Source organism: Xanthomonas sp. SHU 166, assembly GCF_000364685.1.
GTDB lineage: Bacteria > Pseudomonadota > Gammaproteobacteria > Xanthomonadales > Xanthomonadaceae > Xanthomonas_A > Xanthomonas_A sontii.
Window position 1 is genome coordinate 1 of record NZ_AQOJ01000006.1, and the last position, 51,823, is coordinate 51,823.

A 51,823-nucleotide genomic window follows, 5' to 3' on the forward strand; every position below is an offset into this window, starting at 1 on the left:
TGGCAGCACGTCGCTGCCGCAGGCCGCGGCCACGTCGTAGGCGATGCCGCGCACGCCGAAGCAGTCGGCACGGTTGGGCGTGAGCTTGATCTCGATGCTGGCGTCGGGCAGGCCCAGATACTCGATCAGCGCCTGGCCGATCGGCGCATCGTCGGGCAGTTCGAACAGGCCGGACGCATCGCTGTCCAGGCCCAGCTCCTTGGCCGAGCAAAGCATGCCGTTGGACGCGACGCCGCGCAGCTTGGCCGGCTTGATCGCGATGTCGCCGACCTGCGCACCGACCAGCGCCAGCGGCGCGACCAGACCCGCGCGCGCATTGGGCGCGCCGCAAACGATCTGCAGCAATTCGCCCTGCCCGGCATCGACCCGGCACACCTGCAGCCGGTCGGCCTCGGGATGCGGCGCGGCCTCGACGATCCGGGCCACCACCACCTGCTGCAGGCCGTCGCCGAGCGGCACGACCTCCTCGACCTCCAGGCCGATGGCGGTCAGGGTCGCGGTGAGCTGCTCACGCGTGGCCTGGGTCGGAACGTGGCTGCGCAGCCAGTTTTCGCTGAATTTCATGGAAGGGCCGGGAATCGGGAATGGAGAATGGGGAATCGAAGACGCGGTCTACTAGGAACGGAAACGGAGAGGGGAAACGAGCCTTTGCGTTGCTTTGCCCATTCCCGATTCCCGTTTCCCGACTCCCAGCCTCAAGCAAACTGCCGCAGGAACCGCACGTCGTTCTCGAAGAAGGCGCGCAGGTCGTTGACGCCGTAGCGCAGCATCGCGAAGCGCTCCACGCCCATGCCGAAGGCGAAGCCGGTGTAGCGCTCCGGGTCGATGCCGACGTTGCGCAGCACGTTCGGGTGCACCATGCCGCAGCCGAGCACTTCCAGCCAGCGGGTGCTGCCGTCGGGCTGCTGCCAGGCGATGTCGACCTCGGCGCCGGGCTCGACGAAGGGGAAGTAGCTGGGACGGAAGCGCATCTGGAAGTCACGCTCGAAGAACGCGCGCACGAACTCGGCCAGGGTGCCCTTGAGGTCGGCGAAGGTCGCGTGCTCGTCGACCAGCAGGCCTTCGACCTGGTGGAACATCGGCGAATGGGTCTGGTCGCTGTCGCTGCGGTAGACCTTGCCGGCGGCGATCATGCGCAGGGGCGGCGCATGCTCCCCCATGTAGCGCACCTGCACGCCCGAGGTGTGGGTGCGCAGCAGGCGGCCGTCGCCGAAATAGAAGGTGTCGTGCATCGCCCGCGCCGGGTGGTGCGGCGGGAAATTCAACGCCTCGAAGTTGTGCCAGTCGTCCTCGATCTCGGGGCCGTCGGACAGCTCGTAGCCCAGCCGCGCGAAGATCTCGGTGATGCGCTCCAGGGTGCGGGTGACCGGATGCAGCCCGCCGCGTTCGCCGCGCCGCCCCGGCAGGGTCACGTCGATGCGCTCGGCGGCCAGGCGCGCGTCCAGCGCCGCGGTTTCCAGCAGCGTGCGGCGCTCGGCCAGCGCGGCGGACACCGTGTCGCGCGCGCGGTTGATCGCCTCGCCGGCCAGCTTGCGCTGCTCCGGCGCCAGCGCGCCGAGCTGCTTGAGCTGGGCGGTGATGCTGCCGCTCTTGCCGAGCAGCGCGACCCGCAGTTGCTCCAGCGCCTCCGGACTCCGCGCCGTGGCGATGTCCGCCAGCGCCTGTCCGCTCAGGGAATCGATCTCACTCATTGCACTCGCGCCTCACTGCTCCGGCCGAACCTGTGGCCACCGTGTCCCGCCGATGCGGAACCTCCCTACCCGGCAGGCGCCCCGTCGCCGGGGTGCCCAAAAACGCAAAAGGGGAAGGACTTGCGCCCTTCCCCTGCATGCCTGCGATGGCTCCCGCCGAAACCCCGCACGCGGACGCGCGGGTTCCTGCAGGGACTCGCAAACTTATGCCGCCAGCGCGCCCTTCGCCTTCTCCGCCAGGGCGGCAAAGCCCTGCGCGTCGTGCACGGCGATGTCCGCCAGCACCTTGCGGTCGAGGGTGATGCCGGCCTTGAGCAGGCCGTTCATGAAGCGGCTGTAGCTCATGCCGTTGATGCGGGCCGCCGCATTGATGCGGGTGATCCACAGCGAACGGAAATTGCGCTTCTTCTGCTTGCGGCCGATGTAGGCGTACTGCTGCGCCTTGATCACCGCCTGCTTGGCGACGCGGAAGACCTTGCGACGGGCGTTGTAGTAGCCCTTGGCGAGGTTCAGAACTTTCTTGTGACGACGGCGCGCCTGGACGCCACGCTTGACTCGAGCCATGGTTCAGTCCTCAGAGGTAGGGAAGCATACGGTCCAGACGGCCTGCGTCCTCGGCACGGACGTGGTTCGTCTGCCGCAGGTTGCGCTTCCGCTTGGTCGCTTTCTTGGTGAGGATGTGGCTACGGTTGGCGTGGCCGGCCTTGTACTTGCCGGAGGCGGTCTTGCGGAAACGCTTGGCCGCCGCCCGGTTGGTCTTGATCTTGGGCATTGCAATGTCCTTGATGGTGTTTTGTCACTGGTCAGGGCGGTGGCTGCGCCACACTTTCCGTCCGTGCCCTTACCTGCTTGTAAGCCCTTGATCCACTGAGGATCCGGGCGGGTCCTATTGCCGCGCGAGCGGCAAACCCGATGAACTGGGCCGCGCATTATGCCAGGGCTTGGAATGCCTTGCAAATCATGCGGTTCGGGTGGGCGCGCAGTGGCGCGCCGTGAATCGAGAATGGGGAATGGGGAATCGAAAACGGCGCCCACGGGGTCACCACGCAGCCTGCGCTGGGGCAAAAAGCCGGAATGACCATGTCGGTGGGCGCCGTTGGCGCCCAGGCGGTCGCGCGCCCGCACGGGGCGGGGCGCGATCCCGGACTGGGTCAGCGCTTCTTCGGCGCGATCATCATCACCATCTGCCGGCCTTCCAGGCGCGGACGCGATTCGATGACGATGTCTTCGCCCAGATCGGCCTCGATCCGCGCGGCCATTTCGCGACCGAGCTCCTGATGGCTCATCTCGCGACCGCGGAAGCGGATGTTGACCTTGACCTTGTCGCCTTCCTCGATGAAACGGCGCATGTTGCGCAGCTTGATCTGGTAATCGCCTTCGTCGGTGACCGGACGGAACTTGATTTCCTTGATCTCGACCTGCTTGGTCTTCTTCTTGGCTTCGTTGGCCTTTTTCTGCTGCTCGAACTTGAACTTGCCGAAGTCCATGATCTTGCAGACCGGCGGATCGGCCTGCGGCTGGATCTCGACCAGATCGAGTCCATCCTCTTCGGCCAGCGCCAGCGCTTCGTCGCGGGTCAACACGCCGACCATCTCGCCGTCCGCGCCGATCACGCGCACGCGCGGCACGCGGATCTCTTGGTTCTTGCGGTTCTGTTTGTTGTCAGGGGTACTGATGTTGCAATCTCCCAGGGGAATCGGACTGGCGCGGACGGAGGCTCCGTCCGCACCAGGGTGGTGTCACGCCAACTGCTCGGCGCGCAGCCGTTCGGCGAAGGCGGCGACCGACATGGTGCCCAGATCCTCCCCCGATCGCGTACGGACCGCAATCGCGCCGTTTTCCGTCTCGCGGTCGCCCGCGACCAACAGGTACGGCACCCGCTGCAGCGTGTGTTCGCGAATCTTATAACCGATTTTTTCGTTCCGCAAATCGGCCTCGATGCGGAAGCCTTGATTTGCAAGGAGTTTCCGCACGTTGTCTACATAGTCTGCCTGCGCGTCCGTGATGTTCATGACCACGGCCTGCACCGGCGCCAGCCAGGCCGGGAACATGCCGGCGTGATGCTCGATCAGGATGCCGATGAACCGCTCCATCGACCCGACGATGGCCCGGTGCAGCATGACCGGATGCTTCTTCTGGCTGTGCTCGTCCACGTACTCGGCGCCGAGGCGGCCGGGCATCATGAAATCCACCTGCATGGTGCCGAGCTGCCAGGTGCGGCCGATCGCGTCCTTGAGGTGGTACTCGATCTTCGGGCCGTAGAAGGCGCCCTCGCCCGGCAGTTCCTGCCACTCCACCCCGCAGGCGCCGAGCGCGGCGCGCAGCGCGGCCTCGGCCTTGTCCCAGGTGGCGTCGTCGCCGAGGCGCTTTTCCGGGCGCAAGGCGATCTTGATCTGGATGTCGTCGAAACCGAAGTCGCCGTACACCTTCAGCGCCTGCTGGTGGAAGGCGGTGACCTCGGCCTCGATCTGCTGCTCGGTGCAGAAGATGTGGCCGTCGTCCTGGGTGAAACCGCGCACGCGCAGGATGCCGTGCAGCGCGCCGGACGGCTCGTTGCGGTGGCAGGCGCCGAACTCGCCGTAGCGGATCGGCAGGTCGCGGTAGCTGTGCAGGCCCTGGTTGAACACCTGCACGTGGCCGGGGCAGTTCATCGGCTTGACCGCGTAGGTGCGCTTCTCCGACTCGGTGAAGAACATGTTGTCCTGGTAGTTGTCCCAGTGGCCGGACTTCTGCCACAGCGACACGTCCAGGATTTGCGGGCAGCGCACCTCGCCGTAGCCGCTGTCGCGGTAGACCTTGCGCATGTACTGCTCGACCACCTGCCAGATCGACCAGCCCTTGGGGTGCCAGAACACCAGGCCCGGGCCCTCTTCCTGCAGGTGGAACAGGTCCTGCTGCTTGCCGATCTTGCGGTGGTCGCGCTTGTCGGCCTCCTCCATGCGCAGGATGTAGGCCTCGAGCTGCTTCTTGTCGGCCCAGGCGGTGCCGTAGATGCGCTGCAGCTGCTCGTTCTTGGCGTCGCCGCGCCAGTAGGCGCCGGAGATGCGGGTCAGCTTGAAGGCCTTGAGAAAACGCGTGTTCGGCACGTGCGGGCCGCGGCACATGTCCACGTATTCCTGGTGGTAGTACAGGCCCATCGCGGTGACGTCGTCGGGCATGTCCTCGATCAGGCGCAGCTTGTAGTCCTCGCCGCGCTGCTTGAACAGCTCGATGACCTCGGCGCGCGGGGTGACCTTCTTGATCACGTCGTAGTCCTGCGCGATCAGCTCCTGCATGCGCTTCTCGATCGCCGCCATGTCCTCGGGGGTGAACGGGCGCTCGCTGTAGATGTCGTAGTAGAAGCCTTCGGCGATGACCGGGCCGATCACCATCTTGACCTCGGGATACAGCTGTTTGACCGCGTGACCGACCAGGTGCGCGCAGGAGTGGCGGATGATCTCCACGCCTTCGGCGTCCTTCGCGGTGATCAGGCGCAGGCTGGCGTCGTGGTCGATGAGGTCGCAGGCGTCGACCAGGCGGCCGTCGACCTGGCCGGCGATGGTCGCCTTGGCCAGGCCGGGGCCGATGGACTGGGCCACGTCCATGGGGCTGACGGGGTGTTCGAATTCGCGGCGGCTGCCGTCGGGGAGCGTGATCGTGATCATGGGAGTCGGCGGAAAGGGAAACGGGGGGATGACGTCCGCGCCACCTCGGCGGCAGGCCAGCCTGGGCGCGGGACAGAAAGAAGGCGCCACAAGGGCGCCTGCTCGGACAGCCTTGGGCGGGAACTCAAGCGAGGGCGGTGGTAGTGCTCATGTCGCACGCTCGGCCGGCGTCGCCGCGGGCCACCCATGTCCGGATCAGGTCGATAGACAAGAATGGTAAACCAGCTTTTACCAAAATGGTAATTGCGGCCGTTTACCAAAACGGTCATTCCTGGTGCGCGCCCGAGGTCTTCGCTGCGCCGCAGCAAGAGCTACAGCGGGCGCCATGGCATGCTTCGCCGACGTTTTCTCCGCACCCGGACGCGCCGTCATCAAAGGCAAGGCCACATCGCTGGACATCGCCTATCTGGCAGGCGTGTCGCAACCCACGGTCTCGCGCGCGCTGCGCGGCAGTCCGGCGGTCAACGAGCAGACCCGGCGCAAGATCCTGGCGATCGCGCGCGAGCTGAACTACAAGGTCGACAAGCACGCCTCCAGCCTGCGCCTGCGCAATGCCGGCACCCTGGCGCTGCTGTTCTTCGAAGACCCGACCACCGACGACTCGCTGATCAACCCGTTCTTCCACTCGATGCTGGGCTCTATCACCCGCGCTTGCGCCCGCCATGGCTACGACCTGCTGGTGTCGTTCCAGCAGTTGTCGGACAACTGGCGCGCCGACTACGGCGACAGCCAGAAGGCGGACGGACTGATCCTGCTCGGCTATGGCGACTACCTGCAGGCGCAGCAACGGCTGCAGCACCTGGTCGACCAGGGCACGCACTTCGTGCGCTGGGGCGCGGTGCTGCCCGGGCAGCCGGGGGTGTCGATCGGCAGCGACAACTTCCAGGGCGGGCACGACATCACCGCGCACCTGCTGGCGCAGGGCCGCCGCCGCATCGCCTTCCTCGGCGACGCCTCCAACCATTACCCCGAATTCCTGGAACGCTACCGCGGCCACCTGCATGCACTGCGCGCGGCCGGCGCCGAGGCCACGCCGGCGCTGCAGGTCGATGCGATCACCACCGAGCAATCCGGCTACGAGGCCGCCCTGGCCCTGCTCGGCCGCGGCGAACGCTTCGATGCGCTGTTCGCCGCCAGCGACCTGATCGCCATCGGCGCGTTGAAGGCCTTGCGCGAGCACGGCCTGCGCGTGCCCGAGGACGTGGCCCTGGCCGGCTTCGACGATATCCCGGTGGCGGCCAGCGTCGATCCGGCGCTGTCGACGGTGCAGCAAGACACCAAGCTGGCCGGCGCGGTGCTGGTGGACACCCTGCTGGCGCAGATCGCCGGACAGCCGGTGAGCAGCCGCACCCTACCGGTGACGCTGGCGCTGCGCGGCTCCTCGCTGCTGCGCAACTGAGCCCTGCTCGGGCGCCGACGGCCGGCGCGCTGACGCCGACCGGCAGCACCGCGTTTACGGCGTCGGCGCGACGCCGTCCTTGGCCGCCATCAGCCAGCGCAGCCGCGCGCGCAGGTCCGGGCGCACGATCGGCGCATCGGACAGGAACACGCGCACGCCATGTGCCGGCACCTCGGCGCGCAGCGCATCGGTCACCTCGGTGGCGCTGCCGTCGAAGCCGTCGTGCCAGGTGCCGGGCTGCAGATAGCGGCGCACTTCCAGCGTGCGCGGCGCGTCGCTCTTGTTCAGCAGCACCAGCGCGGTCTGAGTGCTGCCCGCATGCTGGAACACCCGGTAGAACACCGCCTCGTCGCCGGACAGCTGCAGATTGAGCTGCAGGCCGCGCTGCAGCGCCGGGCTGCGCCGGCGCAGCGTGGCGATGCGCCGCAGCGGCGCGAAGATCGGGCTGCTCGGCGCCGCGTTCACCCGCTCCTGGCCGAAGTAGTTGCGGTTGCCGGCATGCTCGGCGCGCCCGCGCATGAAGCCGGTCTCCGAGCCGTAGTAGATCACCGGGATGCCGCGCGCGGTGAACAGCCAGTTGTGCGCATCGATGAAACCGGCGTCGCTGGCGTCCAGCCGCGCCATGTCGTGGTTGTCGTAGAAGGTCATCAGCTCGTACGGATTGGCGTACGGGCCGCGTTCCAGGTACAGCGCCGGCTGCAGCGTTTCGTAGCCGCGCTGGGCGTGGCCGAAGGTCGCCGCCAGCGCCTGCTTGAGCGGGAAATCCAGCACGCTGACGCCGGCGTTGTTGGCCCAGGTGTGGCCGGCGATCTTGTGCGCGTTGTAGTCGAAGTCCTCGCCGAACATGAACATGCCCGGGCGCTGCGCGCGGATGCGGCGCACGAACTCGTGCCAGAAGCTGTCCGGCATCCAACCGATGGTGTCGATCCGGAACGCATCGGCGCCCTGCCCCAGCCACTGCGAATAGGCGCCGACCAGATACTCCATCACCGCCGGGTTGCGCTCGTTGAAATCGGACAGCTGCGCCAGGTTGCCGCCGGTGTTGTAGAACGCGTGCAGCGGGTTGTGCGCCGGGTCCAGCTTGGACGGCGGCAGGTTCTGGTGATCGGCGATGAGCTTGCCGTCGCGGTCGAAGACCTGGCCGAACATCGGCTGCCGCTTGGGCATGGTCCAGGCGGGCGAGCCGTGATTGCCGACGATGTCCAGCACCACCTTCAACTGCTGCGCGTGCATCGCCTGGGTGAAGCCGGCGAAATCCAGGCCCGGACTCGGCAGATGCTCGTCGAGCTTGTAGAAATTCACGCCCCAGTAGCCGTGGTAACCGGTCTTGCCACGGTCGCTCAGCGAGCTGCCCCAGGTGATCGGCTTGCCGCCGGTGAAGGCCTCGTCCGGGTTGTCGACGATCGGCGTGATCCACACCGCGCCGAAGCCCAGGTCGCGGATGTAGCCGGCGTTGTCGACCACGCCCTTGAAGTCGCCGCCGAGGTAGCCGATGTTGTCGCTCTCGCCCGGCGGCGCCGGGATCGGGATATCGAAGGTGCGATGCGCACCGCCCTGGTTGCGGTGATCGTTGCCGGGATCGCCGTTGACGAAGCGATCGGTGACCACGAAGTACACCGCGTCACTGGCGAACGGCTCCAGCGTGCCGTAGAACTCCTCCTGCGCAGGCGCCTGGGCCTGCGCCGACGCGGCGCAGGCACCCAGCAGGGCCAGCGCCAACAACGACATCCGATCGATCATGCGTTCGCTCCCGAATCCGACGGCACCCACAGCACGCACAGCGCCGCCACCAGCAGGCTGCCGCCGCCGATCGCCAGCGCGTACAGCGGCCGGCCGCCGAGCCAGTGCGTGAGCACGAAGCCCAGCACGCTGACCGCGACCAACTGCGGGATCACGATGAAGAAATTGAAGATGCCCATGTACACGCCCATCTTCGCCGCCGGCACGCTGTCCGACAGCAAGGCGTAGGGCAACGACAGGATCGAGGCCCAGGCGAAGCCCACGCCGACCATCGACAGCAACAGCCACTGCGGATCGCGGATCCACAGGAACGACAGCAGGCCGGCCGCGCCCAGGCACAGATTCAGCAGATGACTCACGCGCAGCCCGCAGGCGCGCACCAGCAGCGGAATGGCGATCGCGGCCAGTGCGGCGAAGCCGTTGTAGGCGGCGAACAGCACACCGACCCAGTTGGCGCCCTCGTTGTAGGCGGCCGAGGTGACGTCCTGGGTGCCGTAGTGGGTCTGGGTGACCGCGGCGGTGGTGTTGATCCACATCGCGAACAACGCGAACCAGGAGAAGAACTGCACCCCGGCCAGGCGCCGCATCGCCCGCGGCATGGTCTGCAGATCGCAGACGATCGCCGCCAGCATGTGTCCGCGACGCAGGCGCGGTGCCACGCCCTGCAGCACGCCGTAAGCGATGCACAGGCCGGCCAGCACGTACAGCATGCGGTCGCCGCGGCACCAGGCGATGGCGGCCGCGCCGGCAATACCCACCGCGCACCACAGCGCAGCGGCGCCATCGACACGGCGCGGTTGCGCCGCCGCGGCGGCCGCGGTGGCGACGTCGCTGCCGTGCAGATCTTCGGGCGGATACTCGCGGGTGCGCAGCACGGTCCAGCCGATGGACAGGAACAGCACCGCGCCGCCGACATAGAACGCGTAGCGCACCGTCGCCGGCACCTCCCCGGGGCCGGCGGTGTTGCTGACGCCCCAGTGCGCCAGCAGCCACGGCAGCATGCTCGCCACCACCGCGCCGACACCGATGAAGAAGCTCTGCATCGCATAGCCCGTGGCGCGCTGGCGCGTCGGCAACTGATCGCCGACGAAGGCGCGGAATGGCTCCATCGAGATGTTGATCGAGGCGTCCAGCACCCACAGCGTGCCGGCAGCTACCCACAGCGTCGGCGAGTTCGGCATCACCAGCAGGGCCAACGTGGTGAACAACGCGCCGACCATGAAGTACGGGCGACGCCGGCCGAAACGGTTCCAGGTGCGGTCGGACAGGTAACCGACGATCGGCTGCACGATCAGGCCGGTCAGCGGTGCGGCGATCCACAGTCCCGGCACCTGCTCCATGTCCGCGCCCAGGGTCTGGAAGATGCGGCTGGCGTTGGCGTTCTGCAGCGCGAAACCGAACTGGATACCGAGAAAGCCGAAGCACATGTTCCAGATCTGCCAGAACGACAGCGCCGGCTTGGCACGTGGCAAGGCGCTCATGGACGTTCCTCGATCGGGCCGGCCGGCGCGATCAGCAGCGCGGCGACATCGGCGGTATTGACCACGCCATCGGCGCCGCCCTGGCCTCCGGTGTAGCGTGCGAAGTGCTGCAGCGCGCTCATGTTCGCCGCCGGCAGCAATCGCGCGACGCAACGCTGCCCGGCCTGCAGCGCGAACATCGCTGCCGTTGAGGTCTGCTCGCCGACGCTGTGCGGCATCACCAGCGGCTGCGACTGCGGCGACGCTGCGCCGCACTGCACCTGCAGGCGTTTGACCGCGGCGGTGACGCCGGTGTTGATCGGCCCATGCGCGTTGACGTAACGCAGGCTCAGCCGATACACGCCATCGTGCGGCGCCGTCCACGTCCAGTCGTCGGCGCCCTCCACGCGGGCGACGTCGCCGACGCAGACGGTGGGGCTATGCAGCGACTCCCAACGCGCACCCTTCCGGGTGAGACTCAGGCATTGCACGCGCTCGGCCAGCGGCAGCAGCGCGCCGTCGGCGCTGCCCTCGCGTGCCTGCCCATCGACGTACAACACCGTGTCCGCAGCCGCCTGCACCCGCCAGCCCCCGGTCTCGCGTCGCACCTGCGATGCCGGCGGTGCCAGCGGTGCGAAGGCGTCTTCTGCCGTCAGCATCTGCAAGGGCGCACTTCCGCTGTGGCGTGCCACCAAGTCGATGGTGATGACGCCGTTCTGGCTGTGGGTCTTGCCGGCGACCAGCAGGTCGCCCTGCAGCTGCATCGGCCGGCGCAGCACGATCCGGCGGTCCTTCAGCTGCAACGCGATCTCCTGGCGCTCGCCGAACAGCATGGGCACCAGGCTGGTCGGCAACTTGGGCAGCACGCGGCCATCGTCCTCCACGCCGAACACGCCCTCGACCACCATCGCCAGGTAGCCGGCCACCGACCACAGCTGCCGCGGCGAATTGACCACCGGGCCGCTGAGCGGACCGTCGTCGACATGCACGGCCTGGCTCAGAAACTCGTAGTTCTCCATGTTCGAGCCGGCCAGCGCGGCGCCGCGCAGCAGCGAGCGCACTTCCAGGTCAATGCGCGCACTGTCGTCGGTCTGCCGCGCCGCGCGCAGCGCATAGGCGCTGACGAACGGCCAGATCGCCCGGTTATGGTAGATCGGCACGTCGTGCTGCTGCGGCCACACCACCGGGCTGCCCGCCTCCACCGCCGGATAGCGGGCCAGCGCCTGGCGCGCGCGCGCGGCCGGCAGTACGTCGGCCAGCACTGCCAGCGACAGGCCCAGCAGATCGTAGCGTTCGTAGCGCACCGGGTGCTCGGCGGTGCCGATGTAGCCGACGTAGGTACCGCGGTCCTCGCGCCAGAAACGCTGCGCGATCGCCTGGCGCAGCGCGTCGGCCCAGTCGGCATAGCGCGCGGCCGCCTGCGTGTCGCCCTGCTCCCGGGCCAGGCGCTCGCCCAGGCGCAGCGTCTGGTAATGCAGCACGTTGGTGGACAGCGCGAAGGAACTGGCGATGAAGCCGACATCCTCGCGGGTCCAGGCCGGATAGGTCTGCTCGCGCCAGTCCAGGAACGAGGTCTCGCCGCGGTACAGGCCGATGCGCGGGTCGAACGCGAACGCGCGATCCTGCGCCAGCGTGGCAGTGAGTGCAGCGCGGGTGTCGGCGGCGAAGGCCGGATCGTCCAGCAGGTGGCGCGCGGCCAGGAACCACACCACGCGGTCGCTGCTCACCGGCCAACTGCCGCCGGAGCCGGTGTCCTGCGCCACGAACAGCCCCGGCAGCGCGTCGGTGCCGCGCATCGGCGACAGCTTGAAGCGCAGCGAGCGGCGCGTGCGCTCGGGATCCAGCCGCGCCAGGGCCAGGTCCGCGGCATAGCTGACGTCGCGGGTCCACACGTAGGGCCAGCGCTCGCCGGTCTGGTAGCAATCGCATGGCAACGGCTTGCCGTGATCGAACGCCGGATCGCGGATCGCCTGGACCTGGTCGTCGCGCAGTTCCTGTTGCGCCAGCGCGAACAGCGCGTCGAACAACGGGCTATCGGTTTCGCTGCGCAACGGCTGCGCCGACACCGTGCGCGTGCCTTGGGCCGCGTGCAGCACGAAACCGCCGTCGGCGGTGGCCTCGGCCTGCGCGGTCTGGCCACGCCACTGCAATGACGCCTGTCCAGCAGACGCCGACGCCGCAGCACCCAAGGTGGCGGCCAAGCAAATCATCTTCAGCATCGAAGCGGCAGACCGGCTCGCACCGATCGACCTCCCTCCCTCTTTGCCTGCATGGTGGAAGCGCAGGCCGGCATGCCGGCACTGCGGTCGCCGCCTCCGCATCGCGGGGCGCTGCGGACATGGTAGACGGGCGGCACCGCGGCGCGTGCAGTTGCATACGTATTCATCGTACGGGCCTCCGGCGGCCAGGAACCGCCTCGCTATAGTCGTTGCGATGCCACGGTCGCCCTGGGAGGGGAGATGCCGCTGTTTGAGGTCCTGTCGCGCCTGCGTCTGCCGTCGTTGCTGGCGAGCGTGTTGTGGTGCGTTGCGCCATGCCTGTACGCCGCGCCGCAGACGGTGGCCAGCGTGGACTCGCCGGGCAAGATCCTGCGCGTCTCCCTGCAGTTGGACGACGGCCGTCCCAGCTATCGCGTGCAGCGCCTGGGCGAGCCGGTGATCGGCGAATCGCGGCTGGGCTTTCAGTTGCGCGACGGCGCGCTGGATCGCGACCTGGCGGTGCTGGACCAGCACAGCCGCAGCGTCGACGAGACCTGGGAACAGCCGTGGGGCGAGCGCCGCTACGTGCGCAACCACTACAACGAGCTGCGCGTGGAGCTGGGCGAGCGCGGCGGCCGCCAGCGTCGCTTCGCGGTGGTGTTCCGGGTCTACGATGATGGGCTCGGCTTCCGCTACAACTTTCCGCAGCAGCCCGGCATGCAGGAAGCGATCATCGACGAGGAACTCACCGAGTTCGACATCGTCCCCGACGCGACCGCCTGGTGGATTCCCGCCGGCGCGCCCATCCACTACGAATACCTGTACCGACGCACGCCGCTGCGCGAGGTGCCGCTGGCGCACACGCCGTTCACCCTGCGCAGCCAGGACGGCCTGCACCTGGCCATCCACGAGGCGGCCCTGGTCGACTACGCAGGGATGTGGCTGCGCCGCGGCGAAGGCCAGCGCCTGCATGCGCAACTGTCGCCGTCGGCGGAAGGCTGGAAGGTGCGCCGGTCCCTGCCCTTCGACACGCCGTGGCGCACGCTGCAGATCAGCGACACCGCTGGTGGCCTGGTCGATTCCAACCTGATCCTCAATCTCAACGAACCCAACGCGCTGGGCGACGTGAGCTGGGTGCACCCGGCCAAGTACATCGGCGTGTGGTGGTCGATGCACCTGAACCAGGACACCTGGGCGCGCGGCCCAAGGCATGCCGCCACCACCGCCAACACCCGCCGCTACATCGACTTCGCCGCAGCGCACGGCTTTCGTGGCGTGCTGGTCGAAGGCTGGAACCCCGGCTGGGACGGCAACTGGGTCGGCCACGGCGACGACTTCGACTTCACCCGTGCCACCGCGGACTTCGACATCGATGCGCTCAGCGCCTACGCGGCGAAGAAGGGCGTGCACCTGATCGGTCACCACGAGACCGGCTGTGCGGTAGAGCACTATGAAGATCAGCTCGATGCGGCGCTGGACCTGTACGCGCGGCTGGGCGTGGACACCTTCAAGACCGGCTACGTCTGCGACGACGGCCAGGTGGACCGGCGCAATCCCGCCGGCGGCCCGCTGTGGCGCGAATGGCACGATGGCCAGTTCATGGCCCGCCACCATCTCAAGGTGGTGCAGGAGGCGGCCATGCGCCACCTCTCGGTCAATGCCCACGAACCGATCAAGGACACCGGCCTGCGCCGCACCTACCCGAACTGGCTCTCGCGCGAAGGCGCGCGCGGCATGGAGTACAACGCCTGGGGCGAGCCGCCGAATCCGCCGGAGCACGAAGTGAACCTGGTGTTCACCCGGATGCTGGCCGGACCGATGGACTACACCCCCGGCATTCTCAGCCTGAAGGGCCGCGGTGGACGCGCGATTCCGAGCACGCTGGCGCGGCAACTGGCGCTGTACGTGACCCTGTACAGCCCGATCCAGATGGCGGCCGACCTGCCCGAGCACTACCTGCAGCACCGCGACGCGTTCCGCTTCATCGAGGACGTGGCGGTGGACTGGGACGACAGCCGCGTGCTCGACGGCGAGATCGGCGATTACGTGACCATCGTGCGCAAGGACCGCCACAGCCGCGACTGGTTTCTCGGCAGCATCACCGACGAGCACGGCCGCGTGCTGCCGATCGCGCTGAGCTTCCTCGAACCCGGCGTACGCTATCGCGCCGAGATCTACCGCGACGGCGACGCCGCCGATTACCAGCACAATCCGTTCGACTTCGTGCGCGAGCAGCGCATGGTCACCAGCCGCGATCAGTTGCAGGTGAAGCTGGCGCCCGGCGGCGGCCAGGCGATCCGTTTCGTCCCGCTGGACCCGGCGCCGGCCTCCGCTGGCACGGCGGCATCGCGCTGACGCACCACCATGCGGCACGCGGCACCGCCGGCAGCACAGCGGCGGAGGCATGCACTCGCCATGCCGGATCACGGCGCTCGCCTCTGCGGCGCCGCGCCATCGTGCGCGGCAGGTCAGCGGCGCGCCGCGGCGCGTCCGCCAAACCATGTCGCGCCATCTGCAAGCTCGCCCGTGGTCCGCATGCCGGCGGACTCCCTGGCATCACTCTCAGTGCAGCACCCGAATGTGCATGCAGCACGACGTCAGTTGCATGAAGCACGCGCATGCTCGCCGCGGCACCGGCGTAGCGGCGCGCGTACGACATTGCGATCCTGAAAGCGCTTCCAATGCGATGCAGGCCAGTGAATACGTATGCAGCGGACGTTCGCGACGAAGCCGCGTGTCTACCATACAGCGCAATCGCGACACCGCCCTGCGGCTGCGCGACACGCACATCCGGCCGCCTCGCCGGTTCAGACATTCGCAAGACAACATTGCCTGGGAGGGGAAAATGTTGAACCACAAGCGCAACGCGCTGACGCTGGCGCTGGCCGTCGCGATGACGCCGATGCTGGCTGCGGCACAGTCCGATACCACCGCCACCACGTCCAAGGATCCGGTCACCGAACTGGACAAGGTCCAGGTGACCGGCATCCGCCGCGGCATCGAGAACGCCATCGCGATCAAGCAGGACTCGACGTCCATCGTCGAAGCGATCTCGGCCGAGGACATCGGCAAGCTGCCGGACGTGAGCATCGCCGAATCGCTCGGGCGCCTACCCGGCCTGGCCGCGCAGCGCGTCGCCGGCCGCGCCCAGGTGATCAGCGTGCGCGGCCTGTCGCCCGACTTCGCCACCACCCTGCTCAACGGCCGCGAAGTGGTCAGCACCGGCGACAACCGCAGCGTCGAGTTCGACCAGTATCCCTCGGAACTGGTCAACGGCGTGACCGTGTACAAGACGCCCGACGCCGGCCTGGTCGGCCAGGGCCTGTCCGGCACCATCGACATGCAGACCGTGCGTCCGCTGAGCTTTCCGGACCGGGTGATCGCCGTCAGCGGCCGCCTGCAGAAGAGTTCGCTCGGCAAGGCCGCCAACGTCGACGCCTTCGGCAACCGCTTCAGCGCCAGCTACATCGACCAGTTCCTGGACAACACCCTGGGCTTCTCGATCGGCTATGCACACAGCGACATGCCCATCCAGGAAAACCAGGTCGGCCTGTACGAGCCGTGGACCACGCAGAACACCGACAGCGGCAGCCGTCCCGGCGTGGCGCCTGGCACCTACTTCTCCGACGGCATCAAGGCGCTGCGCCGCACCGGCAACAACAAGCGCGACGGCGTGATGGCGACCGTGCAGTTCCGTCCGTCCAGCAGTTGGACCAGCACCTTCGACGCATTCCATACCGAAGCCGAGCAGATCGACACCGCCAATCAGTTCGAGGTCAATCTCAGCAACTACAACGGCGGCTACACGCCCGGCCTGCTGATCACCAATCCGCAGGTCGACGCCAGCGGCAGCTTCACCGGCGGCACCGCCAGCGGCGTGTATCCGCTGGTGCGCGGCATGTACAACAAGCGCAAGGACAAGATCGACGCATTCGGCTGGAACAACGAGTTCAACCTCGGCAGCGTGCGCCTGATGGCCGATCTGAACTACTCCAAGGCCACCCGCAAGGAGCTGAACCTGGAGAACAACCTGCAGCTGGTGCCGATGCCGCAGCTGGACACGGTCGGTCTCGTGGTCAAGCCGAATGGCTTCTCGCAGATCACCCCCGGCCGCGACTACTCCGACCCGAACAACCTGTTCCTGACCAACACCATCTACGGCTCCGGCTACGGCAAGGTGCCGGAGGTCGAGGACCGGCTGAAGGGTGGCCGCCTGGCGGCGACCCTGCCGGCGCCGCAGGCGCTGACCTGGTTCTCGGACATCGACGTGGGCGTGAACTACGCCGACCGCCGCAAGCAGAAGACCCAGGCCGAAGGCAACATCCTGCTCGGCGCGCAAGGCGACACCAGCATCGCCAGCGACCTGCAGTACGACCCGGTCAACCTCGGCTTCGCCGGCATCGGCACCATCCCGGCCTGGAACGTGCCGGCGGCGGTCTCGCGCTACATGACCTTCAACCCGGTCACCAATCTGGACTACCTGATTCCGAAGTCCTGGACGGTGCAGGAGAAGATCACCACGGCCTGGCTCCGCGCCAACATCAACACCGACATCGGCGAGGTCGGCGTGCGCGGCAACATCGGCGTGCAGTTGCAGCACGCCGACCAGAGCTCGCAGTCCAGCTACTTCGACCAGTCCCGTCCGGCCGGCCAGAACGTGCTGCCGATCGACGCCGGCAAGACCTACAACGATTGGCTGCCGAGCCTCAACCTGGCCTTCCTGTTCCCGCACCAGCAGACCCTGCGCTTCGCCGCGGCCAAGCAGGTGGCGCGGCCGCGCGTGGACCAGATGCGCGCCGGCCTGGACTTCGGCGTGGACACCTCCACCGGCAAGCCCGGCGGCAGCGGCGGCAATCCCCTGCTCGACCCGTGGCGCGCCAACGCGCTGGACCTGTCGTACGAGAAGTACTTCGGCGAGAAGGCCTACGTGGCCGCCGCGGTGTTCTACAAGGACCTGAAGAGCTACATCTATACGCAATCGCGCGACGATTACGACTTCTCCGCCCTGCTCGCCAGCTACGTGCGGCCGCCCAACATGACCGTGCCGGTGCAGACCACCGGCACCTTCTCCTCGCCGCAGAACGGCAAGGGCGGCACCCTGCGCGGGCTCGAGCTGACCGCCTCGCTGCCGTTGGACATGTTCACCGACAGCCTGCGCGGCTTCGGCATCCAGGCCAGTGCCACGTTCAACGACAGCGACATCAAGATCGTCGATCCCGAAAGCGCCTCCAGCGTGGGCTCGGCGCCGATCGACCTGCCCGGCCTGTCCAAGCGCGTGTACAACTTCACCGCCTACTACGAGCGCAACGGCTTCGAGGCGCGCGTCAGCCAGCGGCGGCGCTCGGACTTCATCGGCGAGATCGGCAACTTCAACGGCAACCGCACGCTGCGCTACGTGGTCGGCGAGAACGTCACCGACGCGCAGGTCAGCTATACCTTCGCCGACGGCAGCAGCCTGGCCGGGCTGAGCCTGCTGCTGCAGGCGAGCAACCTGACCAACTCGCCCTACCGCACCTACGCCGGCACCAAGGATCGCCCGCTGGAGTACGTCGAATGGGGACGCACCTACATGCTGGGCGTGAACTACAAGTTCTGAGTCCCGCGTAGAGGCTGCAGACGACGCCCGCCGGCGCACCCGGCGGGCGTTTTCGTTGGGGCGGTTGCCGCGGACGGTTGCGTCAAAATTTGGGGTGACCGGAGAGAACACGATGAAATCGGGATCGCGCAGCGGCGGCGATCTGGTCTGCTGATTGGATCAAGACGGGAATCAAGACGAGAGAATTTGTGGGCGCACATCAACCTCTTGGCGTGCAAGAAGATCTACAGAAGCGATCGTGCGGGAACTGATAGAGATCTAGCCGCGTCTGCGAAGTTCCCAACAAAAAGCCGCAAGAGCGCGGCACGGCCCTTGTCGCCGGAAGAGCCGTAACTTATGAGTGCATGGCCCAAGCCCTCTGCGTGCCAGAAAGCGCCATGCCCGGACATTCATTGCTGAACTCCGAACTGGTCGGCCCGACCGCACCACGGAGGATGCATCCGCGCCGAATCGATACTGCGGCAGCTGATCCACGCCAGCACCGTCATCGCCAACGACGGGTCTCAGCCAGGAGGCCGCGAGATCGAGACCAGGTGGCGTCGCTGGAAAAGCGGCGTTTCAGATCACAAAGGCTGGCGTGCAGACATGGTGACATTGCCGCGATGGACACCAGCGCAGCGATGACGGCGGATTCGTGGCCGCGTCGCCTAGCCGGCATCGGCATCGGCATCGGCATCGGCGCACCAATCTGTTGTGTGGGCCAGCAAGGCAAGTCTCCGAGCTGGCCTTGGTTCCAGGACGGCGTGATTGTCGGCGACGACGCGTGCCCTGATTACCGGGCACGCCAAACCGCGAAGACGGCGTGGCGTGGTCACCGCAACATGCTTACTACGGACACTTAACTTGAACTTCCAGAGCGATCCTTGTCGTCCAACAAACGCCCACGTCCGTCGTATGCATGAGGCCTTATCCGACGCGATGCACGCCGGACTGTCTTCCAAAACAACAGCTCGGCAGTGCCGTAGCCACACAGCAGGATGCGACGCCGCCGTCGCAGGAATCATTTGGTCCCGCTCATGCGCCCTGCAGGCACACCATCGCATAGCCGGGCAAACGCAAGCGCTCTTCGACCGCACCCGCGACCACGCCCGGCACCTGCAGCGCCTGCCAGCTGCCCTCAGGCAGCGCCACGTCGGCGGCCTCGGCGGACAGATTGAACGCCAGCAGCAAGCGATGCGCGGCGTGGCGACGCTGGAACATCAGCACGGGCTCGGCCGTCTCGTGGAAGACGATGTCGCCCTCACGCAAGGCCGGATGGCGCTTGCGCCAGGCCAGGAACTGGCGAATCGCATGCAGGACCGACTGCGGGTCGGCCTCCTGTGCCGCCACCGATTGTGCGCGATGCGCTGCCGCGATCGGCAACCAAGGCGTCCCGGTGCTGAAACCGGCTTGCTCGCTGGCATCCCATGGCAGCGGCGTCCGGCACCCATCGCGGCCCTTGAAGTTCGGCCAGAATGCAATGCCGTAGGGATCCTGCAGCGCCTCGAACGGCACCTCTGCCTCGCCCAGGCCCAGCTCTTCGCCCTGGTAGACGCAGACCGAGCCGCGCAGCGAACACAGCATCGCGATCAGCAGCCGCGCGAAGGCCGGCGTCTCGGCACCCTGCCCCCAACGCGTCACCGCGCGTTGCACGTCATGATTGGAAATCGCCCAGCACGGCCAGCCTTCGGTCATCGCCGCTTCCAGACGCGAGACCGTCTCGCGGATGTAGGCCGCGCTGAAATCGTCGGTCAGCAATTCGAAGCTGTAGCCCATGTGCAGGTGCCCTGCGCGGGTGTATTCGGCCGTGGTCGCCAGCGAATCCTCCGACGAGATCTCGCCCAGGCTTACCGTCCCCGGATAGCGGTCGAGCAGGCTGCGCAGCTTCTGCAGGAACGGCAGGTTCTCCGCCTGCGTGTTGTTGTAGTAGTGGTACTGGAAGGCGTACGGATTGTCCGGGCTGAAGCCGCGCCCGACGCGCTTTTCCGGCGGTTTGGGCGGGTTGTCGCGCAGTTGCGGATCATGGAAGCAGAAATTGATCGCGTCCAGGCGGAAGCCGTCGACACCGCGCGCCAGCCAGAACTCCACGTTGTCCAGCGTCGCCTGCTGCACCTGCGGATTGTGGAAGTTCAGATCCGGCTGCGAGGCAAGGAAATTGTGCAGATAGTACTGCCCGCGGCGCGGTTCCCACTGCCACGCCACGCCACCGAAGATCGACAGCCAGTTGTTGGGCGGCGCCCCGTCTTCGCGCGCATCGGCCCACACGTACCAATCCGCCTTCGGATTGTCGCGGCTCTGACGGCTTTCCTTGAACCAGTCGTGCTCCACCGAGGTGTGACTGAGCACCTGGTCGATCATCACCTTCAGGCCCAGCGCATGCGCCTTGGCCAGCAGGGCATCGAAGTCGGCCATGGTGCCGAACAGCGGATCGACCTCACGATAGTCGGCGATGTCATAGCCGAAATCGGCCATCGGCGACTTGAAGAACGGCGAGATCCAGATCGCATCCACGCCCAACGCCGCGATGTAGTCCAGCTTGCGCACGATGCCCGGCAAATCGCCGATACCGTCGCCGTTGGCGTCGAGGAAGCTACGCGGATAGATCTGATAGATGACGGCACCGCGCCACCATGGAGCCTGAGACATGCAACGCCCCCCTTCGGGCAGAAATCGCGCGTGCGACGGGCACGCGAAACGCTGCGCTAGAGTAGCGTTGATGCAGGAATTTCAGCGGTGCCTGCATACGTATTCACACATGGCGAAAGTGATCACTTGAAAAAACGCGTCCACCATGAACAGGACTCGTTAAATCCAACACCGCAAAAAGAAAATCAATATTCCCTGAAGTAGGGCTTAGAGCAATCCGTACCTATGACTGTGCACTCAGAACCTGAAGCCTCTTTACAGCGACGCAGCGCTTCTTTCTTCGCGGCGCTCACGGTCGCGCCACTCACTATTTTCCCCACCCCAGTTCCATCAGGACCTTGGACAACGGCAACACACTGGTTTTTGTAGGTAAAAACAACCTTGCAGTCCGAATTTCCGAGGCCAGCACACCTTTCCAACGCACCGGCCTCAGCATCCGATTCCGAAAACCTTCCAGTGCTGCTTCCGACATCTCCGCTGGACGCACGTGCGATAGCCCCCCACGTCTTGATCCACTCTCCCGTCAACCGCGCAGACCCATCCTCGCCTCCGGGGCTCGGGCCACATTGAGGACTGCCAGGAGCCACTCCCGACGGGCAGGCAGTTTGCGCCAAGGCCATCGGACTGAGCAGTAAGCAAGAAGCAAAGACTATCGCCTTCAAAACATCACCTCCAAACATATTATCAAACGACGTCCTGCGGCCTGTACCTACCGGCACCTGTTTGACCAGAAGCGTCAGAAGAAAACTGAACCTGCCTTGTGGAGTGATTAGGAGTGACGGACTGAGACGAATTGAAATCTCCTCCTCGAAACGCCGATTCGCCACCAGGTGACTGCGGCGCGCGAGGCCTACCAGACGCAGGATCCCGTCCGACCTGACCAAAGCCAGAGTAAGGAGAGAATTGGCCGAGCGTGCCCTGGAAAAATGCAGCCGCCATAGGTGGCGCAGTAATGATTAGGGTACTCAATACCAAACCGATACCACCCTGCTGCAATGACATGCTGCCGACGCCCTCAGTTGCACCACCCGACACAGCCCACTTCGCTAAGAACGCGGCACCTACCACAGCGACGACTTTCGTCGCCAAGCCAACCGTGAAGCTAAGCACCCCCAAGGAGAACACCGTGCCGATCCCATAAGTCAACCACTTTTGGAACAATGACTTTGTGGCATCAAATAGCAGGCAAAGAATGAACAATGGCCCAAAGCCGATGAACAGTGCCATTGCCAACTTGTTCAGCAACAACAACGAGCCGCCCACGATTCCAGGACCAGCCATTCCGATCCCACTGAACAACCTCGCGCGATCCTTCTCCTTCTCGATGTCCGGATTACCAGCACTGTCGATCTGATCGATACTTGTCATGGCGATCTGCATCATCGCCAGATTGTCGTCGATTGCCTCATAGGGACTCTGTGAGCTACCGGTCACCGTGAAAACGATCGCGCTGCTCAGTCCATCGGTCAGCCTCCAATACAGTCCTTTCATTCCTTCAGGCCGAGCCGCAGCCACCATGCTCATGGCCACACCAATGATCAGCGCCGACCGCAACGACTTGACGACCAACTCCATGGCCGACTCGCGCGATTGACCAGTCGCAACTTGGTAGCCCTTGAACAGAATCCAAAGCGTCAACGCGCTCAGCGCGGTCACTGCAACCCAATCGGACATGCGAATGAGCAATGACCACTGGAAGTAGTCGATTTCATCTCGCAGAAAATTGTTGATGGCTTTGAAGAACTCGTAATTAGCGTAATTCTGCAAGAAATTCATGACCGCTCCATAATGCCATGCTCATCACTGAGCCAAACCACCATCAAGCCACTTTTAACCAAGCAGCACTTAACACAGACTAATTCTCAATACTCAAAGACTTATAGTCGCCATCAGGCTTTTTCGACTTAGCCAACTCCAGTGCCCCTTTCATCACTGCTCCAGCGGCGATCGTCTGGGCCAGGTCGCTAAGGCCGGCAAACGCATCGAACAAGCTGCCACCTCCACCAGTATTGGTGGCGGAAGGCGCTTTCTTGCCGCGCATAGCGGCCCAACCACCAGCTGACTGTACTTGGGTCAGGTAGGACAAGCGCTTCTCGTAGGCAAACATCGCTGCTTCCATCTGCTGACGATCGATATCCATCAGCGCCCGCAACGCGATCAGCTTGTTCGTGTTGTCTTCCAGCAAGCCGATCTGGTTCGTGCTGATTTTCGCGCGCTGCTGTTCCAGATCGCGCAGGCGCTGCAACCGCTTTTCGGTGATGTCGTACATCGCCACCATGTAATTGAACTGCGAGTTACGCGTACGCTGGATCAATTCGCAGGTCTGCTGCTGTTCAGTTGACACCGGAGTGCCAGCAGTCTTGCTAGCACAATCGGACACACCGTAGTTGTCGTCGACCTTGACCAGCTTTTCCTTCGGCTTGTCGACCTCATCGCCACTGGACTTCTGTTTCTCGGCCTTGCCGACCTCGTTATCCCCGCGGATCTTGTCCAGCTTCTGATCCAGCGTCTTTGTATTGGCTTTATTCTCGTCAATTTGCGTCTTATCGATCACTTTCCACTGCGCAAAAGCAGTAGCGGGCAACAGCGTGAGCAGCGCAATTGCAGCAACGACACCTGTACGGCTAAAGACTTTCGTCATCTTGTCCATAAACACCTCAACACAGATCTTGTAGAAGATTGCCACGCGTGACTGGGCGAAGCGGTCAGCTGACCGCCGCCGCCCCCCGATTATCCGAAGACACCGACCTCGCAGGACCCGATTTTCCGGAGCCCTTGCGACGTGCGTAGAACTCGTTCAACCACTGCTCGGGCGTCAGATCGTCCGGCGCGACGCCGTGCTCCTTGGCCTTGCGCTCCAGCACCTGGTGCATGATTTCGATATTGTCGGTCGACGCCGAGATGACCGACAGCGCATCGTCCATGCCGCGCAGATTGAGCTGGCACACCGACGATCCATGGCCCTGCTTGACCAGGAAGCAGCGCGAGCGCTCGTCCAGGCTGACCACGACCTGGTACTCGGCCTCGGTGAGCTTGAGGCCGTCCATGTAGTCTTCCTTGCTGGCATTGGGATTGGGCAGCAGGATCATCGTCGCGGTCTGTTCGACCAGCGCCGCGGAAATGTCGCTGGCAAGCGCATCCTCCGGGCTCTGGGTGGCGAAGATACCCAGGCCGTTCTGTTTACGGATGGTCTTCTGCTTGTTCTTGGCGAATTCCTTCAGGCCGCCCTTGCCATCGAGGATCTTCCAGAACTCGTCCATCACGTAGATGAGCGGCCGGCCGTCGATCAGGGCTTCCAGCCGATGCAGCAGATAGTTGATGACCGGAACCCGCACTTCCGGATTGTCGATGACGTCGGTGTAGTCGAAGCCGATGATGCTGGCCTTCTCCAGGTCGATCGTATCGACCGGATTGTCGAACACCCAGCCGTGCGAGTTGCCGGCCGTCCACTTGCGCATGCGCGCGTACAGACCGTCGTCGCCCATGTTGGGCAGGCTCTTGCGGAAGTTGGTCATGCTGCGCAGATGCATGGGCGTGTCGAGCATGCCCTCCACGCCGCGGAAGATGTCCTCCTCCTCGCGCGAGGTGTACTCGATCTTGCCTGCGAGGACCTTGATCAGGTCGGCCAGGAACTGCACGTTCGCCTCGGTGCGCTCGCACTGGAACGGGTTGAAGCCGGTGGGCTTGCCGTTCTCCAGCGCCAGGTAATTGCCACCGCAGGCACGCACGAAGATCTCGGCACCGCGGTCCTTGTCGAAGAAGAAAATGGTGGGAATCGGATCGAACTTCTGCACCTGGCTGAGCAGAAAGTTGATCAACGCGGTCTTACCGGTACCGGACTTGCCGATCACCATGGTATTGGCGATCGCCTTCTCGCCGAGCGAGTTCTCCGCCGGATGCGTCGCGTGGAAATTGAAGTAGTACGGCTGGCCGTTGGTGGTCTGCAAGGTGGTGACGCACTCGCCCCACGGATTGTTCTCGCGCTTGCCCTGGGCGAAGTTGTGCAGCGGCGACAGACCGAGGAAGTTCAGTGAGCTGACATTGGCGATACGCGTGCGGTAGCGCCAGTTGCCAGGCAACTGCGCGTAAAAGGAGGAAGCGACCGCCAGATCCTCCTTGGTCGAGACGAAACCGGCATTGGACAGTTCCGCGCGGGTGGTCGCCACCTGCTGCGAAAGCTTCTCCTGCGTATCGGCGTAGATGGCAATGGTGAAGTGATATTCGCCCAGGACGAAGTTGCCAGACGACAACTGATCCATCGCCAGGTCTAGCTCGTGGATCTGGCTGACCGCCTTGTCGCCGGAGGACACCATCATGCCCTTGGTGCGATCGAGCACCTTCAACGCATCGTGCCGTCCCATCGGGCTGAAGGAGTGGGTCACCACATACTCGAAGTCGAGATACTTCAGGCCATTGAGGATGCCGGGATAGGTTCCGTCGGTGTATTCCTTGATGTTCAGAATGGCACCGAAATGATTGACACCCTCCGGGGTCTTGATCACGAAGTCGCCGGTCTTGTTGGCGAACATGTGCTTGCTGACCGGCAGATAGGCGGGCACCGGCGCCTGCAGCACCGGTACCGGCTCGTCGATGCGATTGATCAGATAACCGAAGAACTCCAGCGTCTCGGAGAACACCACGCCATTGGTGGCCTCGTACATGCTAAGCCGGTACGGCGAATAATCCTTCAGCACGGCTTCGACGTTGCCTGCCAGTTCGAGAACCTTGGCGATCGCCTGGTCCTGCTCGGACTGCAACTGCGGAATGCTCGACGACTTGTCCATGAGACGCTTACCTGTCACCACCGGGCGATAGATCATGGTCATGTACAACTCGTTCTGCATGATCTTCTGCGACGACAAGGCGCCGTAATACTGGTCCGACAAATCCTGGTTGAAGGCCTGCTGGAACTTGCCCTCGTTCTTGATGCGACGACGGCGGCGCACATCGTGCACCCAGAACGCCACATTGGCGAAATCCGGGGCACGCAGCGTCTGCAGCATGCGATTGAAGGTGTTGTGACGGTGTTCGATCTCCCACTCTTCGCGGCCCACGAACGGAAGCCCGCCCAAGTGCCAGACCAGCATGAAATCTCCTCCCGTCGTCTTCAGCACGGACGGCGCCACATGCGTGGAGATGGAAATGAACTCGCTGATCGAAGTATCCGGGATGAACATAATGAAGTGACTCAGAATCCGTTTCGTCTTGCCAAGGCCCGGCGCGCATACCCCGGGAACTGCCGACCTCGCTCAGACAAGCCATCGCGCGTCGACACGAAAAACCGAACAACCCCATGCACGACACAGGCGTCGTGCATGGGGTCGAGACCCGATACCGGATTCCAAGCTAGCGCTTGGCGCCCGGCACCTCTTTCCTGTACTCATTCGGCGAGAACACCCACATGCCGGAATAGCGCTGCAGGTTGCGCACGCGCATCCGCATCATCCAGCGTAACCCGAGCATGCGGAAGATCATCTCGTCTCGCTTGGTCATCTGCTGCATGACGAAGACGATGACCGGAATGAGCAGCAGCAGCCACATATCGAAATAGATACCCATCAGGAAGCCGCCACCCGCGCCGATGAAAAACGGGATGTACGGCACCCCGAAAAACATCGCCGGTCGGGTGCAACCCCGGAAAAGCACGTTCTTATGCATAGTGCAGAACGTGCTGGATCATATCGATCGCCGCAGTGGCCGTGCACTGCTTCTGGCCGGTGTCGCCGATCAGCATCTTGGCCAACTGGCCGGCCGCGCCGATCAGCACGCCACCTAGCAGCACCGGCGCCACTTCGGAAACGCGCTTATGCGCAAACGCGATCTGGTAGCCGGCGAAGACGACCGCGATCGTCACCACCACGATGGACGCCATGTTCAGGATATTGTTGGTCTTGCCGAGGAAGTTGCAGACCTTGGTATCGGCACCGGCATAGTCCTGCGCCATCGCGAAGCTGGACGCGAGCAGGGCCACGGTGAACACCGCCGCCTGCAACGCCGCCGTGCCGATGACCTTGGCGTTCGACTTCATCTGATTGTTCTTGAACATCGTGAGTATCTCCTTGACTGGAAAACAGGGGGTGATCAAAAAGCCATTTGCATGGCCGCGCTACTGCATCTGGCTAGAATACGAAGGCCCCGTCGCCAGGCGTCGGCGGCGGCGTACTTGCGCCAGGAACGGTCGCTCCCGCCACGGCCTGAGGCGCGTGTGCGGCAACGTGCGGAGCTGGGGACGCTCCGCCACCTGCAGGAACCGCCACTCCTTTGCCGGCGCCTGTAGGTCGTATTACGTAGAGATCGGAATCTGCAGCGGACAGTTGCGCCGCCGGTGCGGCCGCAACTGTCCCAGCGGTCTGCTGCGTTGGCGCCGCGACGGCAGCCTGAGGGCGCAGAGATGGCTGACCTTGCACGGCCAGGCCGCTGGCAAGCTGGTTCGCCGCCGAGTCGATGCGCCGCGACACGATCGAATCGACTTCGCGCACCGCCGCGGCCTTCACCGAGTCGTTGACCGCACGACGCACGCTTCCGGCCGGGATCACCGGGATCGCACCAGCGGTGGACGCGGCGAGCGCCCTGCCCTGGTTGATCGACGCGTAGACCTTCTGCACGTAACCGTGGCGGTACCCGGTCTCGAAGTTTCCGGAGTAGTAACAGCTGAACGACTTGCCCCAGTTACCGCCGGAGCGGCTATAGCACTCGGCCAGGATCTTCGAGGCGGCCTGCAGATTGGGACAGGTCTTGAATGCTTTTTCGTAGGTATCCAGGCCGTACTTGATCAGGTTGTAGCGGTTAACCTGCCCGAGACCGAGGGAGAAATTGTAGCCCTTCTCTTCCAGCATCCGCGCCGTGGCCACCGCTTCGGACAGGTTCTGCGGCTGGCGCACCAGGCGACCACCGACCACACCGATCGCAAACGGATTGTGCGACGACTCGACGCGCACAACGTGCTGCATGACTTCAGCTGGAACCGCCATTTCGGGACAGCTGAGTAGTTCCATGCCTGGCAACATGCCGTGGTTACTCCCTATGCATCGACGTCGTGGCAAATCGCCCAGAACGCCGCAGATGTCGCAAATCAATCGTGTTGGAAGAAAAATTCAAAGTCAATCGGCGCTGTTTCGCCCTATCACCTTAATGAACACATTCATCCCCCACCCGACTGCATGCGTTCCGGATCGAAATCGATACCGGTGATATAGCGCCGGCCCGCGTGCGATTTGATGTGGACAACGATGTCGATGGTCATCATCAACAACCGCTTGATGACGGCGAACTCCAGGCCCGACCCTTCGGCCGACGCCTTGACCATGAGCGCCAACTGATCCCAGGTCTGCCCGATGCTGCCAGCATGGCAGCTGGTGATGGAACCGGGATGACCGGAGGCGCAGTTGCGGATGAAGTAGAACGACTCGTCGCCGCGCAGCTCCGCAAGGATGATGCGGTCCGGCTTCATGCGCAGGCACGCTTCCATGCAGCTCTTCGCGGTGACGTTGCTCGAGCTTTGTCCGCCTTTCGAGTAGAGCAAATGCACAGAATTGGGCTGGCTGATGAAGAGCTCGCGCGCGTCCTCGATCGTCACCAGCCGCTCTTCGTGCGGGATGTGATTCACCAGCGACTTCATGAAGGTGGTCTTGCCGCTACCGGTTGCCCCGGCAACCACCACATTCTTCTTGAACAGCACCGCCTTCTTGAAGAACTCGGCGTAATCGCGCTGCCGCCGGAGCTCGAGAAGCTCACGATCCTGCTCGCTCAGACCCGACTGCACCTCCAGGATCTCCTGGAAGAAGCCGTCTTCCTTGTACTGCTCCAGGGTCTTGGTGTGCTTTGACGGCAGGCGGATGGTGATCGACACCTTGCCGGCATCGCAGGCCGGCGGGATCACGAACTGCGCGCGCTGCCCGGTGGGAAAGGTCAACGACACCACCGGATCGGCATCGGTGATGCGCTGGCCGGTATTGCTCTCGTTGACCACCGCTGTGCAGAACTGCCGCGCGCGGTCGAAGGTCAGCGAAGGGATATCCATTCGCTGCCAGCCACGCAGGGTCTCCAGGTACAGCTCGCCGGGACGGTTGATGCAGATTTCCGTCACGTCCGGCGAGTTGAGGTAATCCAGGATGCCCAGCACCGAATACTGGTAATCCAGGAAGTCCGTGGAGATCTGCGCGGTCGGAGAGTCGTCGAACGTCACGTCGCTGTCTCGATCTCTGTCAACGCGGCAGCACGGCCGTGAAGTCGACGTCCTTGGCGACGTAGACGTTCACGATGGTGCCCTGGTTGATGGTCACGGTGGCGGGACGGCGGCGATCCAGGGCCTGGTCGGCCAGACGCTGGATGGACTGCGCCGTGTTGCTCTCGTACGGCTGCTCGGTGACGATGCCGGAATTGAGGCCGGTCGTCGTGGTCTTCGGGCCATGCTCGGCCGCCGCCCACTTGAAGGCGTCGCTGAGCAAGCTGATCATCAGCGCGGACGAGATGCGGCTCGCCCAATGCGCACTGTATTGGCCCGGGTGGCCGGCGCTGCCGAGGTTGTCGACGCCGGGACCAACCAGGGTCACATCGATGCCGGTAGGGGTGGTGATGCGATCCCAGACGACCTGCATGCGCGGGCCGGTCGGTTCCCCGGGACCGTACTGGCCGAGGATCTTCGATCCCTTCGGCAGCAACAGGCGGCGGCCGTTGATGGAGTACACCGGCTCGGTGATGATGCAGGAGGTGAAGCCGGGGAAATCGGTGATGATCCGCGTTTCCAGCACGCAGCGGATGTAAGTGCCACGCACCAGCAGACCGTCCGGGTTGGCGATCGGCTTGGCAGAGGTCTCCTGTTCCTGCTGCATCGGCGCGCCACCCTGCTCCTGTCCCGGCATCATGCCACCCAGGCCCTGGCCACCGGCGTCCTGTTGCAGGCCGGCCATGCGCCGCTCCAGCAAGGACGGCCCACGCTCCTGTCGCGGAGCCGACTGCATCTGCGTGTCGGTATCGGTGGGCATCGGCGGCAACGGCGGCAGGCTCGGTTGCTCGGCCAGTGGCACCGGCTCGGCCGGCTGCACCGGTGGCGGCGCCGCGGTCTGCGGCAACGCAGGCGCCACCACCGCTTCCTGGCGCGGCTTCGGTGCCGGCTCAGGCGTGCTGCTGCCGCTCACCAGCCAGAAGATCGCCAGGATCAACAGCGCGGCGATGCCGCCCAGGAACACCAGCGCCTTGCGATTGAGCTTCTTCAGATCGCTGGAGCGGAGCACCGGCTCATTGGCGTCCAGATCCGGGTCAGCGGTCTGCTGCTGGCGAGCGAAATAGGGATTCTCGCGCGGCGCATCGTCCGCATGCGGGGAACGCGGCTGACCGTGGTCGTTGCCGTAGTTTTCGTCAGACGGGGGTAGATTCGAGTTCACTTTTGCTTGTTCCTACGCAAGCCGACAACATTCTTGCCGTGGCGGATGACCAGGAAGGGATAGGTCCCATGGACAATCAGGGTGTTGCCCTCGACTGTCGTATTGACCAGAAAATCCTCATCGCTCTCCTTCTCGCGACCGAACACCGCCGGGAAGTTGCCAGTGGGGAAACGCGTCAGATCCATTTTGATGTAGGTGAACTTGCCATCGTCGTAGACGCTGCTCGGCACGATCCACATTTGCTTGGAACGCGTGGAATAGTCGTAGTCGAAGTAGTAATGACGATCCTTGGTCAAGCGCGTGTCGAGCTGCGACTCGTCCTTCACCTCGTCGCTGGCTGCGGCAAAGCTGGTGTCCTTCGGATAGGTGAAGGTCACCTTGTATTGCACGCCGGCCTGCTTGGCCTGCTCCAGCCGCTGCCAATCCGTCGCTACCACCTTCAATTCGAGGATGTAGGAGTGTGTGGCGGTGCGGATCATCATGTTGGTATCGACGTCGACGTTCTTCGGCTTCAGGTAGAAGACGTTCTCGCGACGGCTGAGTTCCCAGCCACTGGTGAAACCGGTGCTGTAATCGAGGATCTTCTCGTTCGGGCTCAGTTCGATCTGGGTGGTGATGCCCAGGCCGGTACGCACCTGATAGATCTTGTCAGGCTCGTACTCGTACTGCTGAACCACCTGGGCCGACGCGATCGGCGCGAACAGACCCAGAGCCAGCAACGCAAGATGCGCCGAACCGGTTTTCGTCAGGAAACTCATCGAACGTTCGCTCCATTACCGTTGTGCTGAGGTGCAACGTTGGGTGCAGGGGGTGCCGCAGCCGGCTGCGCCCCTGGATAGACAGGCGCACTCGCCGGATTGGCCATCGGCGCCGGCTGCGTGGCCGGCACCGTACCGTTCGCGCCAGGTGCCGTCGGCTGACCTGGCATCCGCTGCATCGGCACTTCGCCCGCCGCTCCCGGCATCTGCGCGGCCGCAGGCTGCTGAACCGCGCCGGTCTCAGGAGCCTGCACGGCCGACGAAGGTGGCACCGGCATGGCCGAGTAGTCGTTGTCGACCCGGTAATCGGTCACCTGGAACCCCAACGGATTCTGCACCCGCAGTTCGTCGTCCATGGCCAGATTGCTGTTGTACTTGAAGCCGATAATGGCGAACTTGTTGTCGAGGAACGTGGATTGCCCCGTCTTCTTGTCATAAATGCTGCGCTGGAAGCGCACGTTCGCGCCTGTATACGGTTTATTGCCCCCGCCGAGCAGGTTCATGCTCAGAATCTTGACCCGAATCGACCGCGCCTTGCCATAGGTGTAATACGGGGCCGAGGGATTGTTGGGTGCGTGCAGATTGAAGTACTCGGCACCCACCGCGGTGTCCCGCGGCGCCATCGAGAACACCGTATTCCAGTCGTTGAGCCCCATCATCTCCGAATCGTAGGACTCACGTGCGGTGATGAAGCGCGCCACGTTGCTCTTGGCAAGCGCTTCGCTGTTGGTGACGCTCTGTACATCGCCGCTGTTGCGCAATACCGTCACCGAGGAATTGCCGGTATACGCATCGGCCATCACCAGATACGGCACCTTCTCCTTCAACGGCAGCATATAGTAGTACCCGCCGCCGAGGAGCAGGCACATGATGATCGCCCCGAACGCGACCCACCACGCACGGCGCTCGCTGCGGCGCGCCAGATCCGCAATGCTGATCTCGTAGTTGACCGCCTTCGCGACCGCTTTGTTGACGTTTTCGCTTTCGGCCTGCTTTTTACCGAACATCAGACTTCACCAGGTTCGTAATATGGCTGCCGGCGCGCAACGTGCGCACCGGCGGTGACGTCACTTCGCGCTGCCGCTGGTCGCCGGCGTACCGCTCACCGACGACGACGGCTGCACCAGGATGCGATTGCCCGCAGCGGTCACGCTCAGACCTTCCTGTGCATAGACCACGCTCAGCTCGGCGACTGCCTGCTGGATGCTGGTGGTATTGATCTTGGCGACCGGCGCATACAGCGTGTAGTCGGACTGGATGCCGTAGGACAGCTGCATGTTCGAATCCTTGGCCCAGCGCTCGAGCATCGTCTTCAGCGTGCCGTCCATCGGAATCGCCTGGTACACGTACGACGAGTACAGCGGGATCTCCATGGTCGACTCGGAGAAACGGTTGACCGGCTTCCATCTGCCGCGAAAGTCGGGCGCGGGCCTGGTTGCACAGGCGCTCAACAGCGCGACGGCACTCAACGTAGCGATCAGCCGAAACATATGCGTTCTTTTCACGCGAGCCTCTGAATTGCGGAAACGTATAGAGAGCGGGCGGCGCGCAGGCGGCCCACTGCTGGATGGCGAAGTTCGACGCGACGGCACGACACGCGCGTCGCGGCAAGGAAGGCGCCGGAAACGGCGCGGGCACGGATCTGCGGCAGACAACCGGACGGATCCGAGGCCGCGCGATCAGCGCCGAAGAAAACGGAATTTGACAGCAAACCTTCCATGTCACCCCTTACGTGCGCCGTTCGGCCCACGCCCCTGTTCCTGTTTCTGTTTCCGTTACCAACGCACCGCCATACTCGCGAGAATGTGCCGCAGGGGCATGCCCACGTCAAGCATTTGGCAAAAAAACGTTCAAATGATAAAGAAGCCCAAAAAATAGGTGTTTTTCGTCACACTTTCAGATCGAGAGTGTCGGAATATCGACTTTGGGACGCAGCCGCGCGGTGAAGTAGCGATCCTTGTAGTACTTGATCTTGTCGCACTTCACCGGATGCGGAATGCCCTCGTACAAGAACACCTCTTGATCGTTGCCCATCGCCTTCAACTCTTGCGGCAGCATCAGCGCCCGCTTCTCCTCCGACACGCTTCGGGTCACATCCTTGCCGCGGGTGACGTTCTTCTTGCGGAAGGTGGTGTAGCCGAGCATCTCGGAGTAGTCGTTGGCATCCTGCTGCTCGCGCGGAGCGTAGAGAATCTGCAGTGCATGATTCGTGATGATGGTCCGCGAGATGTCCTTGCCATAGGTGGCATCGAGCTGCGCCATGCTCTGGATGATCGGCAGAAGGCGGACATTGTAGCCAGCCATATATGACACTGCCGAGGCGATGATGTCGACCTTGCCGATCGCGGTGAACTCGTCCATCAGCAGCAGGCACTGATACTTCAACGCCGGATTGCTCTTGGGCAGTTCCTTGGTGTTGAGGTTGATGATCTGGCTGAAGAACAGGTTGATGATCAGGCGGCTCTCGGCCAGCTTATTGGGCTGGATGCCGATGTAGATGGTCATCTTCTTCTTGCGCAGGTCGGTCAGCAGGAAGTCGTTGTCGCTGGTGGCCGCATCCAGCACCGGGTTGATCCAGGCGTTGAGCGGCTCCTTGAGCGTGCCCATGATCGAGGCGAAGGTCTCGTCCGCCTGCGACAGCAGGTTGGAGAACGCCGACTTGGCATTGCCGCTGAGGAAGCGCCGCTCCGACAGCGACTTAAGGTACTTCTTCAGGTCGGTGCCGTCGCCGGACGACAGGCGGTAGATCGCGCCCAGCGTCGGCGTGCCGAGACCGCCGGGGAAGCCGATGTTGCGCTCGTCGTCCCAGTTCTCGAACAGGTAGAGCGAGAACGCCATGAACGCATTGCGTGCCTGACTGACCCAGAACTTCTGGTCGTCGGAGCCATCCGGATACAACATGGCGGCGATGCTCATCAGGTCCGAGACGCGGAACGCCGGATCGTCGGAGACATAGCTGAGCGGATTCCAGCGATGGGTGCGACGATCCTCGGCGAACGGATTGAACAGGAACACCTCCTGGCCCTGGCTGGCGCGCCAGCCGCTGGTCAGATCGAAGTTCTCCTGCTTGATGTCCAGGACGACCACCGATTCCTGGTACTCCAGCAGGTTCGGAATGACCACGCCCACACCCTTGCCCGACCGGGTCGGGGCCGCCAGGATCACGAACTGCTGGCCACTGAGGCGCACCAGCTTGCCGCGGAACTTGCCGACCACGATGCCGTCGCCGCTGGTCTTGAACAGCCCATGCTTGGACAGGTCGGCCGCGCCGGCGAAGCGCGCGTCGCCATGCAGGCTGCGCTTGGGCGGCCTGAACATCAGCACCAGGATCAGCAGGGCAACCAGGCCGGGCAAGCCGAAGCCGAGGTAGCCGGCCCATTTGATCTTGCCGACGTACGGAGCCACCTCTGGCAAGCCGATGGCGTGAACGTACTGGTAGTAGGTGCCAAGCCCGAACATCCGCGTGTCCAGCTTCAGCAGCAGCAGGACCAGGTAGCCGGACAGGAAATAGCCGCAGACGGCCGTGAGCACGACGACGAGCGCCGCCGCAACGAGTTTACGATTCGACAAGCCCTATCCTCCCTGATCCATCCTGGCCGACATTCTAGAGCGAGTTCCGCGCTTTGAGAGGAGTTGCGTCTGTGGTGTGCGCGTCGGGATGACCTGCAAGCATGGCATCGACCGGAAACGGCGCTTGGCCAGGGAGGTCAGCCCGTCACAAGCGCCAGGCCCCAGATGGCGCCTGCGCAATGCCCGGAACTCCGGCATGTCCTGCGGAGCGATCGCTACCGGCGGTTTTGCGCCCGCCCAGACGTGCAGGCGCGCTAGCGACGCTGCCGCGTGCTCGGCTTGTTCCGCGAGGGCTTCTTTTCCGCGCTGACCGCGTCCCGATCGCGCTCGACCAGGGTATCCAGGAAGACACGCGCCTCGTCCCAGGACATGTCGTGCGGATCCACCCGCGCACCGCCGTCGGTGGTGACCGTATAGCCCACCACGTTGGCCGGGCTGTAGTCCGGCTCCCGGGTCAACGCCACGAGCTGGTAGCGTCCCTTGACTTGCACCGTATGATGGTATTCCACCATGCGCTTGGCCTCCTCGCCTGATCGTCCGCTCGGATGCTAAAGCAAGCCCGGCCGCGCGGCCAGCATCCGAACGCACCCGGTGGCGTGAGCGCAGACACAAAAAAGCCGGCGTCTGCCGGCTTTGTCGTTTCCACGTTCGCTTTTTCGCGTCGTGGTGGGCGGTACAGGGTTCGAACCTGTGACCCCTACCATGTCAAGGTAGTGCTCTACCGCTGAGCTAACCGCCCTTCTCTGCCGCGGCGCACCGCTGCAGGGGCGCGAATCTTAGCCCACCTGGCGGACAAGAACAATACCCACCTTCCGATCGGGCGCCGCTGCGGCCCGCCTAGCCGACTAGACTGGCGTCGCGCAGCTTCTTGATCTGGTCGCGCACCCGCGCCGCATCCTCGAACTCCAGGTCGCGCGCGTGCTGGTACATCTCCTGCTCCAGCGCTTTGAGCCGCGCGGCGATCTCCGCCGGGGCCAGCGCCCGGTAGTCGGCCGGCTCTTCCGCGACCCGGCGCGCCTTGCCCTTGCCTTTACCCTTGCCCGACTTAACCTCGGTCGCGTCCTCGCGCGCGCCCTCCAGGATGTCCACGATCGGGCGCGCCACCGACTTCGGGACGATCCCGTGTTCCAGGTTGTACTCCACCTGCTTCTCGCGGCGGCGCCCGGTTTCGTCGATCGCGGCCTGCATCGAACGCGTCATCTTGTCCGCGTAGAGGATCGCCTTGCCGCGCAGGTTGCGCGCGGCACGGCCGATGGTCTGGATCAGCGAGCCGGTGGAGCGCAGGAAGCCTTCCTTGTCGGCATCGAGGATCGCGACCAAAGAGACCTCCGGCATGTCCAGGCCCTCGCGCAGCAGGTTGATGCCGACCAGCACGTCGAACTTGCCCAGGCGCAGGTCGCGGATGATCTCCACGCGCTCGACCGTGTCGATGTCCGAGTGCAGATAGCGCACCTTCACCCCGTGCTCGCCGAGGTACTCGGTGAGGTTCTCGGCCATGCGTTTGGTGAGCGTGGTGACCAGGACGCGGTCGCCATCGGCCACGCGCAGGTTGATCTCCGACAGCAGATCGTCGACCTGGGTCGCCACCGGGCGGATCTCCACTTCCGGGTCGATCAGTCCGGTCGGGCGCACCACCAGCTCGGTGATTTCGCCGGCCGATTCGCGCAATTCGTAGGGGCCCGGCGTGGCCGAGACGTAGATGCTGCGCGGCGAGCGCGCCTCCCACTCCTCGAAGCGCAGCGGCCGGTTGTCCAGCGCCGACGGCAGGCGGAAACCGAATTCCACCAGGGTTTCCTTGCGCGAGCGGTCGCCTTTGTACATCGCGCCGATCTGCGGCACGGTGACGTGCGACTCGTCCACCACCAGCAAGGCGTCCGGCGGCAGGTAGTCGAACAGGGTCGGCGGCGGTTCGCCCGGCGCCTTGCCGGTCAGATGCCGCGAGTAGTTCTCGATGCCGTTGCAGAAGCCGACCTCGGCCATCATTTCCAGGTCGAACTGGGTACGCTGCGCCAGCCGCTGCGCCTCGACCAGCTTGTTCTGCGCATACAGCTGTTCGAGCCGATCCTTCAGCTCCAGCTTGATCGTGTCCACCGCGCTGAGCGTGCGCTCGCGGGTGGTAGCGTAGTGGGTCTTGGGGTAGATCGTGTAGCGCTGCAGCTTGCGCAGCGTCTCGCCGGTCAGCGGATCGAACAGGGTCAGCTGCTCCACGTCGCCGTCGAACAGTTCGATGCGCAAGGCCTCGCTGTCGGATTCGGCCGGGAATACATCGATGACCTCACCGCGTACGCGGAAACTGCCGCGGTGCAATTCGTACTCGTTGCGGGTGTACTGCAGGTCGGTCAGGTGGCGGATCAACTGGCGCTGCTCCACGTGCTCGCCGATCGACAGGATCAGCCGCAGCGACAGGTAGTCCTCCGGCGCGCCCAGGCCGTAGATCGCCGAGACCGTCGCCACCACCAGCGCATCGCGCCGCGACAGCAGGGTCTTGGTCGCGGCCAGGCGCATCTGCTCGATGTGCTCGTTGATCGAACTGTCCTTCTCGATGAAGGTGTCCGAGGACGGCACGTAGGCCTCGGGCTGGTAGTAGTCGTAGTAGCTGACAAAGTACTCGACCGCGTTGTTGGGGAAGAACGCCTTGAATTCGCCGTACAACTGCGCCGCCAGCGTCTTGTTCGGCGCCATCACCAGGGTCGGCTTCTGGATCGCCTGGACCACGTTGGCGATGGTGTAGGTCTTGCCCGACCCGGTCACGCCGAGCAGGGTCTGCTTGGCCAGGCCGGCCTCGAAGCCGGCCACCAGCTTCTCGATCGCCTGCGGCTGGTCGCCGGCCGGCGAATACGGCGATACGAGTTGGAAACGGTCGGACATGCACAAGCCTCGAGGTGAAGAGCGAGGCCGACAGTGTCGGCCGACCCCGCGCCGGGGAGATTTCCTACATGGGAACGCACAACCCCCTCATTCAAGCCCTGCCGCCCGGCCGCGAGACTGGCGACCTCGCACCGGGAGACGACGGACATGCGGAACGCTGCAGCCAAAGGCTACACATTGCTCGAGGCCATGATCGTGATGGCGGTGATCTGTCTGCTCGCCGGCATCGGCCTGCCGGCGCTCCGGGAACTGCTGGCGAACCAGCGTTTGACAGCGGCCACGCACCAACTGAGCGCGCACTTCGCCCTGGCACGCAGCAGCGCGATCAGCTTCGGCGTCCCGGTCAGCGCCTGCCCGTCCAACGGGGAAGGCGGCTGCCGCAGCGACAGCGACTGGAGCCACGGCTGGCTGGTGTTCCGCGACCCGGAACGGCAAGGCCAACCCATCGCGCCGGACAGCATCCTCAGCGAAGGCAGCGCGCCGGGCGCCGGCGAACTGGTACTGCGCTCCAACCAAGGCCGCCCCTCGATCCGCTTCCTGCCCGATGGACGCAGCGCCGGCAGCAACCTGACCGTCAACATCTGCGAGCGGGGCCGGTTACGCGCAGCGGTGGTGGTGAACAACACCGGACGCATCCGCACGCGAAAAGCGACCGAACCGATGCCCTGCCGGACGCCGGACTGACGCACAAAAGCAAAGGCCGCGATCACTCGCGGCCTTTGCGGATTTGGCGCCCGAAGTTGGACTCGAACCAACGACCCCCTGATTAACAGTCAAGTGCTCTAACCGGCTGAGCTATTCGGGCGGGGAGGCGCATTGTATAGAGGCCTCATGCCGACCGCAAGGGGTGAACCCGTGCTTTCCTGACTGCAACTGCGCCCTACCGGCCCAGCTTCACCAGCAGGTGCCCTCGCCCGCGCCGGTAGACGTCGTACGCGTCCCCTTCTGATCGATGCTGAGCGCGCCGCACTGGGTGTCGTTGGCCAACTGCGGACCGGTCGGCGTCGCCGTCAACTTGAACGTGTTGGCATTCGGCGTACCTGTGAAATCGACGTTGTAGAACTGCACGGCATCGCTTCCGCACTGAGGCTTGGGAACACCCTCATACGTCAGCTTGGTGGTGTAGTAGCGCTCGATGAGCTGCGCCCCTTGCTGCAAGCACACGGACGCCGCCGAGCGACGGGCCTTGACCACGTGCGACTGATAGCTGGCGAACGCGATCGCCGCCAGAACACCCACGATCGCGACCACGATCATCAGTTCGATCAGGGTGAAGCCGCGCTGCCGGCGGGACGGAAAGGAAGAAAGTCGCATCAATTGTTCCTCAGAAGTTCGCGCCAGGACACGCGCTTCATGCTGAGCGCGCTGCTGTTGGTACCGAGCGTGGTCGTACTCGCGTTATCCAACGCGATCTGCATCTGGTTGCCAATGAAGATCGGACTGTTGGGGCTGCTATTCAGGCCGATGCCGGAGACAGGGGTGCCATTGAGTGTATCGCCGGTGCTGGATCCGCCGCTGCCGTCCAGGTCGAAGAAGGATTGCGACAGCCGGCCGCCGGTGAACGGGTTGATCGCCATCACGAAGCCCTTGCCGCTGGGGCTGCACACATCGCCCGAATCCGGAATACGCGTGGTCCCGATCAGCGCCGTGCCCTGGAAGAAGTTGGACACCACCATGCGCTCGCCCTGCGGCGTGCCGGGAGGCGACAGCAGGTCCATGTACCAGCCATCCTGCCCGGCGTTGGGCTTGTCCTCGATCAGGCGCACGGCAAAGCCGTTGACGGTGCCTTCCTGCAGGATGTTGACCTTGTTCAGGGTGGAACGATTGGAGGGGATGGTGCTGCCGCGGTCGATCAGGCCATACCAACTCTGCACGTCCTTGTTGCCCAGATCGCCGCTGGACAGGTACTTGCCGGTCCCGAAGAACACCCAGGTCAGGCCCGTCGCCGGATCCTTCGCCGCCGTGGGTGCAGCGGTGATCGGTTGCGCCTTGGACGCATAGTTGGCGGAGAACAGCTGGCGCACCGTCCCGGTCGCGCCGGACATGTCGAACCGCCAGACATTTCCGTTGAGATCGCCGGCATACAGACGATCGACGATGAAATCGTTGTTGGACGACCAAGCCAGGACACCGGACAGGCCATTGTTGCCGCTCGCCCGCGTCGGGATACTGCTGGACGCACCGGTGATGGCATTCACCAGGATGAGATCGGCCGAATCGCCGCTGCTGTTAGGACCATTGCCAAGCATCGCGTACCACTGACCGTCGGCGAGCTGCCCGATGATCGGCTTGCCGAGATTGTTGCCCAGTCCGACGAGATCGGTGGCCGTGGAGGTTTTGTCCCACAGCAGAGTGATGTTGTTGGGATCGGTGACATCCAGCGCGAACATGCCCTTTCCGCCCCGCCCCATGGTGCCGATCAGCACCGAGCGCCAGCTGCCCCCGGAGTAGACGTCCGACACGGTGAGTTCGCCATCCACGTAATACCGGTGCTGGTAGTTCGGATCGGTGTAGTCCAGCAACCCGGTCATCGCCGCTTTCGGCACGAAGGCGAACTTCTCCGCACCGGTGCTGGCATCGAACCCATGCAGCATGCCGTCATTGGCACCGACATAGATCATCGGCGCGCGCGTGGACTTGGCCGCAGCGAAGGAGGCATAAGCGCTGGCGCCGTTGAACGTCGCCGTCGTGTACAGCCGTGGGTTGGGTGCTCCCACATAGACCGGCTGCGAGTTGACGATGTCGCCAAGGATGCCGCTACGGGTACGCAGGACGCCACCGTTGGCCTTCTCCTGCGAGCGATCGCCACGCAGATAGTCGATCTGGTTTTGCGTGGCCGAGGACAACGGCGTATTGCCCAGCTTGCCGTAGACGAAGTCGTCCAGATTTCCGGCCGAGTTAGCGAACTTGATCTTCCGGGCATTCCAGGCCGGGAGCTGCGCGCCCGCGCTCCACGCCTGGGTCAGCGCGCCGGTGGTCTGGTTGACGTCGTACGCCACCACATCGCCACGCCAGGTGCCGCTGTAGAACACGGACTGGTACGTCCGCGCGCCCGCTTCAAGCTTGGTCGTATTGCTGGCGAGGGAAGCTGCAGACCCCTTCATCTCCTCCAGGATGCGCTCGAACGCCTGGCGCAGGCTCGCCACCATCTTTTCCGCGTCGGCGGCAAGGTAGTAATTGTCCGGCTTCTTGTAATTGGCATTGCCATTGACGTAGGAGCTGCCGTCCCACCAGGTGGAGTCCGCCAAGGCGCTGATATTGGTCTCCGGATCGTAGCCTTCCGGCACACGGAAACCGCCGTACTTCGTGGTCAGCCAATACTGGTTGGTGCTCGGCGACTTGTAATCGCCATATTCCACCACGTCGACCCAGTGTGTGGAGAGGGTCTGCTTGCCAGGCAAGCCATCGCTGGCGGTGTCGGGACGCAGATCCTTGGTGTGCGCGTCGTAGGCGAGCGCCGCGATGTAGGCGGAGTTCTTGTCGCTGTTGAACTGCGACGTGACCGCGCTGGAGGCGGCGTCGTTGGCAGACTTGCCTTCCTTACGCCAGATCTGCGTCATACGGTCGATAACGCTGACCGAGGTATCGCGGGTCACTTCCGGAGGTGTGGCCGGCTCGCCACTCAGGTTGGTGGTGTTGCCTGGCAGATTCTTGTCCAAATGCGTGTTGGTGTCGCCGATACCCAAGATCACATTGATCTGGCAGCGATAGGAAATGGGATCGTTCCACTGGGTGATGACCGGGAAACCATCGGCTTGCTGGTATCGCTGCTGCGCGTTTCCGCTCAACGAAGAGTAGGCCGCGATATTACCCTGGTGTTTGAAATAGCGGATTGCGGCGTAATAGAGCTCGCTGACATCATCGTACGATTTGACGTTCTTGCCGGTATTGAGTTGACCGAACTTGTTCAGATAATTGATGACGCCGCTGTTGACGACCTGATACTGCGGGTCTGCCCCGCCAATCGCCGCGGTCGTTGCTGCAGCGTCGGAAACATCGGGATTTTGATAGATGACGCCAGTCTGCGGATCCCACTCTCGCGCCGCATTCGCAAGCGCTCCCTGATCGGGGTTGTAAGTATATGGCCCGACGAACTTCTGGTTTGCGCGCAAAATACCGCTATCCACGGAAGGATCGTCAGTGTTCTTGTAACCGAAGACACTGTAGCGAATGCGCTTGGAATACTGCTGAATCAACCCCTCCGGCTTATAGCCTCCATTGGGATAGGCGACGCAGTTGTCCTCGAGATACGAGGCACCCAGACTGGCATCGCAGACCTTGACCCGAACAGACACCTGGAACGTCAGGCTCGTATCCTGGACACAGCCAATGTTCTGAGGGGACGTACAAGGCGAACCGTCAGGCATAAGGTAGCTGCCATCCAGGGCATGCTTGCTTGGGTCGTAGGCGATCGCAGTTCGTGGCGCATTTCCGAGGTTACTTGCGGCGAAATTCATCTTGTTGCCGAGACCATCGATGCGCATCCCGAAGCTTTGCCAGCTGGCCGCCGTTCCACCGGAGATGAGCACCTGGTTGTTGCTTATGAAGCGCCGCGGAAAATTGCCCGTACTGTCGCGATCGGCGATCGCCTTTTCGAGAATGGTCTCAGTCGCGGTATCGCGTACGCGATACCCCCCCGTCAACGCCGAACGAAAAGGATCGATCGTCTGAGTGGCCGCCCAATTCAGGAAATTCCCCGCCCATACGCCCGCCCCGCCACAGGAATAGCTGCCCGGGTTTTTTCCCAGCAGTCCGACCGGATAAAAATAGCGATCAGTTTCTGTATCGCTGTAGTGGTATCTGTAGCACTTGCTGGAATCGAAGTAGCCCACGAATTTGGTCGTCGCCGAATACGTATCGGACAGATTCGCCTTGCTGATCACCGTCGGGAACTCCACCGACGGCACGAATGCCAGGTTGCCCGGCACGTCGCTGCCCACATACAGCGGCGACTGCGAGACATCCACATCCGCACCGGCGCCGCCGACGGTACCGATGAATAGACCGGCCACCACGGCAAGGAGCCAGTCCCGGTACGTCGTCTTCTTCGCTCGACTGGTCATAGTGGGATCCTTACTTGACGGTGACGTTGGTCTGCAGCACGACGATGGCCCGGCCATTGGACGCGGCCGGGTTGCCGCTGCGCGCGATGACGCGGTAGTAGTGCTCCAGCGAGGTGCCGCCGGTGCCGCCGTACTGGTTCTGATTGATGCTCGACCCCAGGCCCAGCTGATCCTCGCTGGTGCGCTGGCCCAGATACTGGATGTAGTACTGCGCGGGGACGGCCTGGCCCGTCGGCGTCACCGTGCCGTCCACCCAGCACTCCTGGGTGCCGAGCGCACAACCGCTGGAGGCATTGCCGGTATACGTGTTGCTGGGAACCGCAGGGCATACGGTGCCGGGGACCTTCACGCAGTTGAAGCCGACGGTGTTGCCCTTGCCAGCCTCTGTCTGAATCAGCTTCTCCGCATCGCGCAAGGCGCCTTCGGCGGCCTGGAACCCCAGGCTGCGGTCGTACATGTTGGAGGACATGCGCTCCTGCAGCAGCGTGCCGCGCAAGACGGCGAGCCCCAGCAGGGTCATCACCAGCAACAGCAGCAGGACGACGATGAGCGAAATGCCGGACTGCCGGCGGAGCGATGGCGACGTGTTCACGGGTTCCGGTTCCTGATGCTCACGATCGTGCTGAAGGTCCGCGTCACCGGCTGCTTGTTGGCGCCGGCCGCCGTATCGGCGCTGACGGTCATCTCGATCTTCACCGCGATCACGTTGGCCCAGTTGCCCACGCCGCTGGCATCGGCATAGGCGGTGCCGCCGGTGGACAGATACTTGAACTGCAGGCCGGTGACGCCATCGGCGATTTCGTTCTTCTGGCTCGTGCCGCCCGGCAAGGCCACTTGCTGATACAAGGAGGTGCCGCCCGTTCCTCCGGTGCTGGCCGCGACATACCAGCGCACCGCCCGCACTTCGGTCAGGATGGAGTTGATCTCGTAGGTGTAATTGTTCGAGCCGGCGACGCACACGCCCGGCAGGCGCCCGAGCCGTGTGCAGGCATTGAGGCCGCCGCTCGCGTAACTGGCCGTGGTGCCGGAAACGCTGTTCACCTGCAGCACCGCCAGTTGCTGGCGATCGCACAGCAGCATGATCGCGTTGCTGTGCAGGTCCGGTGCTGCCGCGTTGAGCGTCAGCGTCTGGTTCGCCGGGTTGTGCGCGGTCACGGTGGCGCCGCCGGTACCCGCGGAGAGGATCTGGATCGCGTCGGTCCCTGCCGTGACGGTGAGACCGGACGGGTTGCTGTTTTTGTAGCCGGTCAGCGGCAGCGTCCAATTCATCCACCAGCTCGCCGTGGGATTGTTCAGCACGTTCGCGACCGGCAATCCGGAATCGCAAGGATTGCCGCCGGCCTCGCGGATATCCTGCGCCATCATCTCGAAACCGGTCCGGGCCGACTCCTGAAGCCGGCTGAGGCCCTCGGTCGCCGCATAGGTCTGGCGGTTGGAGAGAAAGATGCCGATCGCCGCACCGACCACCAGCAGGCCGAGCAGCATCGAGATCATCAGCTCGATCAGGTTGAAGCCGGATTGGCGCCGTGGCAGCGCCCGCGCGATCAGTATGTTCACAGTTGGGCCGTCGTGCTCAGGGTCTGGGTCGCGCTGCCGCTGGTGTTGCCGCCAGCACTGGAGTTCACGCCGCGGCTGTCATCCCATTGCACGGTGATCGTGCAATTGCCGTCGTTGCAGGCGATGGAGCCGCACGTGGTGGCCGGGTCGCCCCCGATCGCCGCCTTCAACCCGCTGAGCCAGACCGCCTTGTCGTTCGCCACGAGGTCGCCCGCCGCCGGCGCCGTGCAGAGCATGCTGCCCGTGTTGTAGGCCCCCAGCATCGCCGCGCTGCGGTTGGCCCGCATCGCATCGAGGATGGTGTAGGTCTGCATGACGATCTGACTGCGCTGCAGCGCGCTCTGGTTGTTGCGCAACGCCGTGGTCTGCATCGCCGCCACGCCCAGCATCCCCACCCCCAGGATCAGCACCGAGATCATCACCTCGATGAGGGTGACGCCCGCCATGTGTCTGCCGCTCTCGAACCGCTTCATGGTGTCTCCGCTTGCCGGAACCGGCTCAGCCGGTGGTGGTGCAGCTGCCGCCGTCGGATGTCGATGTGACCTGGGCGCGGCTGCCGCCCATCAGTTTGACGCTCCGGACATTGTTGGATGGGTTGGTAACCGCCATGCAGACGACGATGCCTCCTGTCACCGGCGTACCGCTGCTGTTGCGCGCGATGCCGTCCGCTCCGAAGGTCAGCTTGTCGCCCATCGCATCCAGGGTCGTACTGGTGACGACCAGGCCAGTGCGCAGGGTCGTGCTGCGCAGCACGGTGCCGTCGCGGGCCACGGTCAGGTAGCGGGTCCAGTTGCCGCCGCTGGCGCAGGTCGCACCGTCGTCGCTGCGGCACAGGCTGACGCCACCGTTCAGGCGCACCGCCTCCGAGCGCGTCAACTGCACCGCGGCGATCAGTTCGTTGGCGGCGCCGGTCAAGCGGTTGCTGCGGATCAGACCGGTGAAACTGGGCACCGCCAGCGCCATGATGATCGCCAGCACCGCCACGGTGACCATCAATTCCACCAGCGTGAAACCACGCTGCGTCCGTTCGGCAAGGCCACGCGCGCAAGGAACAGCCATATCCTTCCCCAGATTCTCCCGCCGGCCACGCTAGCGGCCGGACCGCGACCGCGCCAGCCGTTGCCGACGGATGGTGGATATGGGGGAGTGGACGGACCGTGCGCGACAGGGCGCCAGCCGGCATGATGCACCTCGGCCCTGCCCCACCGCCTTCCGCCCCGATGCCCGCCTCCGCCTACTCCAAGGACCAGCTCCAGGTCCTCAAGCAACCCTCGACCCTGATCTGGATCGTGATGGCCGGCGAGTGCATCGCGGCCATCCTGGCCCTGACCCCGGTCCCGGGCACGGGCATGGCAGGGAGCCGCTGGGTCTACTTCGGGCTGGCGTCGCTGGGCATCCAGTGGGTCGCGCTGCTGACCCTGGCGAGCCTGCTGCTGTTGCGCCGGGCGCTGGCCGGATGCGGCTTCCTGTCCATCACCGTGGCCACACTGGGCCTGATGCAGGCGCTGACCTGGCTGATCAGCGGCGTGATTCTCTATGCCTTCGGCGACTACTGGCAGCTCTCCGACCGCGCATGGCTGACGCTGTCGCTGCAGTTGTCCGGCATCGCCCTGCTGATCGGCCTGCTCGGCATGGCCGCGCTGCACAACCACGTGCGCATCAAGCAACTGGTCGAACGCGCCAAGCAGGCCGAGATCGACGCTCTGACCGCGCGCGTGCAGCCGCACTTCCTGTTCAACACGCTCAACACCGCGGTGATGCTGGTGCACCGGCAACCGCAACAGGTGGAACAACTGCTGATGGATCTGTCGGATCTGTTCCGCGCCGCGCTGGCCGCGCCGGACCTGGTCGATCTGCAGGACGAGATCGACCTGGCCAGGCGTTACCTGGACATCGAGGCGATCCGCTTCGGGCCACGCCTGCGCGTCCATTGGGAGGTGCCGGAGGCGCCGGCACCGGTGCGGATTCCGCGGCTGTCGCTGCAACCGCTACTGGAGAACGCCGTGCACCACGGCATCGAATGCAGTGCCGAGGGCGGCGAGATCGGCATCGCCATCGGCGAACGCGACGGCGCCCTGGAGATCAGCGTGCGCAACCCGGTGCCGATAGGCGGCCTGTCGCCGCATATCGGCCGCGGTCACCGCGTCGGCCTGTCGGCGCTGCGCACGCGCCTGGACAGCCTGGAAGGCGCCTCGCTGCACACCGCCAGCGATGGCGCCTGGTTCGTCGCGACGATCCGGATCGGACTCAGGCCATGACCCGGTAGCAGGGCCGATACTCGCCGGAGATCTTCATGCGGCGCTGTTCGACGAAGGCGCGCAGCAACTCGTCCAGGGCCTGCATCATGTCCGCATCGCCGTGGATCTCGAACGGGCCATGCTGCTCGATACGGCGCATGCCGTCTTCCTTGACGTTGCCGGCGACGATGCCGGAGAAGGCGCGGCGCAGGTCCGCGGCCAGCGCATGCGGCGGACGGCCATGGTGCAGATCCAGCGCGGCCATCGCCTCGTGGGTCGGCTCGAACGGACGCTGATACTCCAGCGGGATGTCCACCGACCAATTGAAGTAGAACGCGTCCTTCTGCTCCTTACGGTGCGTGCGCACGTGCTGGATGCCGGCGGCCATCTTGCGCGCCACCGCTACCGGATCGCCGACCACGATCTCGTAGCGCGAGGTGGCCACTTCGCCCAGGGTCAGGCGCAGGAAGCGGTCGATCTGCTCGAAATACGGCGCGGCGATGGTCGGGCCGGTGAGGATCAGCGGGAACGGCAGGTCGCGGTTCTCCTCGCGCAGCAGGATGCCGAGCAGATACAGGATCTCCTCGGCGGTGCCGACACCGCCGGGGAACACGATGATGCCGTGGCCGATGCGGACGAAGGCCTCCAGGCGCTTCTCGATGTCCGGCATGATCACCAGGTGGTTGACGATCGGGTTCGGCGACTCGGCGGCGATGATGCCCGGCTCGGTCACGCCGATGTAGCGGTTGTCGTGCTTGCGCTGCTTGGCATGGGCGATGGTGGCGCCCTTCATCGGCCCCTTCATCGCGCCCGGGCCGCAACCGGTGCAGATGTCCAGCCCGCGCAAGCCCAGCTCGTAGCCGACCTGCTTGGTGTACAGGTACTCGTCGCGCGAGATCGAATGGCCGCCCCAGCACACCACAAGCTTGGGATCGGTCGGCTGCAGGATGCGCGCATTGCGCAACTGGCCGAACACCGCATTGGTGATGCCTTCGCTGGACTGCAGGTCGGTGCTGGATTCGGGGCCCAGCTCGATGGCCATGTAGGCCAGGTCGCGGACCACGGCGAACAGCAGCTCGGCCACGCCATTGATGATCTCGCCGTCGACGAAGGCCATCGCCGGCGCGTTGAGCAGGTCGATGCGCACGCCACGGTCGCGCTGCACCACCTGGATGTCGAAGTCGGGATACAGATCGCGCGCCGCGCGCGGATCGTCCGAGGCGCTGCCGCTGGTCAGCACCGCCAGCGCGCAGCGCCGCAGCAGTTCGTGCAGGCCGCCGCTGGAGGCATCGCGCAGGCGCGCCACTTCCACGCGCGAGAGGATGTCCAGGCCGCCGCGCGGGTAGATCCGCGCATCCACTACCGGCAGCGCGCGCGCCGCCGTATTGCTGGTCGTCATATCGAATGTCTTGTCGGTGTCGTCAGCCGGCGACTTTAACGTCAGCCCCCACAAAAAGAAAACGGCCGGGTCGCCCCGGCCGTTTCCTGTCGCGCTGCACGCCGGCTTAGAACGTGTAGCGCAGGGTCAGCAGCAGCGACCAGCGCTGCGACGGGTTCTGCGTTTCGTTGATGGCCAAATCGGTCGGCGCATAGGTGCCGTTGCGGTTGTAAAGGCTGGTACTGGAGATGTCATAGATGTACTTGCCGTCCGCAGTCACGCCGGCCACGTTGGCCAGGTTGCGCACCAGCGGGAAGTCGGCGCGACGCTCCACGCCCCAGTCCTTATCGATCATGTTCAGCACATTGAACATATCGAGACGGATCTCGCCCTTGTGGCCCTTGGCGAAGCCAGGGATCTCCTGGCTGAAGGACATGTCCAGCTGGTTGACCCACGGCGCGCGCGAGGAATTGCGCTCGGCGACCTGGCCCTTGTAGCGCGCCAGCTCCGGATGCTTGCCGACGTAGTCCCAGAACGAGGAGGACAGCTGCTGCGAGGTCGCGTTGGCCCAGACCACATCGTTCGGACCGGACGGAACATAGGCCAGCGAACGCCCGGAGATGCCCAGGCCCTGCGCGTCGTTGCCGAACACCCAGCTGTACGGCGCGCCGCTGTGACCGTCGTAGAACGCCGACACGCGGGTCGCATAGTCGCCGAAGAACTTATGCTCCCAGCTCAGCTGCGCGATGATGCGGTTGGGGATGGAGTAGTTGGAAATGCCTTCGGCGTCGTCCGACGGGTTGTACCAGGCACGGTTCTGGTAGCTGCTGTAGGCGACACTGGAGGTACCCGGGTTCACTTCAGTGGCGCGGCTGTAGGTGTAGGCCAGCATCGCGCTCCAGGTGCCGTTGAAGGGCTTCTTCAGCGACACGGTGAAGTTGTCCGACTTACCCTTGTCCGTGTTGGTCAGCAGGATAACGTTGCTGAACGAAGCATTCTTGTTCCAGTTTGCGGTATTGCTGCTACCCGGCGCCTGGTTCGGGAAGCGCGCATATGTGTAACGGCCGTCCGGCAGCGTGCCGGTCGGCTTACCCATGTTCAGATCCTGGTACAGGATGCCCTTGTCCACATCCAAGTGCTGGTACTCGGCGGTGAACACCAGGTCCTGCCACGGCAGCTGGTGATCCAGGCCCAAGGTGTACTTGTAGACCGCAGGCAACTTGAAGTTAGGGTCGACCACGTTGACGGTCATGCTGGAGTTGCCCAGGCCCGGCGGGGTCACCGTGCCGCCCGGGACATTTTGGCCCAGCGGATCGGCGCTGAACGCCGGATCGGTCGCCGTTTTGCGCCGGTTGACGTCGTACGTGGTAACCGCCACACCGTTGTTGGAGTACGGGTTGGCCACCCACACCGCCGGGGTGTTGGAAATGAACAGGCCCGCGCCACCACGCAGCTGGGTCGGACGCTCGGTGCCCAGGTCGTAGTTGAACGAGAAACGCGGCTGCAGGACGTTATTGCCGTCGATGGTACCAGTGTTGGCGAAACCGAAACCGCCCACCGCCGCGTTGGGGTTGGCCGGCGTCGCGCGCAGGCCGCACGCGCCGAAGTTGCCGGTGACGCCCGGGTCCGCGGCGAAACACGGGTTGTAGGTCGGCAGCGGATCGACCTTCGGCATGTCGTAGCGCAGGCCGTACTGGATCGACAGACGATCCGTCGCCTGCCAGGTGTCCTGCAGGAACAGGCCGTACTGCTTCATCTTGAAGATGGCAGCGACGTTATCCAGCGAGTAGCCAGCGGCCGGCTGCGACAGGCGATAGCGGCGATAGGTGCCGCTGGCGAAGTCGTTGATCGAGTTGAATTCGTAGGTGCCGTTGTAGCGCTGCAGGAACAGGTTGTAGACCTCGTCCTGCTGATAGTCCACGCCGGCCTTGACCACGTGGTCGCCGAGGAACCAGCTACCGGCGAAGTACGCGTTCCAGCTCTTGACGCTGAGCACGTTGGCCTGGCTGGAATAGTCGGTGCCGAGCAGCACGCTGGTGCCGGTATCGGCGCCGCTGGTGCGCACAGTGATCTCGGGCTGGTAGCCGCCGATCAGCGGCACGCGGTCCTGGGTGAACTTGCTGTAGCCCACCGATGCTTCGGTCGAGAACTTCTCGCTCCAGTCGTCGTAGAAGCTCAGTGCGTAGCTGGTGTTGACCTTGTTCAGCACGTACCAGTTGCTGGACAACTTCAGCTGGGTAGCGCTGCTGGCGGTGATGATCGGCTCATCCTCCTCGGTGCGGCTAAAACGCAGGCTGGCGCGGTGGTAGTCGCTGATGTTCCAGTCGAGCTTGGCCAAGTAGCGCTTGCTCTCGATGTCGGTGCTGGCCGAACCGTCGCCGCCCGGGTTGAGGCCGAGGTTTTGCGCGGTCGTGGTGATCTGCTGCAACTGCGCGGTGGTCAGGCCATTGACCTTGTTGGTGGCGCTGGAATCGGAGGCACCCCAGATCGCGCCCGGGCTGGCCTTCTCGCTCTCCTCGTAGGAGGCGAAGAAGAACAGCTTGTCCTTGAGGATTGGCCCGCCCAGGGTCGCGCCCTTGGTGGTGTCCTTTGAATAGCCGGTCCACTTGGCGTCGGTCTTACCCTTGCCGATCATGTCGTTGGCGTTCTGGTAGACGTAGTAGGCCGAGCCGTGGAAATCGTTGGTGCCGCTCTTGGTGACGGCATTGACCCAGGCGCCCACGCCGCGGCGCGTGGCGACGTCGAAGTTGGCAGTGGAGATGTTGTAGCTCTCGATCGCGTCCTGCGAGATCGGCGTACCCTTGGTCGGCAGGCCGTTGTCGTTCAGACCAAACGGGTCGCCGGCGCTGATTGTGTCGACGGTGATGCTGTTGTAGCGGTTGTTCTGGCCCATCGCCGAGAACGCGCCGCGGTCGCGGTCGGTGACCACGACGCGGGGATCGGAACGCACCACGTTCTGGATCGAGCGATCCGGCATCGGCGTACGATCAAGATCGCCGCGCGACAGGTTGGTCGCCACGCCCTTGTTATCGGGGGTGAATGCCTCGGCGCCGCGAGTGGCGGTGACCTGCATCGACTCCAGGGTGGCGACGTCGCCGGTCAGCTGCGCGTCGACGCTGGCGACCTGGTCCAGGCCCAGATAGATACCTTCCTGGGTCTGGGTGCCCTCGCCCGGCTTGGTGATGGTGACGTTGTACGGACCGCCGACACGCAGGCCGCGTGCGTTATAGCGGCCGCTCGCATCGGTGGTGGCGCGACTAACCGTGCCCGATTCGACATGGGTAATGGTCACTTCGGCGCCCGCGACAGGCTGGCCATTGTGGGTGACCAGGCCGCCGACACCGGCGGAGGTGCTCTGGGCGAACGCCGGCGCCGCGGCCAGCGCCGCAACGAGGCCCAGAGTGAGCTTGGACATCCGCAGACGGGGTTGAATCATTGCAATAGCCTCGATGGAGTTTGACGAAATGCGCATGGCAGGCCGTGCGGGATACGGACGCACGGCCGCGGAATGAGGGGGCTGGTCACCCTTGCCGATTCCCCGCAAGGGTTAACATGAGTTTAACACCATAGGGCCAATTTGTTGCCAAACCGTGACAGCGCGGCACAAGCGGACATCAGAAGACGTCGATCCCAGTCCTGGCGGGCTTCGGCGACAACGCCGGGACAGGCACGGAAGGCCGTACGGGACCGCCGCCGGCCACGTCACCCCTCCCCGTGCCGCCTGAAGGGGTCCAGCAAGCAGCCTGGCGTGCTCGAAGCGAGGCCCGCCCGAGGCCAGCGCGCCGTCCCCACGGCGCCCCCGACTCGGCCGCGATGCAACCTCAGCCGGCGACCGGCAGCTTCAGATAGGCGCTGAGCCCGTCCAGGAACATCTGCACCGAGATCGCCACCAGCAGCATGCCCATCAGCCGCTCGACCGCGGTCAGGACGCGCATGCCGAGCAGCTTGTACAGCAGCGTGCCGGAGAACAGCAGGGCCGAGGTCGCCAGCCAGGCCAGGATCAGCGCCAGGCTCCACTCGCCCAGCCGGGTCGGCTCGTTGCTGCCCATCAGCATCACCGCGGCCATGCCGGAGGGGCCGGCGACCAGCGGGATGGCCAGCGGCACGATGAAGGGCTCGCCGTCGGGAATTTCGCCCATCAGCCCTTCCGGGCGCGGGAAGATCATGCGGATGCCGATCAGGAACAGCACGATGCCGCCGGCGATCGCCACCGACTCCTGACGCAGGTGCATCACTTCCAGGGCGTACTTGCCGCCCCACAGGAAGCCCATCAGCACGCCCAGCGCGATCAGCAGTTCGCGCGCCAGCACGACGCGCTGGCGCCGCGCCGGCAGCGGCTTGAGCACGCTGAGGAATACCGGGATGTTGCCCAGCGGGTCGAGGATCAGGAACAGCAGCAGCGCTGCCGACAGGATGGTCATGCCAGGGGATTCCAGATTGCGCCGCGGTGCGCGGCGCCGGCGGGCGACAGCAGGTCGACGCAGGCGCCGGCGTAGCGCGCCGGATCGACCGCGTCGCGGTCTTCTTGATGGGTGTAGGCACGGGCGCGCAAAGCGGTGCGCATCGGCCCCGGCTGCAGGCCGGACACGCGCACGCGCGAGGCGGCCAGCTCGCCGTGCAGGCTCGCCAGCAGGCCGCGGCGGCCGTGCTGGGCCG

41 protein-coding genes, 2 tRNA genes and 1 pseudogene are annotated in these 51,823 nt (G+C 64.5%); 7 read left to right on the plus strand and 37 right to left on the minus strand.

What is annotated here, in order from left to right:
- The 6 genes from ytpR to thrS form a co-directional block, all read right to left on the minus strand.
- Nucleotides 1-564, minus strand: a 564-nt coding sequence (ytpR, locus tag D180_RS00335) for a YtpR family tRNA-binding protein (RefSeq protein WP_043090229.1), incomplete at its 3' end; no start/stop codon positions are given.
- A 131-nt stretch (nucleotides 565-695) separates the two neighbouring features.
- Nucleotides 696-1,691 carry a phenylalanine--tRNA ligase subunit alpha gene (pheS, locus tag D180_RS00340; RefSeq protein WP_017911218.1) on the minus strand — a complete coding sequence of 332 codons (996 nt, stop codon included), beginning with the start codon at nucleotides 1,689-1,691 and terminating at the stop codon, nucleotides 696-698.
- A 204-nt stretch (nucleotides 1,692-1,895) separates the two neighbouring features.
- A complete protein-coding gene (rplT, locus tag D180_RS00345) occupies nucleotides 1,896-2,255 on the minus strand; it encodes a 50S ribosomal protein L20 (RefSeq protein WP_010342859.1) in 360 nt (119 codons plus the stop codon).
- Between the two features lie 10 nt (nucleotides 2,256-2,265).
- Nucleotides 2,266-2,463: a 50S ribosomal protein L35 gene (gene rpmI, locus D180_RS00350; RefSeq protein WP_010342861.1), complete on the minus strand. Its 198-nt coding sequence runs from the start codon at nucleotides 2,461-2,463 to the stop codon at nucleotides 2,266-2,268.
- A gap of 379 nt (nucleotides 2,464-2,842) precedes the next feature.
- Complete coding sequence (gene infC / locus D180_RS00355; RefSeq protein WP_304412340.1) at nucleotides 2,843-3,367, minus strand: translation initiation factor IF-3; 525 nt, start codon at nucleotides 3,365-3,367, stop codon at nucleotides 2,843-2,845.
- A 63-nt stretch (nucleotides 3,368-3,430) separates the two neighbouring features.
- Nucleotides 3,431-5,335, minus strand: coding sequence for a threonine--tRNA ligase (thrS, locus tag D180_RS00360; RefSeq protein ID WP_017911219.1), 1,905 nt, complete (start codon nucleotides 5,333-5,335; stop codon nucleotides 3,431-3,433).
- Nucleotides 5,336-5,660: 325 nt separating this feature from the next.
- Between thrS and D180_RS00365 the strand changes: the two genes are divergently transcribed.
- Nucleotides 5,661-6,734, plus strand: a complete 1,074-nt coding sequence (locus tag D180_RS00365; protein WP_017911220.1) for a LacI family DNA-binding transcriptional regulator — start codon at nucleotides 5,661-5,663, stop codon at nucleotides 6,732-6,734.
- Between the two features lie 54 nt (nucleotides 6,735-6,788).
- Here the strand turns inward: D180_RS00365 and D180_RS00370 are convergent, their stop codons facing one another.
- The 3 genes from D180_RS00370 to D180_RS00380 are packed head-to-tail and all read right to left on the minus strand — an operon-like array spanning nucleotide 6,789 to nucleotide 12,153.
- Nucleotides 6,789-8,462, minus strand: a complete 1,674-nt coding sequence (locus D180_RS00370; protein ID WP_198526485.1) for an alpha-amylase family glycosyl hydrolase — start codon at nucleotides 8,460-8,462, stop codon at nucleotides 6,789-6,791.
- 8 nt (nucleotides 8,463-8,470) lie between these two features.
- Entirely contained in the window at nucleotides 8,471-9,955 is a 1,485-nt protein-coding gene (locus D180_RS00375) for an MFS transporter (protein ID WP_017911222.1), read from the minus strand.
- Entirely contained in the window at nucleotides 9,952-12,153 is a 2,202-nt protein-coding gene (locus tag D180_RS00380) for a Six-hairpin glycosidase-like protein (protein WP_043090230.1), read from the minus strand. The genes D180_RS00375 and D180_RS00380 overlap by 4 nt, the downstream gene beginning before the upstream one ends.
- A 240-nt stretch (nucleotides 12,154-12,393) precedes the next feature.
- Between D180_RS00380 and D180_RS00385 the strand changes: the two genes are divergently transcribed.
- From D180_RS00385 to D180_RS23625, 3 genes are all read left to right on the plus strand, one after another.
- Nucleotides 12,394-14,487 (plus strand): glycoside hydrolase family 97 protein, encoded by a 2,094-nt coding sequence (locus D180_RS00385; RefSeq protein WP_017911224.1) that lies wholly within the window; start codon nucleotides 12,394-12,396, stop codon nucleotides 14,485-14,487.
- 490 nt (nucleotides 14,488-14,977) lie between these two features.
- A complete protein-coding gene (locus D180_RS00390) occupies nucleotides 14,978-17,728 on the plus strand; it encodes a TonB-dependent receptor (RefSeq protein WP_017911225.1) in 2,751 nt (916 codons plus the stop codon).
- A gap of 533 nt (nucleotides 17,729-18,261) precedes the next feature.
- Nucleotides 18,262-18,570 (plus strand): hypothetical protein, encoded by a 309-nt coding sequence (locus D180_RS23625; protein WP_157835384.1) that lies wholly within the window; start codon nucleotides 18,262-18,264, stop codon nucleotides 18,568-18,570.
- Between the two features lie 172 nt (nucleotides 18,571-18,742).
- Here D180_RS23625 and D180_RS00395 read toward each other — a convergent pair whose 3' ends face one another.
- From D180_RS00395 to D180_RS00450, 13 genes are all read right to left on the minus strand, one after another.
- A complete protein-coding gene (locus tag D180_RS00395) occupies nucleotides 18,743-20,353 on the minus strand; it encodes an alpha-glucosidase (protein ID WP_017911226.1) in 1,611 nt (536 codons plus the stop codon).
- Between the two features lie 185 nt (nucleotides 20,354-20,538).
- A complete protein-coding gene (locus tag D180_RS22590) occupies nucleotides 20,539-21,033 on the minus strand; it encodes a DUF4189 domain-containing protein (protein ID WP_193312565.1) in 495 nt (164 codons plus the stop codon).
- Between the two features lie 4 nt (nucleotides 21,034-21,037).
- On the minus strand, nucleotides 21,038-22,129 hold the full coding sequence (locus tag D180_RS00400; RefSeq protein ID WP_017911227.1) for a type IV secretion system protein: 1,092 nt from the start codon (nucleotides 22,127-22,129) through the stop codon (nucleotides 21,038-21,040).
- A 79-nt stretch (nucleotides 22,130-22,208) separates the two neighbouring features.
- A complete protein-coding gene (locus tag D180_RS00405) occupies nucleotides 22,209-22,994 on the minus strand; it encodes a hypothetical protein (RefSeq protein WP_051064752.1) in 786 nt (261 codons plus the stop codon).
- A gap of 64 nt (nucleotides 22,995-23,058) precedes the next feature.
- On the minus strand, nucleotides 23,059-25,530 hold the full coding sequence (locus D180_RS00410; RefSeq protein ID WP_017911229.1) for a VirB4 family type IV secretion/conjugal transfer ATPase: 2,472 nt from the start codon (nucleotides 25,528-25,530) through the stop codon (nucleotides 23,059-23,061).
- A 169-nt stretch (nucleotides 25,531-25,699) separates the two neighbouring features.
- The gene (locus D180_RS00415) at nucleotides 25,700-26,011 is read right to left on the minus strand and encodes a VirB3 family type IV secretion system protein (protein ID WP_010340363.1); all 312 of its coding nucleotides are present in this window, start codon (nucleotides 26,009-26,011) and stop codon (nucleotides 25,700-25,702) included.
- Entirely contained in the window at nucleotides 26,004-26,399 is a 396-nt protein-coding gene (locus D180_RS00420) for a TrbC/VirB2 family protein (RefSeq protein WP_017911231.1), read from the minus strand. The genes D180_RS00415 and D180_RS00420 overlap by 8 nt, the downstream gene beginning before the upstream one ends.
- Nucleotides 26,400-26,472: 73 nt before the next feature.
- On the minus strand, nucleotides 26,473-27,348 hold the full coding sequence (locus tag D180_RS00425) for a lytic transglycosylase domain-containing protein (RefSeq protein ID WP_193313910.1): 876 nt from the start codon (nucleotides 27,346-27,348) through the stop codon (nucleotides 26,473-26,475).
- Between the two features lie 146 nt (nucleotides 27,349-27,494).
- Nucleotides 27,495-28,538, minus strand: coding sequence for a P-type DNA transfer ATPase VirB11 (virB11, locus tag D180_RS00430; RefSeq protein ID WP_017911233.1), 1,044 nt, complete (start codon nucleotides 28,536-28,538; stop codon nucleotides 27,495-27,497).
- Nucleotides 28,539-28,557: 19 nt separating this feature from the next.
- The gene (locus D180_RS00435; RefSeq protein WP_017911234.1) at nucleotides 28,558-29,736 is read right to left on the minus strand and encodes a TrbI/VirB10 family protein; all 1,179 of its coding nucleotides are present in this window, start codon (nucleotides 29,734-29,736) and stop codon (nucleotides 28,558-28,560) included.
- A complete protein-coding gene (locus tag D180_RS00440) occupies nucleotides 29,733-30,494 on the minus strand; it encodes a TrbG/VirB9 family P-type conjugative transfer protein (RefSeq protein ID WP_017911235.1) in 762 nt (253 codons plus the stop codon). The genes D180_RS00435 and D180_RS00440 overlap by 4 nt, the downstream gene beginning before the upstream one ends.
- The gene (locus D180_RS00445) at nucleotides 30,491-31,501 is read right to left on the minus strand and encodes a VirB8/TrbF family protein (RefSeq protein ID WP_017911236.1); all 1,011 of its coding nucleotides are present in this window, start codon (nucleotides 31,499-31,501) and stop codon (nucleotides 30,491-30,493) included. The genes D180_RS00440 and D180_RS00445 overlap by 4 nt, the downstream gene beginning before the upstream one ends.
- Before the next feature lie 60 nt (nucleotides 31,502-31,561).
- Entirely contained in the window at nucleotides 31,562-31,984 is a 423-nt protein-coding gene (locus D180_RS00450) for a hypothetical protein (RefSeq protein WP_043090232.1), read from the minus strand.
- Nucleotides 31,985-32,061: 77 nt separating this feature from the next.
- Here D180_RS00450 and D180_RS23630 point away from each other — a divergent pair, with 77 nt between their 5' ends.
- Nucleotides 32,062-32,199, plus strand: coding sequence for a hypothetical protein (locus tag D180_RS23630; RefSeq protein WP_157835126.1), 138 nt, complete (start codon nucleotides 32,062-32,064; stop codon nucleotides 32,197-32,199).
- Nucleotides 32,200-32,390: 191 nt separating this feature from the next.
- Here D180_RS23630 and D180_RS00455 read toward each other — a convergent pair whose 3' ends face one another.
- The 4 genes from D180_RS00455 to uvrB all read right to left on the minus strand — a co-directional run bounded on the left by D180_RS00455 (nucleotide 32,391) and on the right by uvrB (nucleotide 36,932).
- Complete coding sequence (locus D180_RS00455; protein ID WP_026143628.1) at nucleotides 32,391-34,064, minus strand: type IV secretory system conjugative DNA transfer family protein; 1,674 nt, start codon at nucleotides 34,062-34,064, stop codon at nucleotides 32,391-32,393.
- 254 nt (nucleotides 34,065-34,318) lie between these two features.
- Complete coding sequence (locus tag D180_RS00460) at nucleotides 34,319-34,576, minus strand: hypothetical protein (protein ID WP_017907229.1); 258 nt, start codon at nucleotides 34,574-34,576, stop codon at nucleotides 34,319-34,321.
- Between the two features lie 152 nt (nucleotides 34,577-34,728).
- Nucleotides 34,729-34,803, minus strand: a tRNA-Val gene (locus D180_RS00465).
- A gap of 98 nt (nucleotides 34,804-34,901) precedes the next feature.
- Entirely contained in the window at nucleotides 34,902-36,932 is a 2,031-nt protein-coding gene (gene uvrB, locus D180_RS00470; protein WP_017911238.1) for an excinuclease ABC subunit UvrB, read from the minus strand.
- A 33-nt stretch (nucleotides 36,933-36,965) separates the two neighbouring features.
- Between uvrB and D180_RS00475 the strand changes: the two genes are divergently transcribed.
- On the plus strand, nucleotides 36,966-37,616 hold the full coding sequence (locus D180_RS00475; RefSeq protein ID WP_232760234.1) for a Tfp pilus assembly protein FimT/FimU: 651 nt from the start codon (nucleotides 36,966-36,968) through the stop codon (nucleotides 37,614-37,616).
- 44 nt (nucleotides 37,617-37,660) lie between these two features.
- Here the strand turns inward: D180_RS00475 and D180_RS00480 are convergent.
- The 7 genes from D180_RS00480 to D180_RS00510 form a co-directional block, all read right to left on the minus strand.
- Nucleotides 37,661-37,737: transfer RNA gene (locus D180_RS00480), tRNA-Asn, on the minus strand.
- An 89-nt stretch (nucleotides 37,738-37,826) separates the two neighbouring features.
- Complete coding sequence (locus D180_RS00485) at nucleotides 37,827-38,246, minus strand: type IV pilin protein (RefSeq protein ID WP_017911240.1); 420 nt, start codon at nucleotides 38,244-38,246, stop codon at nucleotides 37,827-37,829.
- Complete coding sequence (locus D180_RS00490; RefSeq protein ID WP_043090234.1) at nucleotides 38,246-41,995, minus strand: pilus assembly protein; 3,750 nt, start codon at nucleotides 41,993-41,995, stop codon at nucleotides 38,246-38,248. The genes D180_RS00485 and D180_RS00490 overlap by 1 nt, the downstream gene beginning before the upstream one ends.
- A 10-nt stretch (nucleotides 41,996-42,005) precedes the next feature.
- Nucleotides 42,006-42,587, minus strand: coding sequence for a PilX N-terminal domain-containing pilus assembly protein (locus D180_RS00495; RefSeq protein WP_017911242.1), 582 nt, complete (start codon nucleotides 42,585-42,587; stop codon nucleotides 42,006-42,008).
- Nucleotides 42,584-43,552: a PilW family protein gene (locus D180_RS00500; protein WP_017911243.1), complete on the minus strand. Its 969-nt coding sequence runs from the start codon at nucleotides 43,550-43,552 to the stop codon at nucleotides 42,584-42,586. Before D180_RS00500 ends, D180_RS00495 begins: the two co-directional genes overlap by 4 nt.
- The gene (pilV, locus tag D180_RS00505; protein WP_017911244.1) at nucleotides 43,549-44,025 is read right to left on the minus strand and encodes a type IV pilus modification protein PilV; all 477 of its coding nucleotides are present in this window, start codon (nucleotides 44,023-44,025) and stop codon (nucleotides 43,549-43,551) included. Before pilV ends, D180_RS00500 begins: the two co-directional genes overlap by 4 nt.
- A gap of 25 nt (nucleotides 44,026-44,050) precedes the next feature.
- Entirely contained in the window at nucleotides 44,051-44,545 is a 495-nt protein-coding gene (locus D180_RS00510; protein ID WP_017911245.1) for a GspH/FimT family pseudopilin, read from the minus strand.
- A 227-nt stretch (nucleotides 44,546-44,772) separates the two neighbouring features.
- Here D180_RS00510 and D180_RS00515 point away from each other — a divergent pair, with 227 nt between their 5' ends.
- Nucleotides 44,773-45,810: a histidine kinase gene (locus D180_RS00515; RefSeq protein ID WP_017911246.1), complete on the plus strand. Its 1,038-nt coding sequence runs from the start codon at nucleotides 44,773-44,775 to the stop codon at nucleotides 45,808-45,810.
- Here the strand turns inward: D180_RS00515 and ppnN are convergent.
- The 4 genes and pseudogenes from ppnN to D180_RS00535 form a co-directional block, all read right to left on the minus strand.
- Nucleotides 45,800-47,188: a nucleotide 5'-monophosphate nucleosidase PpnN gene (ppnN, locus tag D180_RS00520; protein WP_017907239.1), complete on the minus strand. Its 1,389-nt coding sequence runs from the start codon at nucleotides 47,186-47,188 to the stop codon at nucleotides 45,800-45,802. The genes D180_RS00515 and ppnN overlap by 11 nt on opposite strands.
- A gap of 106 nt (nucleotides 47,189-47,294) precedes the next feature.
- Entirely contained in the window at nucleotides 47,295-50,582 is a 3,288-nt protein-coding gene (locus D180_RS00525) for a TonB-dependent receptor (RefSeq protein ID WP_017911247.1), read from the minus strand.
- Nucleotides 50,583-50,988: 406 nt separating this feature from the next.
- The gene (locus D180_RS00530; RefSeq protein WP_017907241.1) at nucleotides 50,989-51,588 is read right to left on the minus strand and encodes a MarC family protein; all 600 of its coding nucleotides are present in this window, start codon (nucleotides 51,586-51,588) and stop codon (nucleotides 50,989-50,991) included.
- Nucleotides 51,585-51,823 (minus strand): annotated as a pseudogene (locus tag D180_RS00535) (short-chain dehydrogenase); the annotation flags it as partial. The pseudogene D180_RS00535 and the gene D180_RS00530, both read right to left, overlap by 4 nt.

What these genes read in the sequence shown, in the direction of transcription:
- D180_RS00365 (WP_017911220.1), top strand. Translation starts at nt 5,661, where the DNA reads ATGGCATGCTTCGCCGACGTTTTCTCCGCACCCGGACGCGCCGTCATC.
- D180_RS00490 (WP_043090234.1), bottom strand. Translation starts at nt 41,995, where the DNA reads ATGACCAGTCGAGCGAAGAAGACGACGTACCGGGACTGGCTCCTTGCC.
- D180_RS00395 (WP_017911226.1), bottom strand. Translation starts at nt 20,353, where the DNA reads ATGTCTCAGGCTCCATGGTGGCGCGGTGCCGTCATCTATCAGATCTAT.
- pheS (WP_017911218.1), bottom strand. Translation starts at nt 1,691, where the DNA reads ATGAGTGAGATCGATTCCCTGAGCGGACAGGCGCTGGCGGACATCGCC.
- rpmI (WP_010342861.1), bottom strand. Translation starts at nt 2,463, where the DNA reads ATGCCCAAGATCAAGACCAACCGGGCGGCGGCCAAGCGTTTCCGCAAG.
- uvrB (WP_017911238.1), bottom strand. Translation starts at nt 36,932, where the DNA reads ATGTCCGACCGTTTCCAACTCGTATCGCCGTATTCGCCGGCCGGCGAC.
- D180_RS00445 (WP_017911236.1), bottom strand. Translation starts at nt 31,501, where the DNA reads ATGTTCGGTAAAAAGCAGGCCGAAAGCGAAAACGTCAACAAAGCGGTC.
- D180_RS00450 (WP_043090232.1), bottom strand. Translation starts at nt 31,984, where the DNA reads ATGTTTCGGCTGATCGCTACGTTGAGTGCCGTCGCGCTGTTGAGCGCC.
- D180_RS22590 (WP_193312565.1), bottom strand. Translation starts at nt 21,033, where the DNA reads ATGTTTGGAGGTGATGTTTTGAAGGCGATAGTCTTTGCTTCTTGCTTA.
- D180_RS00375 (WP_017911222.1), bottom strand. Translation starts at nt 9,955, where the DNA reads ATGAGCGCCTTGCCACGTGCCAAGCCGGCGCTGTCGTTCTGGCAGATC.
- D180_RS00525 (WP_017911247.1), bottom strand. Translation starts at nt 50,582, where the DNA reads ATGTCCAAGCTCACTCTGGGCCTCGTTGCGGCGCTGGCCGCGGCGCCG.
- D180_RS00460 (WP_017907229.1), bottom strand. Translation starts at nt 34,576, where the DNA reads ATGGTGGAATACCATCATACGGTGCAAGTCAAGGGACGCTACCAGCTC.
- pilV (WP_017911244.1), bottom strand. Translation starts at nt 44,025, where the DNA reads ATGAAGCGGTTCGAGAGCGGCAGACACATGGCGGGCGTCACCCTCATC.
- D180_RS23630 (WP_157835126.1), top strand. Translation starts at nt 32,062, where the DNA reads ATGGCGAAGTTCGACGCGACGGCACGACACGCGCGTCGCGGCAAGGAA.
- D180_RS00425 (WP_193313910.1), bottom strand. Translation starts at nt 27,348, where the DNA reads ATGGAACTACTCAGCTGTCCCGAAATGGCGGTTCCAGCTGAAGTCATG.
- D180_RS00510 (WP_017911245.1), bottom strand. Translation starts at nt 44,545, where the DNA reads ATGGTCACCGTGGCGGTGCTGGCGATCATCATGGCGCTGGCGGTGCCC.
- D180_RS00370 (WP_198526485.1), bottom strand. Translation starts at nt 8,462, where the DNA reads ATGTCGTTGTTGGCGCTGGCCCTGCTGGGTGCCTGCGCCGCGTCGGCG.
- D180_RS00485 (WP_017911240.1), bottom strand. Translation starts at nt 38,246, where the DNA reads ATGCGACTTTCTTCCTTTCCGTCCCGCCGGCAGCGCGGCTTCACCCTG.
- D180_RS00400 (WP_017911227.1), bottom strand. Translation starts at nt 22,129, where the DNA reads ATGAATTTCTTGCAGAATTACGCTAATTACGAGTTCTTCAAAGCCATC.
- rplT (WP_010342859.1), bottom strand. Translation starts at nt 2,255, where the DNA reads ATGGCTCGAGTCAAGCGTGGCGTCCAGGCGCGCCGTCGTCACAAGAAA.
- D180_RS00440 (WP_017911235.1), bottom strand. Translation starts at nt 30,494, where the DNA reads ATGAGTTTCCTGACGAAAACCGGTTCGGCGCATCTTGCGTTGCTGGCT.
- D180_RS00380 (WP_043090230.1), bottom strand. Translation starts at nt 12,153, where the DNA reads ATGCTGAAGATGATTTGCTTGGCCGCCACCTTGGGTGCTGCGGCGTCG.
- D180_RS00415 (WP_010340363.1), bottom strand. Translation starts at nt 26,011, where the DNA reads ATGCATAAGAACGTGCTTTTCCGGGGTTGCACCCGACCGGCGATGTTT.
- D180_RS00420 (WP_017911231.1), bottom strand. Translation starts at nt 26,399, where the DNA reads ATGTTCAAGAACAATCAGATGAAGTCGAACGCCAAGGTCATCGGCACG.
- thrS (WP_017911219.1), bottom strand. Translation starts at nt 5,335, where the DNA reads ATGATCACGATCACGCTCCCCGACGGCAGCCGCCGCGAATTCGAACAC.
- D180_RS00385 (WP_017911224.1), top strand. Translation starts at nt 12,394, where the DNA reads ATGCCGCTGTTTGAGGTCCTGTCGCGCCTGCGTCTGCCGTCGTTGCTG.
- D180_RS00515 (WP_017911246.1), top strand. Translation starts at nt 44,773, where the DNA reads ATGCCCGCCTCCGCCTACTCCAAGGACCAGCTCCAGGTCCTCAAGCAA.
- D180_RS00410 (WP_017911229.1), bottom strand. Translation starts at nt 25,530, where the DNA reads ATGTTCATCCCGGATACTTCGATCAGCGAGTTCATTTCCATCTCCACG.
- D180_RS00405 (WP_051064752.1), bottom strand. Translation starts at nt 22,994, where the DNA reads ATGACGAAAGTCTTTAGCCGTACAGGTGTCGTTGCTGCAATTGCGCTG.
- D180_RS00530 (WP_017907241.1), bottom strand. Translation starts at nt 51,588, where the DNA reads ATGACCATCCTGTCGGCAGCGCTGCTGCTGTTCCTGATCCTCGACCCG.
- ppnN (WP_017907239.1), bottom strand. Translation starts at nt 47,188, where the DNA reads ATGACGACCAGCAATACGGCGGCGCGCGCGCTGCCGGTAGTGGATGCG.
- D180_RS00390 (WP_017911225.1), top strand. Translation starts at nt 14,978, where the DNA reads ATGTTGAACCACAAGCGCAACGCGCTGACGCTGGCGCTGGCCGTCGCG.